The 57,671-nt window shown below is 38.6% G+C and carries 56 protein-coding genes, 1 pseudogene and 1 other annotated feature (2 of these 58 running past the window's edge); of the genes and pseudogenes, 17 read left to right on the forward strand and 40 right to left on the reverse strand.

Annotated features, from left to right (window positions below; all coding sequences use genetic code 11):
• Window positions 1–386 carry the 5' portion of a bifunctional lysylphosphatidylglycerol flippase/synthetase MprF gene (mprF, locus tag CJZ72_RS04300; RefSeq protein WP_081135002.1) on the reverse strand. 2,188 nt of this gene lie to the left of the window's left edge, so the window shows 386 of its 2,574 coding nt (coding positions 1–386); its start codon is at window positions 384–386; the stop codon falls past the left edge of the window.
• Window positions 387–562: 176 nt separating this feature from the next.
• On the opposite strand from mprF, the gene proC reads away from it, so the two are divergent.
• A complete protein-coding gene (gene proC, locus CJZ72_RS04305) occupies window positions 563–1,366 on the forward strand; it encodes a pyrroline-5-carboxylate reductase (RefSeq protein ID WP_081135001.1) in 804 nt (267 codons plus the stop codon).
• A 34-nt stretch (window positions 1,367–1,400) separates the two neighbouring features.
• Here the strand turns inward: proC and rny are convergent, their stop codons facing one another.
• From rny to pgsA, 4 genes are all read right to left on the reverse strand, one after another.
• Complete coding sequence (rny, locus tag CJZ72_RS04310) at window positions 1,401–2,957, reverse strand: ribonuclease Y (protein WP_005875117.1); 1,557 nt, start codon at window positions 2,955–2,957, stop codon at window positions 1,401–1,403.
• Window positions 2,958–3,324: 367 nt separating this feature from the next.
• Window positions 3,325–4,365 carry a recombinase RecA gene (gene recA, locus CJZ72_RS04315; protein WP_005875116.1) on the reverse strand — a complete coding sequence of 347 codons (1,041 nt, stop codon included), beginning with the start codon at window positions 4,363–4,365 and terminating at the stop codon, window positions 3,325–3,327.
• 104 nt (window positions 4,366–4,469) lie between these two features.
• Window positions 4,470–5,717: a competence/damage-inducible protein A gene (locus tag CJZ72_RS04320; RefSeq protein WP_081134999.1), complete on the reverse strand. Its 1,248-nt coding sequence runs from the start codon at window positions 5,715–5,717 to the stop codon at window positions 4,470–4,472.
• A 323-nt stretch (window positions 5,718–6,040) separates the two neighbouring features.
• A complete protein-coding gene (pgsA, locus tag CJZ72_RS04325) occupies window positions 6,041–6,619 on the reverse strand; it encodes a CDP-diacylglycerol--glycerol-3-phosphate 3-phosphatidyltransferase (RefSeq protein ID WP_005875113.1) in 579 nt (192 codons plus the stop codon).
• 540 nt (window positions 6,620–7,159) lie between these two features.
• On the opposite strand from pgsA, the gene CJZ72_RS04330 reads away from it, so the two are divergent.
• Entirely contained in the window at window positions 7,160–8,455 is a 1,296-nt protein-coding gene (locus CJZ72_RS04330) for an ISL3 family transposase (protein ID WP_095443582.1), read from the forward strand.
• 219 nt (window positions 8,456–8,674) lie between these two features.
• Here the strand turns inward: CJZ72_RS04330 and CJZ72_RS04335 are convergent, their stop codons facing one another.
• The 3 genes from CJZ72_RS04335 to yfmF form a co-directional block, all read right to left on the reverse strand.
• On the reverse strand, window positions 8,675–9,562 hold the full coding sequence (locus CJZ72_RS04335; RefSeq protein WP_095443649.1) for a RodZ domain-containing protein: 888 nt from the start codon (window positions 9,560–9,562) through the stop codon (window positions 8,675–8,677).
• 235 nt (window positions 9,563–9,797) lie between these two features.
• Complete coding sequence (gene yfmH / locus CJZ72_RS04340; RefSeq protein WP_081135709.1) at window positions 9,798–11,087, reverse strand: EF-P 5-aminopentanol modification-associated protein YfmH; 1,290 nt, start codon at window positions 11,085–11,087, stop codon at window positions 9,798–9,800.
• On the reverse strand, window positions 11,080–12,348 hold the full coding sequence (gene yfmF, locus CJZ72_RS04345; RefSeq protein WP_081135706.1) for an EF-P 5-aminopentanol modification-associated protein YfmF: 1,269 nt from the start codon (window positions 12,346–12,348) through the stop codon (window positions 11,080–11,082). The genes yfmH and yfmF overlap by 8 nt, the downstream gene beginning before the upstream one ends.
• Window positions 12,349–12,566: 218 nt before the next feature.
• Between yfmF and mscL the strand changes: the two genes are divergently transcribed.
• A complete protein-coding gene (mscL, locus tag CJZ72_RS04350) occupies window positions 12,567–13,040 on the forward strand; it encodes a large conductance mechanosensitive channel protein MscL (protein WP_081135704.1) in 474 nt (157 codons plus the stop codon).
• Between the two features lie 122 nt (window positions 13,041–13,162).
• Here the strand turns inward: mscL and CJZ72_RS04355 are convergent, their stop codons facing one another.
• The 12 genes from CJZ72_RS04355 to CJZ72_RS04410 form a co-directional block, all read right to left on the reverse strand.
• On the reverse strand, window positions 13,163–13,597 hold the full coding sequence (locus tag CJZ72_RS04355) for a GNAT family N-acetyltransferase (RefSeq protein ID WP_081135701.1): 435 nt from the start codon (window positions 13,595–13,597) through the stop codon (window positions 13,163–13,165).
• 93 nt (window positions 13,598–13,690) lie between these two features.
• Window positions 13,691–13,936: a Veg family protein gene (locus tag CJZ72_RS04360; RefSeq protein WP_005875105.1), complete on the reverse strand. Its 246-nt coding sequence runs from the start codon at window positions 13,934–13,936 to the stop codon at window positions 13,691–13,693.
• A 113-nt stretch (window positions 13,937–14,049) separates the two neighbouring features.
• A complete protein-coding gene (locus CJZ72_RS04365) occupies window positions 14,050–14,628 on the reverse strand; it encodes an RNA polymerase sigma factor (protein WP_005875103.1) in 579 nt (192 codons plus the stop codon).
• 76 nt (window positions 14,629–14,704) lie between these two features.
• Window positions 14,705–15,235: an NYN domain-containing protein gene (locus CJZ72_RS04370; protein ID WP_005876890.1), complete on the reverse strand. Its 531-nt coding sequence runs from the start codon at window positions 15,233–15,235 to the stop codon at window positions 14,705–14,707.
• A gap of 3 nt (window positions 15,236–15,238) precedes the next feature.
• Complete coding sequence (gene rlmB / locus CJZ72_RS04375) at window positions 15,239–16,102, reverse strand: 23S rRNA (guanosine(2251)-2'-O)-methyltransferase RlmB (RefSeq protein WP_081135696.1); 864 nt, start codon at window positions 16,100–16,102, stop codon at window positions 15,239–15,241.
• Window positions 16,095–16,490: a Mini-ribonuclease 3 gene (locus tag CJZ72_RS04380; RefSeq protein WP_005876893.1), complete on the reverse strand. Its 396-nt coding sequence runs from the start codon at window positions 16,488–16,490 to the stop codon at window positions 16,095–16,097. The genes rlmB and CJZ72_RS04380 overlap by 8 nt, the downstream gene beginning before the upstream one ends.
• Window positions 16,487–17,899 (reverse strand): cysteine--tRNA ligase, encoded by a 1,413-nt coding sequence (gene cysS / locus CJZ72_RS04385; protein ID WP_081135693.1) that lies wholly within the window; start codon window positions 17,897–17,899, stop codon window positions 16,487–16,489. The genes CJZ72_RS04380 and cysS overlap by 4 nt, the downstream gene beginning before the upstream one ends.
• Window positions 17,896–18,432, reverse strand: coding sequence for a serine O-acetyltransferase EpsC (gene epsC, locus CJZ72_RS04390; RefSeq protein WP_081135691.1), 537 nt, complete (start codon window positions 18,430–18,432; stop codon window positions 17,896–17,898). Before epsC ends, cysS begins: the two co-directional genes overlap by 4 nt.
• An 82-nt stretch (window positions 18,433–18,514) precedes the next feature.
• Window positions 18,515–18,757: a binding site (T-box leader), on the reverse strand.
• Complete coding sequence (gltX, locus tag CJZ72_RS04395; RefSeq protein ID WP_005876899.1) at window positions 18,754–20,214, reverse strand: glutamate--tRNA ligase; 1,461 nt, start codon at window positions 20,212–20,214, stop codon at window positions 18,754–18,756. It overlaps the preceding feature by 4 nt.
• Before the next feature lie 235 nt (window positions 20,215–20,449).
• Complete coding sequence (locus CJZ72_RS04400) at window positions 20,450–21,595, reverse strand: PIN/TRAM domain-containing protein (protein WP_005876901.1); 1,146 nt, start codon at window positions 21,593–21,595, stop codon at window positions 20,450–20,452.
• A 36-nt stretch (window positions 21,596–21,631) separates the two neighbouring features.
• Window positions 21,632–23,002 carry a DNA repair protein RadA gene (gene radA / locus CJZ72_RS04405; protein ID WP_005876903.1) on the reverse strand — a complete coding sequence of 457 codons (1,371 nt, stop codon included), beginning with the start codon at window positions 23,000–23,002 and terminating at the stop codon, window positions 21,632–21,634.
• 47 nt (window positions 23,003–23,049) lie between these two features.
• Window positions 23,050–23,583 carry a dCTP deaminase/dUTPase family protein gene (locus CJZ72_RS04410; RefSeq protein ID WP_081135688.1) on the reverse strand — a complete coding sequence of 178 codons (534 nt, stop codon included), beginning with the start codon at window positions 23,581–23,583 and terminating at the stop codon, window positions 23,050–23,052.
• Between the two features lie 206 nt (window positions 23,584–23,789).
• Here CJZ72_RS04410 and proB point away from each other — a divergent pair, with 206 nt between their 5' ends.
• The 3 genes from proB to CJZ72_RS04425 all read left to right on the forward strand — a co-directional run bounded on the left by proB (window position 23,790) and on the right by CJZ72_RS04425 (window position 26,279).
• On the forward strand, window positions 23,790–24,596 hold the full coding sequence (gene proB, locus CJZ72_RS04415; protein WP_005876906.1) for a glutamate 5-kinase: 807 nt from the start codon (window positions 23,790–23,792) through the stop codon (window positions 24,594–24,596).
• Complete coding sequence (locus tag CJZ72_RS04420) at window positions 24,593–25,837, forward strand: glutamate-5-semialdehyde dehydrogenase (RefSeq protein ID WP_081135686.1); 1,245 nt, start codon at window positions 24,593–24,595, stop codon at window positions 25,835–25,837. The genes proB and CJZ72_RS04420 overlap by 4 nt, the downstream gene beginning before the upstream one ends.
• A 97-nt stretch (window positions 25,838–25,934) precedes the next feature.
• The gene (locus CJZ72_RS04425; protein WP_005876910.1) at window positions 25,935–26,279 is read left to right on the forward strand and encodes a hypothetical protein; all 345 of its coding nucleotides are present in this window, start codon (window positions 25,935–25,937) and stop codon (window positions 26,277–26,279) included.
• A 545-nt stretch (window positions 26,280–26,824) separates the two neighbouring features.
• Here the strand turns inward: CJZ72_RS04425 and CJZ72_RS04430 are convergent.
• Entirely contained in the window at window positions 26,825–27,136 is a 312-nt protein-coding gene (locus tag CJZ72_RS04430; protein ID WP_081135289.1) for a hypothetical protein, read from the reverse strand.
• A 117-nt stretch (window positions 27,137–27,253) separates the two neighbouring features.
• Window positions 27,254–28,447, reverse strand: a complete 1,194-nt coding sequence (locus tag CJZ72_RS04435; RefSeq protein ID WP_095443650.1) for an MFS transporter — start codon at window positions 28,445–28,447, stop codon at window positions 27,254–27,256.
• A gap of 114 nt (window positions 28,448–28,561) precedes the next feature.
• Between CJZ72_RS04435 and CJZ72_RS04440 the strand changes: the two genes are divergently transcribed.
• Window positions 28,562–29,077: a PadR family transcriptional regulator gene (locus CJZ72_RS04440; RefSeq protein ID WP_081135285.1), complete on the forward strand. Its 516-nt coding sequence runs from the start codon at window positions 28,562–28,564 to the stop codon at window positions 29,075–29,077.
• 117 nt (window positions 29,078–29,194) lie between these two features.
• Here CJZ72_RS04440 and CJZ72_RS04445 read toward each other — a convergent pair whose 3' ends face one another.
• From CJZ72_RS04445 to CJZ72_RS04455, 3 genes are all read right to left on the reverse strand, one after another.
• The gene (locus CJZ72_RS04445) at window positions 29,195–29,635 is read right to left on the reverse strand and encodes a DUF2798 domain-containing protein (protein ID WP_005876920.1); all 441 of its coding nucleotides are present in this window, start codon (window positions 29,633–29,635) and stop codon (window positions 29,195–29,197) included.
• 195 nt (window positions 29,636–29,830) lie between these two features.
• Window positions 29,831–31,105 carry a glycoside hydrolase family 73 protein gene (locus tag CJZ72_RS04450; RefSeq protein WP_081135282.1) on the reverse strand — a complete coding sequence of 425 codons (1,275 nt, stop codon included), beginning with the start codon at window positions 31,103–31,105 and terminating at the stop codon, window positions 29,831–29,833.
• Window positions 31,106–31,578: 473 nt separating this feature from the next.
• Window positions 31,579–32,424 (reverse strand): SDR family oxidoreductase, encoded by an 846-nt coding sequence (locus CJZ72_RS04455; RefSeq protein ID WP_095443651.1) that lies wholly within the window; start codon window positions 32,422–32,424, stop codon window positions 31,579–31,581.
• Between the two features lie 125 nt (window positions 32,425–32,549).
• Between CJZ72_RS04455 and CJZ72_RS04460 the strand changes: the two genes are divergently transcribed.
• From CJZ72_RS04460 to CJZ72_RS04470, 3 genes are all read left to right on the forward strand, one after another.
• Window positions 32,550–33,017 (forward strand): Rrf2 family transcriptional regulator, encoded by a 468-nt coding sequence (locus CJZ72_RS04460; protein WP_081135275.1) that lies wholly within the window; start codon window positions 32,550–32,552, stop codon window positions 33,015–33,017.
• A gap of 128 nt (window positions 33,018–33,145) precedes the next feature.
• Complete coding sequence (locus tag CJZ72_RS04465) at window positions 33,146–34,738, forward strand: SWIM zinc finger family protein (RefSeq protein ID WP_081135271.1); 1,593 nt, start codon at window positions 33,146–33,148, stop codon at window positions 34,736–34,738.
• 223 nt (window positions 34,739–34,961) lie between these two features.
• Complete coding sequence (locus tag CJZ72_RS04470) at window positions 34,962–36,215, forward strand: ROK family transcriptional regulator (RefSeq protein ID WP_095443652.1); 1,254 nt, start codon at window positions 34,962–34,964, stop codon at window positions 36,213–36,215.
• A 301-nt stretch (window positions 36,216–36,516) separates the two neighbouring features.
• On the opposite strand, the gene CJZ72_RS04480 is transcribed toward CJZ72_RS04470, so the two are convergent.
• The 7 genes from CJZ72_RS04480 to CJZ72_RS04515 all read right to left on the reverse strand — a co-directional run bounded on the left by CJZ72_RS04480 (window position 36,517) and on the right by CJZ72_RS04515 (window position 44,245).
• Window positions 36,517–37,407 carry a phytoene/squalene synthase family protein gene (locus CJZ72_RS04480; RefSeq protein WP_095443653.1) on the reverse strand — a complete coding sequence of 297 codons (891 nt, stop codon included), beginning with the start codon at window positions 37,405–37,407 and terminating at the stop codon, window positions 36,517–36,519.
• Window positions 37,391–38,884: a phytoene desaturase family protein gene (locus CJZ72_RS04485; protein WP_081135260.1), complete on the reverse strand. Its 1,494-nt coding sequence runs from the start codon at window positions 38,882–38,884 to the stop codon at window positions 37,391–37,393. The genes CJZ72_RS04480 and CJZ72_RS04485 overlap by 17 nt, the downstream gene beginning before the upstream one ends.
• A 266-nt stretch (window positions 38,885–39,150) precedes the next feature.
• Window positions 39,151–40,119 carry a tRNA dihydrouridine synthase gene (locus CJZ72_RS04490; RefSeq protein ID WP_081135257.1) on the reverse strand — a complete coding sequence of 323 codons (969 nt, stop codon included), beginning with the start codon at window positions 40,117–40,119 and terminating at the stop codon, window positions 39,151–39,153.
• A gap of 108 nt (window positions 40,120–40,227) precedes the next feature.
• Window positions 40,228–40,749, reverse strand: a complete 522-nt coding sequence (locus tag CJZ72_RS04495; protein WP_005879074.1) for a GNAT family N-acetyltransferase — start codon at window positions 40,747–40,749, stop codon at window positions 40,228–40,230.
• A 248-nt stretch (window positions 40,750–40,997) separates the two neighbouring features.
• Window positions 40,998–41,768, reverse strand: a complete 771-nt coding sequence (locus CJZ72_RS04500) for an ABC transporter permease (protein ID WP_081135255.1) — start codon at window positions 41,766–41,768, stop codon at window positions 40,998–41,000.
• Complete coding sequence (locus CJZ72_RS04505) at window positions 41,761–42,696, reverse strand: ABC transporter ATP-binding protein (RefSeq protein WP_005879070.1); 936 nt, start codon at window positions 42,694–42,696, stop codon at window positions 41,761–41,763. The genes CJZ72_RS04500 and CJZ72_RS04505 overlap by 8 nt, the downstream gene beginning before the upstream one ends.
• Before the next feature lie 694 nt (window positions 42,697–43,390).
• Window positions 43,391–44,245: an Rgg/GadR/MutR family transcriptional regulator gene (locus CJZ72_RS04515; RefSeq protein WP_081135252.1), complete on the reverse strand. Its 855-nt coding sequence runs from the start codon at window positions 44,243–44,245 to the stop codon at window positions 43,391–43,393.
• A gap of 126 nt (window positions 44,246–44,371) precedes the next feature.
• Here CJZ72_RS04515 and CJZ72_RS04520 point away from each other — a divergent pair, with 126 nt between their 5' ends.
• Together CJZ72_RS04520 and CJZ72_RS04525 are read left to right on the forward strand one after the other, a co-directional pair.
• Window positions 44,372–45,604, forward strand: coding sequence for an MFS transporter (locus CJZ72_RS04520; RefSeq protein WP_095443654.1), 1,233 nt, complete (start codon window positions 44,372–44,374; stop codon window positions 45,602–45,604).
• A gap of 12 nt (window positions 45,605–45,616) precedes the next feature.
• Window positions 45,617–45,847, forward strand: a complete 231-nt coding sequence (locus CJZ72_RS04525) for a hypothetical protein (RefSeq protein WP_081135250.1) — start codon at window positions 45,617–45,619, stop codon at window positions 45,845–45,847.
• Window positions 45,848–46,113: 266 nt separating this feature from the next.
• Here CJZ72_RS04525 and CJZ72_RS04530 read toward each other — a convergent pair whose 3' ends face one another.
• Window positions 46,114–47,763: a MutS-related protein gene (locus CJZ72_RS04530; RefSeq protein ID WP_081135248.1), complete on the reverse strand. Its 1,650-nt coding sequence runs from the start codon at window positions 47,761–47,763 to the stop codon at window positions 46,114–46,116.
• Window positions 47,764–48,074: 311 nt separating this feature from the next.
• Between CJZ72_RS04530 and CJZ72_RS04535 the strand changes: the two genes are divergently transcribed.
• Entirely contained in the window at window positions 48,075–49,253 is a 1,179-nt protein-coding gene (locus CJZ72_RS04535) for an IS256-like element ISEfm2 family transposase (protein ID WP_081133701.1), read from the forward strand.
• A 38-nt stretch (window positions 49,254–49,291) separates the two neighbouring features.
• Here CJZ72_RS04535 and CJZ72_RS04540 read toward each other — a convergent pair whose 3' ends face one another.
• Together CJZ72_RS04540 and CJZ72_RS04545 are read right to left on the reverse strand one after the other, a co-directional pair.
• Window positions 49,292–49,561 carry a BrxA family protein gene (locus tag CJZ72_RS04540; protein ID WP_081135160.1) on the reverse strand — a complete coding sequence of 90 codons (270 nt, stop codon included), beginning with the start codon at window positions 49,559–49,561 and terminating at the stop codon, window positions 49,292–49,294.
• A gap of 302 nt (window positions 49,562–49,863) precedes the next feature.
• Window positions 49,864–51,294: an ATP-binding protein gene (locus tag CJZ72_RS04545; protein ID WP_198324544.1), complete on the reverse strand. Its 1,431-nt coding sequence runs from the start codon at window positions 51,292–51,294 to the stop codon at window positions 49,864–49,866.
• A 356-nt stretch (window positions 51,295–51,650) separates the two neighbouring features.
• Between CJZ72_RS04545 and CJZ72_RS15225 the strand changes: the two genes are divergently transcribed.
• Together CJZ72_RS15225 and CJZ72_RS15230 are read left to right on the forward strand one after the other, a co-directional pair.
• Window positions 51,651–52,202, forward strand: a complete 552-nt coding sequence (locus tag CJZ72_RS15225; RefSeq protein ID WP_227260218.1) for a transposase family protein — start codon at window positions 51,651–51,653, stop codon at window positions 52,200–52,202.
• Window positions 52,144–52,756 (forward strand): annotated as a pseudogene (locus CJZ72_RS15230) (transposase). Before CJZ72_RS15225 ends, CJZ72_RS15230 begins: the two are co-directional and overlap by 59 nt.
• 144 nt (window positions 52,757–52,900) lie before the next feature.
• On the opposite strand, the gene rpsI reads toward CJZ72_RS15230, so the two are convergent.
• Both rpsI and rplM read right to left on the reverse strand, forming a co-directional pair.
• Window positions 52,901–53,293, reverse strand: coding sequence for a 30S ribosomal protein S9 (rpsI, locus tag CJZ72_RS04560; protein WP_005881201.1), 393 nt, complete (start codon window positions 53,291–53,293; stop codon window positions 52,901–52,903).
• Window positions 53,294–53,308: 15 nt separating this feature from the next.
• Window positions 53,309–53,737: a 50S ribosomal protein L13 gene (gene rplM, locus CJZ72_RS04565; RefSeq protein WP_034865780.1), complete on the reverse strand. Its 429-nt coding sequence runs from the start codon at window positions 53,735–53,737 to the stop codon at window positions 53,309–53,311.
• Between the two features lie 378 nt (window positions 53,738–54,115).
• On the opposite strand from rplM, the gene CJZ72_RS04570 reads away from it, so the two are divergent.
• Together CJZ72_RS04570 and argH are read left to right on the forward strand one after the other, a co-directional pair.
• Window positions 54,116–55,330, forward strand: a complete 1,215-nt coding sequence (locus CJZ72_RS04570; RefSeq protein WP_081135155.1) for an argininosuccinate synthase — start codon at window positions 54,116–54,118, stop codon at window positions 55,328–55,330.
• 57 nt (window positions 55,331–55,387) lie between these two features.
• Complete coding sequence (gene argH / locus CJZ72_RS04575; RefSeq protein WP_081135152.1) at window positions 55,388–56,770, forward strand: argininosuccinate lyase; 1,383 nt, start codon at window positions 55,388–55,390, stop codon at window positions 56,768–56,770.
• Between the two features lie 4 nt (window positions 56,771–56,774).
• On the opposite strand, the gene CJZ72_RS14380 is transcribed toward argH, so the two are convergent.
• From CJZ72_RS14380 to CJZ72_RS04585, 3 genes are all read right to left on the reverse strand, one after another.
• Window positions 56,775–56,963 carry a hypothetical protein gene (locus CJZ72_RS14380; protein WP_157728883.1) on the reverse strand — a complete coding sequence of 63 codons (189 nt, stop codon included), beginning with the start codon at window positions 56,961–56,963 and terminating at the stop codon, window positions 56,775–56,777.
• Window positions 56,964–56,969: 6 nt separating this feature from the next.
• On the reverse strand, window positions 56,970–57,437 hold the full coding sequence (locus CJZ72_RS04580; RefSeq protein WP_005881193.1) for a Dps family protein: 468 nt from the start codon (window positions 57,435–57,437) through the stop codon (window positions 56,970–56,972).
• A gap of 191 nt (window positions 57,438–57,628) precedes the next feature.
• A protein-coding gene (locus tag CJZ72_RS04585; RefSeq protein WP_081135150.1) for a gluconokinase crosses the window boundary here: on the reverse strand, window positions 57,629–57,671 show its 3' end. The gene runs 1,490 nt beyond the window's last position; the window shows 43 of its 1,533 coding nt (coding positions 1,491–1,533); its start codon lies beyond the right edge, outside the window; the stop codon is at window positions 57,629–57,631.

Below are 57,671 nucleotides of genomic sequence, written 5' to 3' on the forward strand. Positions count from 1 at the left end.
TCTTTCCCATAAAAACTAGCTCGAAGACTAGCACCAACAATCCCGCCAAAACCAGCTAGATTATTGATCGTATTCGTAATAAAAGCAGCCAAGAAAAAATCCTGTCGCTTCATTTTGGGCTTTCCTTGCTTTTCAAGTACACGAATCGTCACCCAATCATACAGCAGCATTGGAAGAACCCCGATCAACCCTATAAGGATCATTAACGCAAGGGTGAAATGATTTTGTTGTCCCATCGTTTGCCAAATATCTTGCCAACTCATGCCATGCGCAATATTAGCTACTTGATTTGCTACAAATACCAGAACTGATCCAAAAAAAATCAATTTCAAAACCAGACTGTGATCTTTGATCCATTGAAGCATCAAGTGTCGTTTATTTTTCACATTTTACCCTTCCTAACTCGATTACTTTCGTTCTATGAATTAATGTTAGCCTATTTATCCTATTTTTTCCACTTTTGTATAGGAATCTCTCTTCTATTTCTAAACATAATTTTCATGATTCTTTACTTGCCCTTCATCCAAAAGAAAGATATGCTAAAAATAAAGGAGAGGATATCATGAAAATCGGGTTTATCGGAACAGGAAACATGGCTCAAGCAATCATCAATGGATTGCTCGAAAAAGGGACTGTTGCAAAAGAAGACATCTTCGTTTCTAGTGGTCATTACGAAAATGCCAAACGCTTTGCTGATAAAATAGGCGTGACTGCTTGTAAAAGCAATCAAGAAGTCGCAGAACAAGTCGAAACGATTCTTTTAGCTGTCAAACCTAAGATCATCGACCAAGTACTGAAAGATTTGCGAAGTTATAGTAAAAAACGTTTATTCATTTCGATTGCCTCAGGAAAAGCAATCAGCGATTTAACAGAATCATTAAATAACCCTGATGCTAAAATCATTCGGGTCATGCCAAATGTCAACGTTAGCGTTGGTGCTGGAGTTTCAGCAATTTGTAAAAGCCGAACTGTGACAGATAGCGAGTTGAAACAGGCAACTGATATTTTCGAAGCAATTGGTAGTGTCTATCAATTAGCGGAAGATGATTTCAGTACATTTATCGGACTAGCTGGAAGTTCTCCTGCCTTTATCTATATGCTGATCGATGCTATGGGACGTGCAGGAGTACTAAATGGCTTACCGAAAAAAATGGCAACAGAAATCGCAGCTAAAGCAATTATGGGTTCTTGCCAAAAATTTCTCGCTAGCGATGAGAATCCTTGGGAACTAGTTGACCAAGTATCCTCACCAGGTGGAACAACGGTTGCTGGTGTAGTTGCTTTAGAAGAAGCCGGATTTATCCCTGCTATCATCAAAGGCATCAATACAACGATCGAAAAAGACCTTGAAATGTTAGATAAATAAAAAAACGATGCAAGCCTCAACTTGCATCGCTTTTTTATTTTGCATAATCTGTTGCTCGTGTTTCACGGATGACGATTACTTTGATATGTCCCGGATAATCTAGTTCATCTTCAATTCGTTTTCTGATATCACGAACCAAACGAACAGCATCTAGATCAGAAATTTCATCTGGTTTGACCATTACCCGAACTTCACGTCCTGCTTGGACCGCAAAGCTTGATTCAACTCCTGCAAAACTATTGGAGATGTTTTCTAGGCTTCTCAAACGACGGATATAGTTTTCTAGTGATTCACTACGTGCTCCTGGACGAGCGGCTGACAAGGCATCCGCTGCAGCTACTAATACAGAGATGACTGATGTTGCTTCAACGTCGCCATGATGTGATGCAATCGCATTGATCACTACTGGATTTTCTTTGTATTTCGCTGCTAATTCAGCACCGATCTCAACGTGTGATCCTTCAATTTCGTGATCCAAGGCTTTACCAATATCATGAAGCAAGCCTGCACGTTTCGCTAATTGGATATCTTCGCCGAGTTCAGCAGCTAAGATACCAGAAAGTTTTGCTACTTCAACGGAATGTTTCAATACATTCTGTCCATAACTTGTTCGGAAATGTAGACGTCCCATGATCTTGATCAGATCAGGATGCAACGTATGCGCTCCAACTTCAAATGCGGCTTCTTCTCCGTATTCACGGATTCGTTCATCCATTTCTTTACGCGATTTTTCGACCATTTCTTCAATGCGTGCTGGATGGATTCGACCATCTTGGATCAGTTTTTCCAAGGTCATTCGTGCGATTTCGCGACGGATCGGATCAAAGCCAGAAAGTACAACTGCTTCTGGGGTATCGTCGATGATCAAATCGATTCCTGTCAATGTTTCCAGTGTTCGAATGTTTCGACCTTCACGACCAATGATTCGGCCCTTCATCTCATCGTTTGGTAAGGTGACAACAGATACTGTCGTTTCAGATACTTGGTCTGCTGCACAGCGTTGGATTGCTAATGACAAAAGATTTTTCGCTTTACGGTCAGCTTCTTCTTTTGCTCGCTGTTCAGATTCTTTTACCATTAGAGTTAATTCATGATTCAACTCTTCTTCAGTTGACTTCATGATGACTTCTTTTGCATCTTCTTTCGATAAACCAGCAATTTTTTCTAATTCTTTTTGTTGATCTTCAACCAATTTTTCAACGTCTTTTTCTCGCTCTTCAATTAATTGCTGTTTTGAACTAAGTGCTTCTTCTTTACTTTCAAGTGAGTTCTCACGTTTTTCCAACGAGTCATCTTTTCGATTCAATGTTTGTTCACGTTGAATCAATCGATTTTCTTGAGATTTTAATTCTAATTTGCTTTCTCTCAGCTCACTTTCAACTTCAGAACGATATTTCTGATTTTCTTCCTTAGCTTCTAACAATGCTTCTTTTTTTAGAGTTTCTGCTTCTTTCTTTGCACTATCGATAATTCCAGCTGCTGATGATTGTGCACCAGCAATTTCTTTCTCGTGACGTGACTTCGCAACCATAAACCCTAAACCAAGACCGACAATTAAACCGATGATAGCGAGGAGAATGTTGAATACCATAAAATCCACCTCCATACTATCTTTTTCATTTTTATCATCTGTACAACTTCTATGATAAAGTATTCTAAACTTGTCAATATGCTTCTCGCATATGTGTACAAAAATGTACACAAGTTTATTCTAATGTTTGTACCCCACAGTGTCAACTTTAAATACGTAAGGAAACGGTTTACTGTTTTTTCGTTAAAGGGACGTTTTACATATAATTATAGTGTTTTTATAAATCTTGTCATCGAAAATATCCAGAATAAGGAACGTTAAAAAAATATTCGGCTTGCACCCATTGCTACACGACAATTAGTGGTTTAAAGATAAAAAAACAGGCAAACAAGTCATCTACTCGTTTACCTGTTGTTTCTTGATTCAATTATTCTTCTAATGGTAGTTCTGCCTGTGCTTCTTCTGGTACTTCGACTTCTTCGCCGATACCATAAGCCGCACGTACCAATGCAGAAACTTCTGCCATCATTTCTGGATGATTTGCCATATAGATCTTTGCATTTTCGCGTCCTTGGCCGATACGGTCTTCTTTATAAGAGTACCAAGCTCCGCTCTTATCAACGATGTCTTTTTCAACAGCCATATCCAGTAATTCTCCTTCTTGAGAAATACCTTGACCGTACATGACATCCACTTCAGCGATTTTGAACGGCGGCGCAACTTTATTTTTCACCACTTTGATCTTTGTACGGTTACCAACAATATCTGTTCCTTGTTTTAATTGTTCCGCACGACGGACTTCTAAACGGATCGTTGCGTAGAATTTCAACGCACGTCCCCCTGGTGTGATTTCAGGATTACCAAACATCACGCCGACTTTTTCACGGATCTGGTTGATAAAGATCGCAATCGTTTTTGTTTTATTGATCGATCCTGACAATTTACGTAATGCTTGAGACATTAGACGAGCTTGTAACCCTACGTGAGAGTCACCCATTTCGCCATCAATTTCTGCACGAGGAACCAAAGCTGCTACAGAATCGACAACAACGATGTCAACCGCACCACTTGATACTAAAGCATCAGCGATTTCTAATCCCTGTTCACCAGTATCAGGTTGAGAAAGAAGTAATTCATCGATATTTACGCCTAATTTTTGGGCATATTGTGGATCTAAGGCATGTTCAGCATCAATAAACGCTGCTGTGCCACCATTTCTTTGTACTTCAGCAATTGCATGTAAGGCAACTGTGGTCTTACCTGAACTTTCTGGTCCATAGACTTCAACGATTCGGCCTCGAGGATAGCCACCAACTCCCAATGCAACATCTAGTGCAAGTGAACCACTTGGGATGGTAGAAATCTGTTGGTCGATCTTTTCGCCTAACTTCATGATCGAACCCTTACCATAGTTCTTTTCAATTTTTTTCAACGCAGCTTCTAACGCTGCTTTACGATCATCTGCCAATACGATAATCCTCCTTATTTTCACAAATCAGTGCAACATTCATTAAGCTAATCATATCGTTTTTATTATCAAAAAGCAAGCAAAAACCGAACAAATATTCGCATTTATTTTTTTCTTAATACTTGTCTTCTTAACAGATCAAATCCTTGCATTACTGCGCTGTTTCTTATCGCTGCGCGGTCTCTCGTGAATCGATATTTCTGTGAAATGACTGCTTCGTCTCCATATGCTAACGCAATCCAAACCGTCCCAACAGGCTGTCCTTCGAGTTCATCTGGTCCAGCTACTCCAGTGAAAGAAATCCCGTAATCTGTTCCTGCTATTTTTCTTGCTTGAAGAGCCATTTGCTCCGCACATTCTTGACTAACTGTCCCATATTTTTCTAAAAAGTGGCGATCAATCGTTAAAAAATTTGCTTTTGTTTCTAACGAATACGTCGTAAAACCACCAGGAAAGACTGCAGATACACCTGGGATATCTCCTAATGCAGCTTGAAAAGCTCCTGCGGTCAAACTTTCCGCCGCAGTGATCGTTTGGTTCCTTTCTTTTAAGAGATCCACGACAACTTTTGGCAGAGAATTGTCATCCCCGTAGCCATAAAAATACTCGCCAACTCGTTCTTGGATTCTTTCTTCTAAAGCTAGTAATGCTTGATTTCCTGCATGTGCATCCTTTGTTTTCACAGTTAATCGCAAAGTGACCTCGTTGGGTTTTGCATAAGGTGCGATCGTTGGATTGATCTGTGTTTCGATCAAATCTTTTAATTCTGTTACTAGACGTGACTCTCCAATACCATAAAACCTTAGCACTTTTGAAATCAATTTTTCTTCTGATGGAAATTTTTCTTCCAATAGCGGACGCGCTTGTTCGATGAACATTGGTTTCAATTCACTTGGCGGACCCGGTAGTAAGATATACACATGATCTTCTGTTTGGAAAAATGTACCCAAGGCTAGACCAGTACGATTGGGTAGCGGGATTCCCCCTTCGATGATTTGTGATTGTTGCAAATTGTTTTCTGTCATCTTTCGTTTCGTTGTTTCAAAAAAGGTCAATAATTTTTTATATCCTTCTGTATTTTGAATTAGTTCTCTACCAAGATGCTTTGCTGTCACTTCTTTTGTTAGATCATCTTCTGTCGGTCCTAATCCACCACACAAAATGATCAATTCACTTCTCGTTTCTGCTAACTGAATCAACTCTTCTAAACGTGTAGGATTATCTCCCACAACTGTTTGATAATAGACGTCGATCCCAAGATCTGCTAATTGTTCTGATAAAAATGTCGCATTGGTATTGACAACTTGCCCTAATAAAAGCTCTGTTCCTACGGCAATAATTTCTGATTTCATCTTGATCGCTTCCTTAACTTTAACTGTTTGCATGTCTACTCGCTTGTAGTAATCCCTACTTAAATAGTATACGCTATTTGTCAAAAGGTTCTTTGATTATTTGCTCATTTCCCCTTCACAAAAACAGTAAAAAATTTTTGACTCATTCTTCTTTACTAAAAAATATTTTCTGTCTTTTCTTTCAATCATGCGTATCATTTTTATACTTGAACTCTCTCCAACAAAAAAACCGAAAATCCTCAAGGTAAGCTTTTCCGAGGATTTTCGGTTTTTATGTTGCTTAAACAGTTTGTTTTCTCAGGGAAACTAACTGCTGGTTTCAATTACATCGATCCTTTGAATACGCCACTATTTTTGGCAAAATAGTCGACTCCTGAATAGATGGTAAAGACTAAACAAGCATATAACATGATTTGATCAACCGGAAGACCGATTAGATTAAATGGAATGTTATTGATGAATAACAAAATAATCGCAACCATTTGTGTAGCTGTTTTTACTTTCCCAGGCCACGCAGCTGCCATGACTTCTCCATGTTCGACCAATAGTAGGCGCAATCCTGTTACAGCCAGTTCACGACACACGATGATCGCGATGACCCACCCTGGTGCTTTTCCTTGACCAACTAACATGATAAATGCCGTCATTACCAACATTTTATCAGCTAAAGGATCAGCAAATTTCCCAAAGTTCGTTACTAAACCACGTGCACGAGCAATTTTGCCGTCCAACCAATCCGTGATACTAGCAATCGCAAAAATAATTGCTCCTACCAATTGGGTCACCTCAAGTGTGGTATCTCCTACAGTTAATTGACCCCAATCCAATGGCAATCCGACAACTAAAATAAAAATCGGGATCATACAAATTCTAATTACAGTTAATTTATTTGGTAAATTCACAGTATCGACTCCTTTCCTCCCTATTCTACGTGACTCTATCTAAACTTTCCACCGATATTGTTTAGTTTTTATAGAAGGTTGTGAAAAGAGCGCTTTGACCTTAGCAATAAGGAGGAAAATCTCGAAATAGCTTTCCATATTTTGAGATTTTTCGACTTATTGTTGAAGGTCAGCTCTTTGAACACCGTGAATAAGGTTGTGAAAAAGCCGTTCAGCTCCGCCGACAATAAGTATGAATTTTTCGAAACAGCTCTCCATGTTTTGAAAAATTAAGACTTATTTCAAGGAGTTGGCTTTTGAACACCGTGGATAGGGTTGTGAAAAAGCCGTTCAGATTATCCGACAAAAAAAGGATGAAACAAAAGTAAAAATCACTTTTATCTCATCCTCTAAATTTGAGTAAGCGGTAGAAACAATTGGCTCTATACTTTTTGATGTTGGTGAACTTCGCCAACATCTTTTTTGTATAAAAAAATATAGAAAAGACACCCTGAAATCCTTTAGAATTAATTTGGCTACCAATTCATAGGAGGATTCAAGATGTCTCATACTCAGCTTATCAAAGATACCCTAAATATTCTAGACCTAAATATCTATTTCGAGGAAAATTGTTTAACTAAAGAAAAATATAAAGGGCAAATTTGCTTGATTTACAAAGGAACTCTTCTGTACAAGCCAGAAGAGTGTCCCCATTGTCTTTGTGTCGTCCCCTCTAGGATCATTCGTTGGGGGACGACAACCGTTCGGTTGTTACTGAATGATGTGTCTGAGTATCGCACTTATCTGGAGTTGAAGAAACAACGATTTAAATGTAAGTCTTGCCAAAGAACATTCGTAGCGGATACCTCTGTTGCTGAAAAACACTGTTTCATTACTCAAAAAGTTCGTTGGTCTGTTATTGCTCGCTTAAAAGAGAATACTTCCATGACGGAAATCGCTCGTCAGAAAAATATTTCCACTTCTTCGGTCTATCGTGTCATGAAGCGATTCTACCGCCCATTGAATCCTTTCAAACAGACTTTGCCAAAGGTCTTATGCTTTGATGAATTCAAATCGGTTCGAAGTGTTGCCAGTGCAATGAGTTTTATCATGATGGACGGACAAAGCCATGCATTATTGGATATTGTCGAAAATCGACGCTTGCCTTATTTAGAACGCTATTTTTCTCGGTTTTCATTAGCGACTCGTGAAGCCGTTCAATTGATTGTTATTGATATGTATGCGCCTTATGTTTCGTTGGTGAAAAAGCTTTTCCCGAATGCTCAGTTGATCATCGACCGTTTCCACATCGTCCAACATATTGGCAGAACTTTCTTGAATCACCGAGTGAAAGAAACCACTGTACGACTTAAAGGATCTTCTCAGTCTCAACGAGGACTAGGGAAAAAAATGAAACGTTATTGGAAACTCCTACAAAAAGAAGAAGCAAAGTTAAACTATGAAAAACGGGTTTGGCGTGCCAGTTTTAAAGATTATTTGACTGAAAGTGAGATTGTCGATCGACTGTTAGCTGCTTGTCCCAACTTACGCCAAGGCTATCAGTTATACCAAGACATTCTTTATGCGGTAAAGAAAAGAGATCAGTCACTATTTGAGGATTGTTTAACTAGAGACATTAGCGGTCTGCCTGAAACCTATACAACCACTTTACGAACGTTTAAAAATTTTCTGCCACAGATCCAAAATGCGCTTCACTACAGCTATTCAAACGGACCATTAGAATGTTTAAACAACCACATCAAAGTATTAAAACGCAATGCGTACGGCTTTCGCAACTTTTACAATTTCAAACTACGGATCATGATTCGTCATGGCAAAACATTTTTAACCAAATAAACAGAACAGAAAGAGGGTTTCTTCTTTCTGTTCTGTCCAAATTATTCTAAGATTTCTCTTTACCAACATCATTTGACAAAGAGCCAAACAATTGCTTCGAAAAAATGAACCGAATTCTCAAAAATTTGAGAAACACCTATCGTGAATCGCTCTCATTTCTAAAGTCTTTGTTCACTTTACTGTTTTCATGCCACCATCTATCAAGAACAGTTCTGAAACCTATTCCTTATATTGCAAAGCGAGGGTGACATTTTTTGGACTCCGGTTATTCTCTCCCGGATTGACAGGTACGACTTCGCCATTCGCTTTGATCGTGGCATTACTTGCTGCCCCTAATGTGATCGTCGCGTTCGTGGCCGTTTCTGGCAACTGCGTGCTTTGCGTTTCATTCGCTGCTAGTGTGCCTTGATAAACATACGCATTGTCCACCATCACGCCAATCCACACTCGATTTGCTGCGGTGAATTCAAGCGTCACAGGCTTAGTAGCATCGGTAATGGATACTGCAATAGCACTTCCTGTATCTTGTCCAGCTGTAATAGCCATTTTTTTCTCTTCAACTGTTGACTCAGTCGTTGATTCAACTGTTGAAGAAGCTTGAGTACTTTCTTTCGTAGACGATGTGGTTTGTTCTACTGAACCATCCACAGTCACAGAGGAAGCACTTCCTCCAATGATAGGATCTGCTTGGCGATCTTGCCATGTCATATAACCAACAACTACAATGATTGCTAACGCGACCAATCCCAATAAAATGACCGGCAGACTTGTCCAAAATTTACTAGGATGTGATTCTTCTTGATGCATTGCTTTTCTAGAGCCATTTACTGTTTCAGGTTCTGGACGCTCGACGATCGTTCCAGCTGATAGTTTGCTTTTTCCATCAAATACATCAACTAAATGATCTCCGTCTTCTCCTACTGCCTCGGCATACTGTCGAATAAATGCACGAACATAAAACTTCCCAGGCAATTGATCAAAATCATCATTGTCGATTGCTTCTAGGTAGCGTTTTTGGATTTTAGTAATTTGTTGTAATTCATCTAAAGATATTTTTTTATTTAAGCGGGCTTGCCTTAATTTTTCCCCGATGGTTTCAAAAGCCACTCGTTCATCTTCTCCAGTCTTTTTATTCTAACCAGTTCTACAAATCAGTTGTCCCTTAAAAACTGGTTGTCTGCCATTCTAACAAAAGAATAGCAAGGACTTATTGCCCAATAGAAATCATCTGATTGGGCTATCTATCTAAAGAATACCACAAATCAGACAATTCTAGGGTAGCTTTCACCTAACTCTATAGTGAAATTTAAGAGTTAGATGTGAAATTTTTTAACTTTCCCTCTTATTTTTTTGGCTGCATGTAAAACTCACTAAATGCTTTATTATTGATGAATGTTCGACCAACCTGTAGGACATCTTCCAATTGAATAGAGTCAATGATTTGAGGTAGATCAAATAGCGTTTGCTCTCCAAAGAGACTTTGCGTGAATTGATTGGCAATATACTCGATTGAATTCAATGATTGGAAATATTGTCCCAGCATTTTCTTCTTAAGCAGTGTTAAGTTTTCTGTAGTAATTTCTGGATCATTCTCGAAGTTTAGAATAAGTTGTTTGACTTGTTTCGCCACTTCTTCTGGTTGATCTGTATCTCCGCTAAAATCGGCAAAATGAAATTCGCGATCCAACGTGAATTCAAAACCAAAGCTGTCGTCGATCAGTCCTTCATTATACATTTTCAAATAATTTTGTGAAGTATTTCCTAATAAAAGTTGGAATAACAAGTTGATAGCTGTTTTATACCGAAGCAATTTGCTTCCTTCTTGTGGCAAAATATCTAACCCTTTTATTCCTAAAACAAATTTATTTCGATTCACAGCTGCTTCTAGCTCACTTTTTGCAATGATCTCGTGTGTATTCTCAGGAAAATACCGTTGGATCGGTTGTGCTGGTGGAAAATCTTTTGCTGATTGATTCGTTCGGATAACTGACATCAACTGTTCTGGTTCTAAATTCCCCACAACAAATAAGACCATATTACTTGGTTGATAAAATGTATGGTAACAAGTATACAGATCATCAGCTGAAATTTTATCGATACTTTCTACCGTACCTGCAATATCAATGTGCAATGGGTGATTGGGATAAAGATTATTCAAAATCCCAAAAAACAAACGCCAATTTGGATCATCTTCATACATTTGGATTTCTTGGCCAATGATTCCTTTTTCTTTATTGACTGTTTCTTCCGTAAAATACGGTGCTTGAACGAAATCTAATAAAGTAGTGAGATTTTTTTCCACCTGATCAGTCGTTGAAAACAAATAGCTCGTTTTTGTAAAGCTTGTAAAAGCATTCGCAGAAGCTCCTTGTTGTCCAAATAGTTGAAAGACATCGCCATCTTCTTTTTCAAATAATTTATGTTCTAAGAAATGAGCGATCCCATCAGGAACTTTTATTTTTTCTGACTTGCCATATGGAACAAATTCATTGTCGATCGAGCCATAATTCGTACTAAATAGTCCATAGGTCTTGTGGTACTCTTTTTTCGGTAATAAATAAACAGTCAAACCATTAGGCAGTACCTCATGATAGAGTGTTTCATTGATTTGAGGGTATTCAGTTTTATTCATTTGTCATTCCTCCATCCAAAAAGAATATAGCTTGCAATTCGATTTTTTGCGCAACATTTTGGATATCATGGATTGTCACGTTTTCCATTCGGCTCAACCATTCATCATCTGTCAATTGTGTTTCTGGTAACCAGTTATCTAAATAAGCTGTTTCGATCGTAGCCTGTGGTGCATCGAGGGACAACAAGTATTGATTCCTTAGCATGGCTTTCGTTTGGGCTAATTCAAGCTCCGTTACCTCACCATTGCGTAAACTTTCTAGTTGTTCATGGATCAAACGTAACACTTGATTGCGGTTTTTTCCATCGATCCCTGTTTGTACACTCATAAATCCACGAAAAGTGTCGACACTGCTTGAAGCATAGTAAGCTAAACTTTCTTTTTCTCGAACATTCATGAATAGTTTAGAGTGGGGAAATCCACCAAATAAGCCATTGAACACCATCAACGAAAAACGCTCTGGTTGGTCGTAATAAATGCCCGTTTGATAAGCAAGATTTAGCTTTGCCTGTACGACAGGCTCTTGGATTTGTCGTTCCTTGATAATGTTTACTTTTGGCTGAGTGTAATAAATCTCTGGATGTGCGTAAGTTCTACCTGTGAAAGGTAATTTTTCTAACGCTACTTTAACTTCCTCTTCCGAAACATCCCCGACGACAAAGATATCGACTTGATCGTTTGCTATCATTTCTTGGTAATAAGTTGCCAAACTTTCCGCAGTCAATTCTTCTAGATCTTCAATTGTCCCAAAACTCGGGATTTTTTGAGCATCAGACTGTTCAAAGTACAATTCTTGCAGAGCCAGTGAGGCCATGGTTTGTTTGTCTTCGTTCAGACTTTCTAGATAAAGTTTTAAATTGTTTTTTTCCAGATCAAATGTCAATTGATCGAATTTTTGTTCCTTGATATTTGGATAAAACAGTACTTCTTTTAGAAAGTCCACTGCTTCATTGAAAATTTCGGAATCATTCACATACTTGCCGTTGACGAAACTGATTCCAGCATTCAGCCAGTGAAGATTGCCTTTTTTTCTCACAGATAATCCAAAGCTAGCCCCGTAAAGATCTGCTAGTTTGGCACTGAGTTGTGTTTGATCTGGATAATTCAGACTGTTTGTTTCCAATAAGCTACTCAAAAGTGAGCGTTTGGTCAAGGTTTCTTTTGCTAAACGTGTTGTGAATCGGACAAAGATACGAACCGTTTTATATTGTTTTGTTTGCAGCACATGGAGGTTGACACCCTCTGCTAGTTGATATGTCATAATAAAGTCCCCTTTTTTGCAGTCCGTTCCCCTGCATGATTTATTTAGCGCATTATTTGATATGCACGCTCTGCTGTCAATCTCTTTTTCAGCATCTAAGAGTCACTTTATAGTATAGCATAGAAGTGTTTTAACTAAAGACTTCTACAACAAATGCGTGTTGTTTTTATATTTTTTTATTCTTCGTTATACTAAGATTAAAAGAGAGGAGGAAAATTATGATTAAAGAATTCAAAGAGTTTATCATGCGTGGAGACGTATTAGATTTAGCTGTCGGGGTTGTTATTGGTAGTGCATTTACCAGTATCGTCAATCAGATCGTGCAAGGATTGATTACTCCCCTTGTTGGTTGGGTAGTCGCAATGATCACTGGCACATCTGATTTAGAGGGGGCGTTGTCTATTTTAGACTGGTCACCTACTAAAGGAGTTACCTTCGCTTTTGGTGACGTCATCAGTGCAATCATTACATTTATCATTACCGGCTTCATCTTATTCTTAGTTGTAAAAGCAGCAAATCATGCGAAAAATCTACGTTCTACCAAAGAAGAAGAGGAAGTTCCTGCAACACCAACAGCGGAAGATTATCTTAGCGATATCCGCGACTTACTTGCTCAACAAACAGCAGAAAACAACGGGCGTCCTACAGCACAAGCAGCTGTAGATACTAGCAACGAAAAGACAGAAGTATAATGTATAAAAAGAGACGGAGGCAAAAGTATTCCTTACTTTTACCTCCGTCTCTAAACATGAATAAATGATGGGAGCAGAAATGCCCACTTCTGTTCCCATTTTTTAGGTTGCGAAATGCTCGATCATCCAAGCTTCATATCAATATGGGGAATGTCATCTTCTAAGTAAACATCAGAGATTGCTTCGAATCCAAATGATTCATAAAAAGAACGAAGATATACTTGTGCACCAATAACGATTGGCTGATTTGGATACTTCTCTTGAATAAATGCGATCGTTTGTTGAAGGATTTTTCGCCCCAAGCCTTCTTTACGATGCTCCTTATTCACTAATACCCGCCCAAAATGAATAGCATCTTGTGCTTCATAGACCCTTGTATACGCTGAAATCTTGCCACCATCATCTTTAAAATAGGTGTGCCATGCGTGTTCATCAATCTCATCGACTTCTTGGTATGGACAGTTTTGCTCAACAACAAAAACAGCGATCCGCTCTTTGACGATGGCATAAAACTCTTCCGTATTCAACTCAGAAAATGGTTTAACGTGATACTTCATGTGACCTACCTCCGACTTTGCTTTTTCATCAGCATACCGATTTATCAACAAAAAAGCAAACGAACCTGATACGACATTAGGCTCGCTTGCTTTTTAAACTGCTTCAGTTAAAAATTCGATTTCGACTGTTCGAGTAAGTACATCAGAGTAACTATACGATACTCGTTCAAAAGAATTTTCTTCAGGATCCAAATCAACAACGAATACTGAAGGATAGGTTTCTGTTAAAACGCCTCGGCGTTCTGTTTGACGCTTTCTTCCTGTCTGAGCAACCAGCATGATCGGGCTGCCGATACGACCTTCTAAATCTTTTTTGATTGTAGCTAAAGTTGTTGGCATACAGTTCACCTCATTTACCAGTATACCACACGTTTTAAAAATTTTCAAGTTTACCATACAAAAAAAAGAAAAGCAATAAAAACAAATAAAAATAACATTAATAATTTGATGAATTATTCCTCATTATATTTTTTTAAATGTTGTTTTATTTTAAATTTCACTCGACTGTATGCACTTTTTACTTGTTTGATATCCATAGAAAGCGCTTCTGCCATTTCCGTAAAATCTGCTCCCTGCATATAGTAATAGAATATTTTTGCTTCCTTTTTTGAAAATTTGATGTGGCAGTCTTCAATCGCTTCATGCAGCAACAAATGCTGGACTGCTAACGGTTCTTGCATCGTGATCTCAGCTAAAAAATCTGGACCTTCCGTCTCGATTTTTTGATCAATCGAAATCTCATCTTTTTGATCTCTGCGTTTCAACGCATTTTGCTTTCTCAATAATGAATAGATCTGATTACTGATAATACTTTTATAATAGCTCCCAAAACTAACACCCTTGTTATTTTCATAAGTTTTCAAAGCTTGGTACAAAGCTATCCTTGCTTCTTGTTCCCAATCTTCATAAACGTAATTCCGTAAATAATACATATTCTTTAAACGCAATAAAAGTGGAAAATATTTTTGATACAGGGTAGCAAATGCTTCCTCATCACCGTTACGTGCGGCATGCAATAACTCCTCAGACATAAAATAATTCCTCCATACATTCGATTATGGAGGAATCTTATCATCAATTCACGTGGTAATTGGCTATATAACAATGTTATTTATCTTTTCGCATTAAATCGTCTAACTTTTGGGACAGTTTTGCTAATTGTTCGTCATTCCAAGGAGAGTTCCGACGAAAATCCACAAAACGCATATTTATATTATCTTGAGCTATATTTTTTTCCGTCTTCTTGATCGTTTTATACAACTCATATGCAGATGTTCGTAGAGCACCTTGCGAAAAAATCATCCATTGTTCTGCCAAGTCGCTGGTAGCCACTGTCACTTGGGTCAATCGATCATTTAGTTTGCCTGCGATTCGTTCGATATAGCTATCCGCAGTTTCATCTTCTTTTGTGAATACTACCTCTAGCTGATATTTTTTGTAATTTTGTTGGATACCTGGAACTAGTTGTGCATCAAAAACAATAATTACTTCGATTCCTTCATATTTTGCGTAATTAGATAATCGGTGAAGGAGCGCTTCTCTGGCATCCGCCATTTTATCTTGTTTTTTTAGTGCCACTAACTCAGGCCAAGAGCCGATCATGTTATATCCATCTACGATCAACAGCTGTTTTTTCATCGCTTATTCCCCCTGTCGTTGAGAGAAAGCTTGGTACATCAAAAGACCTGCTGCGACACTGGCGTTCAAACTTTGTACGTGTCCAACCATCGGGATCGTCAATAGCTCGTCCATCTCTTTTTTTAGACCTGGACTCATGCCGCGTCCTTCATTACCAATGACTAATGCAATTGAACCTTGCGCATTCCATTTTTGGAAGTTTGTTCCATCCATATCGGTACCAAATACCCAGAATCCTTCTTCTTTGAGCTGTTGGACCGTTTGAACAAGATTTGTCACTCTGGCAACTGGCACGTGTTCGACAGCTCCTGTAGAGGTTTTTGTTACGATAGGGGTGATTCCTACTGCACGATGCTTTGGAATGATTACTCCATCTACTCCACTAGCATCTGCTGTTCGTAATATAGATCCAAAATTATGTGGATCTTCAATACTATCTAAAATCAAGAAGAACGGCGTTTCTGTCTTCTCCTTTGCCTGTATCAGTAATTGATCCAGTGAAAGATACTCATAAGGCGTGATGGCTAGAACGATCCCTTGATGTACACCATGATCACTCAAAGTATCCAATTTTTGCTTTGGTACCCATTTAACTGGAACTGACTGCTCTTTAGCAATTGTTTTTAGCTCATCGATTTTTTCTCCATGGGCGTCTTCTTGAAGGAACAACTTGTTGCCACGTCCTTGTTGTAAAGCTTCAACCGACGCATGATGCCCAAAAATAAAATTATCTTCTAGTGATTCCTCTTCTGCTGATTTCATCACTGACTCGGGTCTGCTTGCTTTATTCTGTACAAATTTAGGTGACTTTTGTTGATTTTTTTTATTGCGTTTTGTGTAGTTGCGCTCGTTTTTTTCTCTACTCATTTTTTTCACCGACTTTCTGGATACACCAACGAATCAATTCTTCCATTCGTTCTGTTTGTTTTGTTAAATGCAAATACCCCATCAATGCTTCAAAACCTGTTGCAATCCGATAAGTAGCAATATCTGCATTTTTCGCACTTGTGTGACTTTTGGCATTTCTTCCTCTACGGTAGTAGATTTCCTCTTCTGCCGTCATTAACTGTTCTTCTAACATTTTTTTGATCAAATAAGCTTGCGCATTCGCTGAAACATAGCTTGTAGCTGCGCGGTGGAGTTTATTGGGCTTGGTTTCTCCTTGCTCGACCAAGTAATCTCTGACATAGATTTCATAGATAGCATCGCCTACATAAGCTAAGGCTAGTCCATTTAATTGTGTATAATCTTTCATGCTTCTCTTCTCCAACGAGTCCCTTGCGGTGTATCATCAAGCAAGATCCCCTTTTCTTTTAATAAGTCTCTGATTTCATCACTACGGGCAAAATCACGATTTTTTCTTGCTTGTGTCCGTTCTTCAATCAACTGTTCGATTTCTTCATCCAATAATTCAACGGAGGTAAATAAAATACCAAAGATCGATAGCCATTGTGTAAATAAAGCTTTTCCTTTTTCTAATACTGCAGCAGAAACTTCGCTCTTTTCTAAGTACGTATTCAACCATTTCGCTAATTCATATACTACAGTGATTCCGTTAGCTGAATTGAAGTCATCATCCATTTCTTCAATGAAACGCTGCTCGATCTGGTCTAATTCCACTAAAAGATGCGCATCTGCTTCTGAATGTCCTATAGCCGTTGGCAAACGGAATTGAACATTATCGAACGTATTTCTTAACCGTTGTAAGTTCGTCGCTGCTTCTTTCATTGTCATCTCACTGTAACGAATCGGTCGACGATATTGGGTAGTTGCCATGAAGAAACGGATTACTTGCGGATCAACTGTCTGGATCAGTTCATGTACTGTAATGAAGTTGCCTAGTGACTTACTCATTTTTTGGTCTTCTTCACCGATCGTCACGAAGCCATTGTGCATCCAATAATTGGCAAATTTCTTGCCTGTTTTTGCTTCACTTTGTGCAATTTCATTTTCATGATGAGGGAATTCTAAATCTTGTCCACCACCATGGATATCAATTGTATCACCAAGATGTTTTGTTGCCATGACAGAGCACTCGATATGCCAGCCTGGACGTCCTTTGCCCCATGGGGAATCCCAAGAGATCTCTCCATTTTTCGCTTTTTTCCAAAGGGCAAAATCAAGAGGGTCTTCTTTTTGACTTTGCTCTTCTCCAGTACGTTGACTTGCACCGATCTCTAATTCATCAATGGATTGGTCACTTAGTTTTCCGTAAGATGTGAATTTTCTTGTACGGTAATAGACATCCCCATTTGCTTCGTACCCATATCCTTTTTCAACAAGCGTTTGGATGAATGAGATAATATCAGGCATGTGGTCCATCACACGGGGATGGAGTGTCGCTGGCTCCACATTCAATGCTTGCGTGTCTTCTTCAAACGCCTGGATAAAACGATCGGCTACTTCTGGCGCTGTCACGCCTAACTCATTTGCCACACGGATGATCTTATCATCGACATCTGTAAAATTGGAGATATAGTCGACTTGATAGCCTCGATACTCAAAATAACGACGGATCGTGTCAAAAGCAATCGTACTACGTGCATTGCCGATATGGATGTAGTTATATACTGTCGGTCCGCAGACATACATCCCCACTTTCCCTTCGTTGATTGGTGTAAATAGTTCTTTTTTTCTAGTTAATGTATTATAAATCTTTATCATTCTGATCTCCTCACTTTTTCACCTTTGATCCGTACCACTTTTGCAGGGATACCAACAGCTGTTGCATCATCTGGAATATCTTTCAAAACGACTGCTCCTGCGCCGATTTTGGCATTCTTACCGATAGTGACCGGCCCCAATATCTGCGCATTCGCAGAAAGCATCGCACCTTGTTTGATGGTTGGATGTCTCTTTCCTGTCTCTTTTCCAGTACCACCTAAAGTAACCCCATGGAAAAGGACCACGTCATCAGCCACTTCTGCTGTTTCGCCGATCACGATGCCCATCCCGTGGTCAATAAACACACCTCGTCCAATTTTTGCACCAGGATGTATTTCGATCCCTGTTATGAAACGCCAGAATTGTGCGTTGATTTTTGCCAGTAAATAAAGTCGATGCTCATATAAGTAGTGAGAGACTCGGTGCCAAAACAATGCGTGGAAGCCTGGATAAGTCAATACTACTTCTAAAGTCGAACGTGCAGCTGGATCATTTTTCTTGGCTGCCTCTACGGCACGGGTAAACCACCCCATCTGTTGTCACTCCTTCCTTCACTTTGTGTGTATGTATTTTCTTTTGGAAAAACAAATAAGCGCCTTTAAATAAGTTTCCTTATTAAAAGACGCTACTTGCGTGGTTCCACTTTTCTTTATAATCAAACACGATTACCTTTGACGGATAACGTTCGCGTTTACGTCCCTGACTACCTTACTGAAAGAAGCGAAAAACTCTTCTGATTCAATGTTCGTCAAGACCACTCCCAGAGGCATTTCAGTAAAAATTGATTAGCGACTTTCACCAGCCGTCGCCTCTCTTGAAATCAACGATTACCTACTTCTTTCTGTTCAACGTGTTTAATCTATAACTTGATTTAAATGTGCTAAGGATTTTTCACGTCCAAGCAATTCGATCGTTTCTGGTAATTCTGGACCATGCATTTGTCCAGAAACAGCGACACGAATTGGCATGAATAGATTTTTCCCTTTCACACCTGTTTCTTTTTGAACTGCTTTGATTGCAGCTTTGACTGTTGGTGCATCCACCACTTCCATTTGTTCTAATTGCGCTTTGAAAGCTGTCAGAACGGTTGGAACTGTTTCGCCAGCCAATACTTCTTTCGCTGCATCATTCAATACAGGATGTTCATTGAAGAACAATGCAGACATATCCACGATTTCAGCTGCATAACTCATTTGAGGTTGATACAGACTAACGATCTTTTTCACCCATTCGATTGTTTTTTCATCAGGATTTTCTTGAACACGTCCGTCAGCAATCAAATAAGGAAGACACATATCTGTTAGCTTATCTAAATCCATTTCTTTGATGTAATGGTTATTGACCCATTGTAGTTTCTTAGCATCGAACGCTGCTGGAGACTTACTCAAACGGTTTGGATCAAACATTTTGATCAAATCTGCTTGGTTGAATAGTTCATCTTCTCCAACTGGTGACCACCCCAATAAAGCAATAAAGTTGAACATTGCATCTGGTAAGTAGCCTAGTTCACGATATTGTTCGATGAATTGAAGGATCGATTCATCACGCTTACTTAGTTTTTTCCCTGTTTCTGTATTGATGATCAAGGTCATGTGGCCAAAAGTTGGTGGTGTCCAGCCAAACGCTTCATAGACCATCAATTGTTTTGGTGTGTTCGCAATATGATCGTCTCCACGCAAAACATGTGTGATCTTCATCAAATGGTCATCTACCGCTACAGCGAAGTTGTAAGTAGGCATGCCATCACGTTTTTGGATCACGTAGTCGCCACCGATATTATCTGATTCAAATGAGATATCGCCTTTGACCATGTCCGTGAATTTGTATTCTGTGTTACGAGGAACACGGAAACGAATTACAGGTTCTAAACCTTGAGCTTCTTTTTTTGCTTGTTCTTCAGGTGTAAGGTTGGCACAAGTACCAGCGTAATGTGGCATTTCTCCTCGTGCGCGTTGTGCTTCACGTTCTGCTTCTAATTCTTCTTCTGTACAATAGCACTTGTAAGCACGATTGCTTGCAAGTAATTGATCAATTAGAGGCTGATAGATTTCTTTTCTTTCTGATTGACGATACGGACCATATTCTCCAGGATTTTCAGGAGATTCATCCCAATCCATCCCTAACCAAGCTAGATTTTCCAACTGGCTTTTTTCACCGTCTTCAATGTTTCGTTTTTGGTCTGTATCCTCGATACGAATAATAAAATCTCCATCATTGTGGCGGGCAAACAAATAATTGAATAATGCTGTTCGAGCATTCCCAATATGCAAGTGCCCGGTTGGACTTGGTGCATAGCGTACGCGTACTTTCGTCATTTTCTTCCTCTTCTTTCAAACTAGTCTTTAAGAGCTATGGGCTGATTCATTTACGAACAAATGAACAAAACGATTTAGCAAGAGGCTATTTCATTTAATTGTTCCATAATTCTTTATAGGCTTTTCGACAAAAAATAAAAGCCACTCAGCCAAATTTTACCTTTTATAAGGTAAATAGTAAAGCCAACTGGTTGAAATTCCTTACCAGTTGGCTATTTTTATCGATTATTTTTGCTTATTTACTTTTTTCTGTTTCTTTTTTGTTGTCGATCCCGCGTCCAGCATGAGCTGGCTTAGCAAAAATCATTCGACCAGCCGCAGTTTGCAACGCACTCGTTACAACGACCTCAATGTGTTCATTCATATAATGCTGCCCGTCTTCAACAACGACCATCGTACCATCATCAAGATAAGCTACTCCTTGCTGACGTTCAGTTCCTGCCTTAACTACCAATACATTCATGTTTTCCCCTGGGATCACAACAGGTTTAACTGCATTTGCTAACGCATTGATGTTCAAAACTGGGACATTTTGAAATTCAGAGACTTTGTTCAAGTTATAGTCATTGGTTACGATCACACCGTCTAGTAATTTAGCTAATTTGATTAATTTACTATCCACTTCTGTGATATCTTCGAAGTCCCCATCATACATTTCAACAGATATTCCTTCTTCTTTTTGCAAAGCATTCAAAATATCTAACCCGCGACGTCCACGTACTCGCTTCAAGCTATCTCCTGAATCGGCAATATATTGTAATTCATACAAGACAAAATTCGGGATCATCAATGTGCCTTCTAAAAAGCCCGTTTTCGTGATGTCATAGATTCGTCCATCAATGATCACGCTGGTATCCAAGATTTTGTATTTATGGAAGTTTTCACCTTGTTTGCGTTCTAATAGCTGACTTTCTACCTCGCTAGCTGTTTCTTGTTCCGTTTTTTTATTTCGGGGCCCAAAGATTTTTTTCCACTCATCGATCCGAGTCGTCCCCATTCTCAAGCCTAGATAGCCTAAAATGACCATCAATAAGATCGGCAAGACACTATTAACAACTGGTATATTCGTATTGTACAGTGGCGTTGAAATAATCACACCTAATGTTAACCCGATGATTGCCCCGATCGCTCCAAATAAGAGATAGGTCAAGCTCACTTCACTTAATTTTTCTTCGATCTGTTTGATTACAGCTGAAATATGTTTTGCCAATAGCAAAGATAATAGAAAGAAAATAAGTGCGCCTAACAGGCTATTGGTAAATGTATTATTCAGCCATCCATTTGATTGTTGACCAACTGTCTGCCAAGCCGTAGGTAAAAAGGAAATCCCTAAGCTTGCGCCGACAATGACCATCAACAAGGTGATGACACGTTTTTGCATATTCGTTCCTCCATTTCATTCATTTGATTTTTGATTTTAGCGAAACACACGTTTTAATGTTTCAGCTAATGTGGCTACGCCCACTACTTCGATTCCCTGAGGCGGTTGCCATCCGCCAAGATTATTTTTTGGCAGATACACTTTTGTAAATCCTAATTTCTGTACTTCTTTGACCCTCTGCTCAATATGACTTACCCGTCTGATCTCACCAGTCAAACCGATTTCGCCAATAAAGCATTCTGTTGGCTGTGTTCCTTTTTCTTTGTAACTCGAAGCAATACTGATCGCAATAGCTAAATCAATGGCCGGCTCATTTAATTTTACCCCACCAGCCGCTTTTAAGTAAGCATCTTGATTCTGCAACAATAAGCCTGCTCTTTTTTCTAGGACAGCCATGATCAGTGAGACTCGGTTAAAATCTAAGCCAGTCGTTGTTCGTTTTGCGTTTCCGAACATCGTGGGTGTCACAAGTGCTTGGATCTCTACTAAAATAGGACGAGTGCCTTCCATCGCCACCACGATGGCTGAACCGGTTGCGCCTTCTAAGCGCTCTTCTAAGAAAATCTGAGAAGGATTCGCCACTTCCTCCAATCCATGCTCGTGCATCTCAAAAATACCAATTTCATTTGTCGAACCAAATCGATTCTTCACCGCTCTTAAAATACGGAAACTATGGTGTTGTTCTCCTTCGAAATAAAGAACCGTATCTACCATGTGTTCGAGCATTCTTGGACCTGCAATCGACCCTTCTTTTGTGACATGTCCAACGATAAAAATAGCGATACCGTTCGTTTTGGCAATTTTTAATAATTCTGCAGTCGTTTCCCGCACTTGACTCACGCTACCTGCTACACTCGTGATATCCGGTTGTGTCATTGTTTGGATGGAATCAATAATGACATAATCAGGAGAGATTTGTTCAATTGCTCGGCTGATCTCATTCATATCTGTTTCTGCGTATAAATAAAATTCCGTGTCGATCGATCCTAGACGTTCCGCACGTAGCTTGATTTGCTCAGCACTTTCTTCACCAGATACATACAATACTTTACCACCAATGTCTGCAAGTTGTTGTGAAACTTGTAATAACAACGTCGATTTCCCGATACCTGGATCTCCACCGATCAAGATCATTGATCCTGGAACAACACCGCCGCCTAATACTCGATTCAATTCAGCAAGTTTCGTTTTTACCCGTGATTCTTTTTTGGGGATGACTTCCGCAATTTTAGTTGGCTTCGCTTTTTCACCAGTTAAGCTCGTCCTAGTTCTGCGGTCGCTAGTATCCTGCTCAATTTCTTCCACCATCGTATTCCATTTTCCACAATTCGGGCATCGCCCTAAAAATTTAGGCGAAACATACCCACAGTTCTGACAGACAAATTGCACTTTTGCTTTTTTTGCCATCGTCTCGCCTCCTTAAATTATCTTTTTAAATTTAACTCTACCTTAAATCAATGTTGGTTGGATGAACCAAAACCGCCTTGACGCGCATTTTCCGTCTGATCTTGATCTGCTTTTAAGAACGGTAGAAAGATTCCTTGACCAATCCGCTCACCTTTTTTGATGACTACATCTTTGAAGCCGAAGTTGGTGAACTGGAACATGATATGTCCTTCATTTGCTTCATTGTTGTAATAGTCACTGTCGATCACACCCACACCATTGGTCAAGATCAAAAAGCGTTTTAACGGATTACTTGAACGGTTCGCTAACTGTAAGAACTCCTCTTCCCCCATGTATGCCTTGATACCCGTTGGCACGAGTACGGGTTTGATTTTTTTCTCTTCGTCTGCCACCATGTTATTTTTCAATACCTCAGTCATTGCTGCCATTCCTTGCTTTAGTCCCGCTTTCCATACACTTGGGATCACAATTTCTTCTGCCGCTTCAAAATCATAGCCTGCAGCATGATGTGTGGCTCTTTTTGGCAAGTTTATTTGTTGCTCTGCATAAGTTGATATAACTTCAAATCCTCTTTTTTTCACCGAATTTCCTCCCAGAATAAACTATTTTTATTTTAACATATTCATTGGAACAAAAGCTCTTCTTTAAAAATTCTTCATGAAATTCTGTTATGCTGAAGAAAATCACCATTTCTACTGAAAAAATTAGATTTTTAACATGACTTTATGGTACAAAACAAGTAGAATAGAACGAAATCTATCAGTGTAAATAATTATAGAGGTGTCACATGCGAAAAGAAGTTATCAAAGCCAATCGAATTGTTATTAAAGTCGGAACAAGTACGTTGATCTATCCTAATGGGACAATCAATCTAGCTGCCATCGATCAACTTGCATTTGTTCTATCTGATCTGCATAATCGTGGAAAAGAGGTCGTCTTAGTCTCTTCTGGTGCTGTAGGTGTCGGGATGCATAAAATGAATCGCTCGACTCGCCCTGCTACCATTCCTGAACAACAAGCCATAGCGGCAATCGGTCAAGCTGAATTAATGAACATCTACAATCAGCGTTTTACTGTCTACAATCAGCAAACTGCCCAAATCTTAGTTACTAGAGATGTGATCGATTTTCCGGAAAGCAGAAAGAATGTTGTAAATACGTTGGAGCAGTTATTAGCGATGGGCACGATCCCGATCGTTAATGAGAATGATACTGTAGCCGTCGATGAATTAGATCACTTAACAAAATTCGGCGACAACGACCAATTGTCTGCCATTGTTACAAAACTGATCAATGCGGACTTATTGATCGTCTTATCCGATATCGATGGCTTTTATTCAGATAATCCGACAGTCAATCCCAATGCTAAAATGTACCAAACTGTTACGGCAATCGATAATACACTAATGGAACAAGCTGGTGGTGCAGGTTCGACCTTTGGAACTGGCGGCATGCATAGTAAATTAAAAGCCGCCCTACGTATTTTTGAAGCACAAAGCACGATGATCTTGGCAAATGGAAAAGATCCTAAGATCATTTTTGACCTATTAGCTGGAAAAGAAATTGGCACACTATTTAAGGAGGAACAGTCATGACTGATTTAAACCAACTTGGAAAAGATGCAAAGAAAAGTGCCCATACACTCGCATTGATGAGTACTGAGCAAAAAAATTCTCTATTGAAACAAATGGCGTTGACGATCAAAAAAAATCAAGGCGCACTGTTAGAAGCCAACCAGAAAGATTTAGCACAAGCTGAAGAAAATGGCATCAACGAAACGATGCTAGATCGCTTACGTCTAACACCGGAACGAATCCATGCAATGGCAGAAGAAATGAACAAAGTCGCCCAATTAGATGATCCTATTGGAAAAGTAGATCAAATGTGGACCAATGCTGATGGTCTCTTGATTGGGAAAAAACGAGTGCCACTTGGTGTCATCGGGATCATCTATGAATCCCGACCAAACGTCACTACTGATGCAGCCAGCTTGGGTTTTAAATCAGGAAATGCGGTCATCCTACGTGGTGGAAAAGAAGCCTTCTCCTCAAATCAGTTGTTGGTTCAATTACTGCAACAAACATTAGTGAGCGCTGGACAATCCCCTTATGCCATCCAATTTGTTGATGACACGTCACATGAAACAGCAGAACAATTGATGAAATTAACCGACTACTTGGATGTTTTGATTCCTCGTGGTGGTGCAAATTTGATCCGTCGCGTCAAAGAACAAGCAACAGTACCGATTATTGAAACAGGCACAGGAAACAACCATGTCTATATCGATAAGGATGCCCAATTGTCTATGGCGGTTGAGATCATTGTCAACGCCAAGGCCTCTCGTCCTTCGGTATGCAATGCAGCAGAAACCTTACTGATCCATTCAGAAATTGCACCTTTCTTTTTACCAGTCATTGAAAAAGAACTCGTTGAACATGGCGTTTCCCTGCGCGCAGATGCTCGGGCTATGGACTACCTAGAAACCGCTACGCTAGCAGAAGAAAGTGATTGGGATACCGAATATCTGGATTATATTTTAGCAATAAAAGTGGTTGATTCCTTAGATGATGCAATCACACATATCAATCAGCATAATACGAAGCATTCTGAAGCCATCGTCACAGACAGTTACCAAGCCAGCCAACGCTTTTTAAATGAAGTTGACGCCGCCGCTGTCTATGTCAATGCCTCTACTCGCTTCACAGATGGCGCTGTCTTCGGCTTTGGTGCAGAAATCGGCATTTCCACACAGAAACTACATGCGCGTGGCCCAATGGGGTTGAATGAATTGACTTCCACCAAATATGTCATTTATGGAGATGGTCAAATCCGTTAAATTGTTTCACACGAAACATTTACGTGCTTCAAAATAAACTATGCTAAATCTTCTTTTTAGTATGTATGTTGAAAATTTTATTTAGAAAGGTCCCACTATGTTTGAAATTCTAAAAATTTTCTTTGTTTATATCGTTTCCTTGAATCTCTCTGCTTTTTTAGGTGTTGGCCTTTTAGCTCTTTTTTTCCAGTTTAAAAAAAGAAGCTTGCGAAATGCGCAAGCAAAGTGGAGTAATTATCTGCAACGAATTGGTCCAAAAGGAATGGTTCGGCGCTTATACCTCAGTTATATGATTGCTTTAAGTGCCCTAGCTATACTCAATTACACTTTTGCTTTTAACCAATCGATTGCTTATACGATCACTTTACTGATTGCAGGTATCTTCCATCTTTCGTATAAATACCAATTAAATAAGAGTAACCTTACCAATCGATTCAAATAATGGATACAAACAGTAAGAAAATCAGTCATTTTATCAATTAAGAAAAGAGATCGAGACAAAAGTCGGTTAGATTTGAGAAATTGAAGAAAAAATGAGGTTGGGACAGAAGTGTTTAACTCCGAGAAATAAGAAGAAATTCACGAAAATTGCTTTTCAAATTTTTGTGAATTTCGGCTTATTTCCGAAGGAGTTGCTTCTGCTCCCACCGTTTATTCGTTTTTAAAGAATGAGACAAAAGTGTTTCTTACTTTTGTCCCACACTCGTTTTTTTTTTGAGATTTCCGAAAAACCTGACTTTTGGACGCTGTTTATTCGAGAGTCTGTAGAAAAATTGATTTTTAGATTTGTCCCACATTCTTTCATGAACAAACGGCGAGGCAGAAGTAGCACTTTCGAAATATACCTACATCCGAACAAATTTGAAAAGCAATTTCCGAAGATTCCCCCTTGAAACAAAACACTTCTGTTCTAGTTCTAGCTTCTCTTACAGTCTTCTCAAAAATATTCTTTACCCAATATTCTTAGCATATTTTTACAATCTATTATTAATAACTTTCACCTTCATGGTCCAAAATAGCAAAACCATCAAATGTTTCCCCATCGTAATAGCGCAAAAGTTCATCCATCGACAAATTCATCGTTTTTTCTTTTTCTTCTTCCACTTCAGCAAGCAATTGTTCACGATAGGCTTGGTATAATTTCGCCAATTTCTGCTGCATCACTTTTCTCGACTCGCCAGTTGCGTTAAGTGTCGGTAGTTCTTTTAGATAGCCTTGATACACAGGACGGCCATCTACCAATTCAATAGGAAGCTCAATATACGTTAGGCCAACTTCTTTAAAATACTCTTCTAACATGTTTTCCCCTCCCTTTCTCCCCTGGATTGTATCTCATAACTGCTCGACTTTCCAGTAAAGTAAAAAAAGACCTTGCCTTTTTTGCGTATTTACGCAAAAAGCAAGATCCTATCAAACTTATTCTTCCCCTTCACTTGTGACAAAATAGTTGCGATGATAAATGATACACACTACGCTGATCACCACAATGATTGCCGCAAAATAAAACGCATAGCTTTCTCCCATTTTTTCACCAATCTCACCGGCAATAAACGGAGCCAGTGCCCCACCAAAGAAACGAACAAAGCTATAACTTGAAGAAGCAACGTTTCGTTGCAACCCAGGTATTTCCATTGCAATCGTTGTTAGCAACGTATTGATGATCCCTTGGAAAAAACCAGAAAGAACAATACTGATTGGTACAAGTACTTGGAACGACGCACCTGCTCCCAATAATGCCAAACAAATGATGAAGAAAATAAAAGCAACTAAAATCGTGCGGTAAGTCGTGAATTTCTTTTCTAGTGCTGGTGCAACGAAAATAGAAGCAATCGCTAATAACACACCCCAGCCAAAGAAAACAAAACCGACTTCTAATTCGCTATAGCCTACCAATAAGAAAGGTGCATAAGCCAATAACGTAAAAAATCCAAAATTGTATAATAAAGCAATCAAACCAACGGAGCGTAACTTATGGTTGCTTAATGCTTTCACGCCTTCCCAAAAGCCAACTTTTGTTTTTGGCTTTTCAGCTTCTGGTAAAAGAAATGCTAGTGCAATAAATCCTAAAAACATCAAAGTTGCTACTCCATAAAATGGATAACGCCATGAACCACTTCCTAAAATACCACCAACTAAGGGACCGACTGCCATTCCGCAACCCAAAGCAGCTTCATACATCATGATCGCTTTTTCTGTATTCCCCACCAAGATACTAACAATCGTTGCTAGTGCGGTTGAAACAAATAATGCATTTCCGACACCCCAACCGGCACGCAAACCAATCAACGTATTGATATTATTAGATAATCCACCAAGTCCAGCAAATATAACAATGATAATTAATCCCGCCATCAACGTTTTTTTCAAACCAATACGACTTGATAAAAAGCCCGTAAATAGCATAACTACTCCAGTAACAAGCATATAACTAGTAAATAATAACGTCGTTTGAGCAGGTGTGGCATCTAATTGTGCAGCTATTGTCTTCAAGATCGGATCGACCAGACCGACCCCCATAAATGAAATCATGCATGTAGCAGCTACGACAAGTGCCGAATTTTTTCCTTTTGTTTGTTCACTTATTTCTAATTGATTCTCCAAGTTTCCCATTCCTTTCTTTCTATATAGCATCATACATGATTTATTTTACATGTCAATATGCACATGTAAACTTAGGAAGAAAGAATGTGCTATAATAAAAAGAAATCAGTCAGGAGGTATCGTATGAATACTTTAGCCTATATCTTATTGTGCGTTCTTTTGTCTAAACCTCGATCAGGTTATGAATTGAAACAACTTATTACGATTTTTTGGGAAGCTCACCACAGCCAGATCTATACTACCTTGGCAAAATTAGACCAGAAAGGGTATATCACTGTTCTAGAAATTGAAGAACATTCCCAAAAAAAGATTTATACGTTAACCGATGAAGGACGTTCTTTAGTAGAAGAATGGATCAAAGAAGAAACTCCTGCTCCTACGCAAAAAGACGAATTTCTAGCCAAAATCTACGCCTTCTCAACCTTAGATAAAACAACAGCAACTGGATTGCTTTTTACACGTGAACAGCAATTGAACAAAATCATGCAAAAAAACCAAGCAAAATTGGTCGATCTTTCGATTGATAAACGAGAAGAATTTGGTCGTTATGTCGTAATCCAGCGTCGAATCTTACTTTGCCAACAAGAACTTGATTGGTGCCAACAAGTACGAGAAATGATGCAAACCTTTTTCGATTAAATAAAAAAAGCCCCTCACTATTGAAACGCCCCCGTAAGTTAGAAGTCCAACTTAGAGAGCCGCTCCAATGAAGAGTCGGCTTTTTTTTACATCTATTGAATCATTACATACCTTTTGTTAATTTTGGATTTTACTTAATACACTTCTAGAAATTGGACCAACGATCAGTAATTGCAAAGGCAATGCAGCAATCACATTCATTTTCCAAGCATTTAAATATGAAGAAAGTAATTGATCTGGAATACCTTGTTCAAGGATGATACCAAATAAAGACATGCAAGTAACCATTCCTAAGACCATTAGACAAGAAATCGTCACGATCATCTGAAACTTGCTTTCTGGATTAACAGGTAGCTTGAAAGCTATTTTTTTTGCAATAACTCCAATGATAAACACATCTAAAATGAAGGCAACAACGAATCCAGGTACTAGACCGATTAAAAGACTAGAAAATTGCAAGTCTCCATGAAGCCATAGATTGTACACACTCATTCCTAATACCATCAAGAAACACATCATTGTTGTAAAAATTATTCCTTCTTTTTTGTTTGTAGGCAAATATACCACTCCTTTATTTTTGTCACGAAGGCCATCGTAGCACATTTAAAACTTTTGTGTAAGTATTTTTTTTCAAATAAAAAAAGAAAGCCCTTTTACGACTTATGCTTCATCTACCTGTCAGTCTACTGACCTGATAATAAAGAAATCAATCGAAAAGGGTCTTCTTTTTATTTAGTTAGTGAAACAAGCGGACTAATATCCGTAAAAACCTATTCCTTCATATTTCCAACCTAATGGCGTAAGGAAATCTCTTTCAGAAGCGCTTAGAGTATAGTGATGTGTTCCAGTTTTTTCATTTGGATTAAACAGGCGATAAATCGGTTTGGAACCCCCAGAATAGAAGCTCAATCCTTCATAACGCCAGCCCAATGGTTTTAGAAAGTTGATTTCTGATTGTGCCATTGTATAGTGATGGTCTCCGCTATAAGGGTTATACATCCGATAAACCGGTTGGCCACTATTCGGTGCTTGCCAAGCAATCCCTTCATATTTCCAGCCCACTTTTGGCAAATAATCTTTTTCTCCAGCATTCAATGTATACAAATGTTCACCTGTATGTCTATTGTAGAGGCGATACATTGGGGAAGTTGACACCTTCGCTGTATCATATTGGGTCAAATTATAGGTTTCGATGACACTATTCAATGTGGACCCATAATTTGGTGCGGTCGCATAACGACCAGTCAACCAAGCTGTTGCATCTTTGTATGATTTGGTATTACTTTTCCAAGCACCAGAGTAGTAATATACACCAGATTGGAAAGAAGTCGTTTTTAATACTTTGGCATTGTCTTGCAATGACTCCTTATAGGAAGGATATTTTCTAAATGCTGCATTGACAGTGATCCACTGCCCATTTACATATTCAGAAGTTGGCATCGTGACAGATTGCCCTTGGTAATTCCCTTTGATCCCAAATAAGTTATAGTTTGGAGCTGCGGACAGTGTGCTTTTCCCCCAACCACTTTCTACAATCGCTTGGGCGATCATAACTGATGCATATAAATCATTTTCATTCGCTAGACTTTGAGCGGAAGAAGCAATGCTATCGATAAATGCTTGCTGCGAAGTGTTGGCAACTCGAGCTGACCGCGCCATCACACCATTTGTAAATTCAGATAAATCTGCTTGGTGCGTATGTGTGATCGTTTGTCCATCCGTCAATTGATTTGTGATTTCTTCTGCTGTTTCTGGATTTTCGTTTGTTGGTGTTTCACTTGTTGCTGTTTCATTTGTTGCCATTTCATTTGTAGCGGAAGTATCCGTTACTGTATCTGTTGTACTTACAGCCTCCGTTGTTTGTGTTAGAACACTAGCACTTGTTTCGGTTGTTTGTACTTCATTCATTTGATTGACTTCAGTAGTCTCAGAGGTTGATGATCCGATTTCTTCTGCTAGAACGGTTGCATTGGTGACAACTAGGCTCCCTAAAATAATCGTACTTAGTAGAAAACTTCTAAATTTCATGACACTCTCCTTATTGATTCTTTTTATTATCTGAATGTTGTATAGTCTAAATGTTGAATTTTATGGTTAAAATAGTAACTATTCTAAAAAAATTCTCATAAATCCTACACATTAATCAGTATACATGAAATAAAGAAAAAATGGTTACGTTTACTTCAAAAAAAAGAAGAAAGAGGAAAAGCCTCAATTTCTTCTTTGATCTGTGAACAAACATCAACCGTATCACTAGTAGCAGAAAAATTTTTCGAACATCTAAAAAACATCTAAAAAAAGCATCCCAATCGACGCTCTCTAAATCAGTTTTTTGACAGACTCTCGAATAAACGGTGGGAGCAGAAGCAACTCCTTCGGAAATAAACGGTGTCCAAAAGCCAGTTTTTTTCGGGAATTTCAAAAAAAAAGATGTCGAGACAAAAGTAAGAAACACTTTTGTCTCGACATCCTACGCCATCTGGAACACTTTTCTTATTGGGTTACTTCATTAACTCTCTTAAGCCTTCTTCTAAAGAAATCAACGGTTTTTCTAATGCTTTTTCAAAATCATCAGACACAACATTTAGTTGGCCATTTTTGATATCCTCTTGGATAGCTGCAAACATTTGTGCCGCTGTTTCAGGATAGCCTGCTTCTTCCAAGTGTTTCATAAATCCCTGATTGTCAGTTTGAATGATTTCAATCGGTTGATCTACCACTTGTTTCAACGTTTGACCTAGTTCTTCATAAGTGACTGGTTTTCCTGATAATTCTAGTACTTCTGGAAATGCAGAACCTGCTACTGCTTTAGCTGCCACTTCTGCGTATTCGCGTTTTAGCGCCCATCCTGTTTTTCCGTCACCTGCAGCATAAACAAAACGACCTGTCTTTAAAGCAAGTTCGATAATTGGCCATTCATTTTCTAAATACCAGTTATTCCGCAAAAAAGTATGGGGAATACCAGAATCTTTGATTACTTTCTCTGTAAATTGATGATCGGGAGCTAAGATACTAGTTGAATGATCTGCATCTGCAAAGCTAGTATACGCAATATAAGAGACACCACTTTCTTTCGCAGCCTTCACTACATTCTCATGTTCCTCTTGACGATTCCCCGGTGCACCAGAAACAAAAAGCAAACGATCGATTCCTGTCAATGCCTTCTTCATCGACGAAAGATCAGAATAATCACCAATTCGAACATTCAACCCTTCATTTTTTAACCCTGCTCCTTTTTCTTCACTCCGAGCAAGCACATAGATTTCTTCATTTGGAACAAGCTCTTTCAAATAATTTACAGCGTATTTCCCAAAACCACCAGTTGCTCCTGTTACTAAATAAGTCATATTGACCACTCCTTTGATTGTCTAACTATTTCTTAAATTTCTAACCTGTACATTTATAAGTTACACCATTATCTTAAAGAGTATGCTAAGATAAGTCAAGAGAAAAACTACCAGGAGGTATTCCTATGAAATATTCTTTACAATTCAGTGATGCAATCCATATTTTAGCCTACATTGAAATCTTCCAAGACAGCAATCTATTATCAAGTGAAATGATTGCCAAAAGTATCGAAACTAGCGCAGCAAATGTCCGAAAAATCATGAGCAAACTAAAAAAATCTGGACTGATTATTACTCAAAATGGCAAAGCAGCTCCTTCTTTAGCAAGAAAACCAGAAAAAATCACGCTACTTGATGTGTATCAAAGCATTGAAGGCAACACAAACTTGATCCAAGTCGACCCAAAAACCAACCCAAATTGTGTGGTGGGCGCCAATATCCAAGAAGCTTTGACAGAAAGCTATTCTCGATTACAAGAAAAAGTGGAACGAGAAATGGAACAAATGACTTTAGCAGAGTTGATCCATAAAATTGCTGTACTAGAAAATGAGCATCGCCCAGAAAATCAAGAAATCATTGAAAAATTTTTGTAGGTTAAATTCTCGACAAAGTTCTTATTCATTTTCTATTAAATAACAATAGTATTATGAAAAAAATACTGTTTTACTTTCTATTATCCGTTAAACTTATTAAGTAAAAAAGTTTTAAGGAGGAATTTACTTTGAAAGATTGGCAAAGTTATTTTTTAGAAAAGACGTTAGACCTAGGTTACTCTTATTTTTTAGAAAAGCGTGTCCTTGAGTTTACGATTGAAAAACAACAAATGACCGCTAAAATCACGGATGATACAGAGAAAAATGCCATGATTCTTTTAGATGATACACATCAGATCTTACACACAACCTGTGATTGCCTGTGCCCATCTGTAAAACAATGTCCCCACTTAGTTGCGCTCTTATTCGAATATGAAACGCATTTTCCCAAAGAATGCGAGCGAGAGATAGCACAATCGATCACTCATGCAGATGACACGCAGATCCAAAGTTTTTTGACTATTGTTTTACAAGAGAATCCGCGGTTGGCGCAACGCTTTTACCGGCATATTTCACTAGATGGATCAGCAGCGCCTGCTCATTCCGACACAATTGTCACAACTCATAAAAATAACATTGATGGCGATACCCTTTCTGAAAGAATTGACGTATTCATAACAGAGATGATCCTCTTTACAGAGTTACAAGTGAAACGTTCAATTAAACAGAGGAAGATTTTACATGGTTTTGAAATAGTCAATGCAGTCATTAAAATAATCGACTTTTCAGAAATTTGTTATTCTGCTCAAGCAATTGATCGCTTGCTGACCCATTGTTATACCTCTTTAAAAATACTGTTCCGTTATGCTACAGCAAGAGAAGAAGAAGAGTTGATCCAAAGACTTACCGCTCAAGCAGGCGATCCACAACGAATCTATTCTAATTTATACATACATAAACTCTTGAATGAGAAAATAGGCAGTCATTCAGAAGATACGGGTTACGCTAGTAATACCCAGAAAAAAAAGAATCCAGCAACCCCAAAACGGTTTCTTTCAGTGAAACAGATGGAAATGCTGAATTATTCGGCCAATCAGATCCACTATGCGGTCAAAGAAAACTGGTCTTCTCCTACTGCACGTTCGCAATATGTGGACTATCTCAAAAAAAAGAAGGCGTATGCTGAAGCTGTCACTGTATTGAAAGCAAGCATCGAAATGGATAATCATTCTCCAGATTTGGTTTTACTACATCGTTATTCCCTAAAACGACTTTACCAAAAATTAGGCAACATACAGGAATACGCAAATCAAATCTATCACTTATTGATTGAAAATAGTGTAGTAGATATGAATTTGATCCATCAATTGAAAAAAGTTTGTACACCCGAAGAATGGGAAAAACGTAGTGCCGACTTATTCGAAAAATTACGAAACCATGTCGGTGTGGGCTTATTCTATTCACAAGAAAAGCGCTATGATTTACTGCTGGATTATGTACTTAAAGCACCTGGACTAGAAGATGCGAGCCATTATTTCATTTATTTGAAAAAGCATGCACCAGATGCCCTTTTACAGAAATATGAATATGAACTACGAAAGATGGCCCAGCCAACCGGTACTCGAACGCATTATCACAAAATTGCTCGATTAATCACAGAAATGGCTAGCTTACCAAATAGTATCGTTTCCGCTCAACTCTTGATCAAAGAATTAAAGGAAAAGTATCCTCGACGAAAAGCCCTACTTGAAGAATTAAAATTAGTTGAAAAGAAACTATAACGAGGAATGACTACCTGCTCATATCATCTGGCGGTGGCTTGTCCCCTTTTTAGTACCACTTACTTTTAAGGTGACAGGTCATCTTCGGTATCTTTTTTATAACGACCGTTTTTATAGGGATACCATTTAAAAAAATTCATTTGTTAAACTTTTTATTTCACTATATACTTATAGATAATCCTGTTATATTACCTATATCTCCTGGATAAGGAAAGGAATTTTTATGATTTCAAGCAAATATACCATTCGCGAAAGTAACCAAGCAAACATTCTTAAAGCCATCATCGACAAACAAGAAGTCTTTAGAGCTGAGTTAGCTGCTACCACTGGTTTGAACAAAGCTTCTGTTTCAGACATCACCAAAAAATTGTTGGCTGATCAACTAATCATTCAAACTCGTATTGGGAATGCCTCAATCTCTGGTGGCAGAAAGCCGATCATGTTGACATTCAATCGAAAAGTTGCCACTGCTCTTTCTTTTGATGTCGGCTATGACTATCTAGAGGGGATGTTGTCTTATATTGATGGCACGCCGATTGCTACGATCGAAAAAGAGAGAATCTCTGTTGATTCGACAAACGTAGTTGCACTTTTGCAAACAGCGATTGCTGACTTGATGACACATAACCCATCCACGCCGTATGATATCGTAGGTGTGACGATCGGCATCCACGGGGTCATCTTGGATGAACAAGCAATTTTTACCCCTTATTATGATTTAGACACGATTGATTTGAAACAGCAATTGATGGATCACTACTCATTCCCGGTTTTTATCCATAACGAAGCGAATCTAGCTGCTTTAGGTGAATATACTTTTTCTTCTCCCTTACAAAATTTGATCAGTATCAGTAGCCATAGTGGCATTGGTTGCGGCATTGTGGAAGACGGGATTTTAAAAATCGGTAAACATGGCAAGTCTGGAGAGATCGGCCACACGATTTTGTATCCCAACGGCATCCCTTGTCCCTGTGGCAATCATGGTTGTTTAGAACAATATGCTTCAAACAAAGCCATCTATGAAGAATTTGCGCACAAAAAAAACCTTGAATATGCGAATTCAGACATCATTGCGACTTATGCGAATCAAGCAGATCCTGATGCACTTCATTTAATAAAAAAAAATGCGGAATTGTTAAGTATTGGTATCAATAATATCAGTATGATCTATGATCCTGATATCATCGTGGTCAACAGTCCCCTCTACCGTAAATTGCCGATAATGATCGACTATATCAATAACGCCCTAAGCAGTCGCTTTACAAAAGAAATCATTGTTCGAAATACACTTCTCGGGGAAAAAGCAATTCTCTTCGGCGGCGTAGCTGTCATTGCTCAACACTTCTTGAACATCCGCAAATTAAAATTTAAAGAATGTGGGACAAATCTAAAAATCAGTTTTGCTACAGACTCTCGAATAAACAGCGGGAGCAGAAGCAACTCCTTCGGAAATAAGCCGAAATTCAAAAAAATTTGAAAAGCAATTTTCGCTAATTTATTCTTATTTCTCGGAGTTAAACACTTCTATCTCAGCCTCTCTCAAATAAACGGCGTCCAAAAGTCAGGTTTTCCGGAAATTGAAAAAAAACGAGCAATACAAAAAGCGTATTGTTCGTTTTTTTTCAATTTCTCAGACCTAAACGACTTTTATCTCGACCTCTTTTTTCGAATATACAGCGTAAAGACAATTCCTTTTAAAATAAGTCTAGATCCAAACAAACAACTTTTTTGTTCTTCCTTTTCCACAGATTGTTCTGAGTGGATCCTTTATCGTTTTTTCAGATAAAAGAAGAAGTCCGATTGATTTTTTCCAAATAACTTGTCACTTCACGTAGCAATTGAAGTTTACGGAAATGACTGATTTTATTTTTTCTAGTAAACACTTGATAGTGATTTTTTCTAATAGCCTCTAGTTGCTCCCGATAAATAAACGCTGCAGCTGTTAGTGCTAGCTGACAATCTTTGTGGATCAATGGTAGCATTTCAAAAGATTGCTTATACCGTTCTTCTGCTTGCACAGCCAGAGATTCCCATAAAGCAATAAAAGCTGGTGTAGTTGCTTTATTTTCCAACGTTTCTTCTGTTACTTGAAATTTTTCCATCTCTTCTTTTGGTAAATATACTCTGCCCATTTGGTAATCTTCCCCTATATCACGCAAAATATTGGTCAGCTGCATCGCCTCACCTAATTTTTTTGCTGGTTCAGCTATTTTAGTTGCTTGGTCCGTCAACAATGGCAGCAACATTAGTCCGACGCTTCCAGCTACATAGTAACAATAGTCCTCAAGTGCCTTCATATCCTTTGGTTGCGTAAATGATATATCTTTTCGTTGACCATTGAGCATGTCGTAAAAGGGTGCTAAATCCATCGGAAAAGTTGCAAACACCACAGCTAACGCACGCCAGATAGGAGTATTGGGGACTTTTCCTGCTTCAAAGTCGGTCAATTGTTGTTCTAACTGATCCAACCCTTCAATATTTCCTTCCAAGTCAATGAGATCATCTGCTTGGCGGCAAAAAGCATAGATAGCATAAACACTTTGTGCCTTTCTTTTTGGCAGTTGAGAAAAAGCGGTATAGAATGATTTGGAGTGTTGTTTGATGACTGCTTCACAGTAAGTAAAATCCGCTTGATAAATCTCAAACAATCGTTCATTGTCGCCTGTCATCTTTCAACACCTCCTCTACCGCTAGCTTCGCACTTTGCATCACGATCGGTACACCTGCGCCTGGATGGGTACTGCTTCCACAGAAATATAAATTTTTTGCCGCAGAAAACTTGTTATGCGGACGGTAGTAGTTACTTTGTTTCAATGTCGGCTTCAATCCAAAGGTTGCACCATTGTATGCATTGAACTGTTTTTCAAAATCCTTTGGTGTCATATATGTTTCCGAGACAATGTGTGCTTCGATATCTTTGAAGAGTGTCTTCTCTTTGATTAACGTCAAGACCTTTTGCCGATACTCTTGAACGACCGCATCTGACCAATCCTCGTACATCGATAACTCCGGAACAGGGACCAATACATACAGCCCTTCCTGTCCTTCAGGGGCAAGTGTTTGATCCATCAATGATGGACGATACAAATAAAAGGATGGGTCCTCCGGCAACTTACCGATCTCAAATAGATCATCCACATTTTGCTTAAAATCATCGGCAAAATAAATACTATGCAATTGCTCTTCCGGATAGCGTTTATCTAACCCTAAGTACATCAAAAAGCAGGAACAAGAATACTCCATGTTCTCGATTTTTTTATTCGTATATTTTCCTCTTTTACGTTCATCTGGAATCAGTTCTTGCATCGCATAAGGGAAATCAGCACCGCAAACAATCGCATCAGCTGTAACTTGTTTTTTTCCAATACGAACTCCTTTAGCTACTTTGTTTTCGATGATCAGTTCATCGACAGGCGTTCCATATTCTATTTTTCCGCCTAATTCTACAAATAACTTAGCCAAAGAAGTCGCTAACGTGTACATGCCACCTTCAATAAAATACACACCATAAAATAACTCGATCATCGGAATGATCGTATATAATGATGGCCCTTGGTAAGGAGAAACACCAATATATAATGTTTGAAATGCCAGTGATTTTCTTAAGCGTTCATCTTTCACGAATTTTGAAATAGACGAATATGCGTCACTGAATGTGCGCAAGCGAATCCCTGCCCACAATGATTTAGGATTATAAAAATCCCAGAATCCGCGAAAAGACTTGGTTATAAAAGCTTCTTTGGCAATCGTATAACGTTTGTAGATATCGGCTAAAAAAGCCATATATCCTTGAGCATCTTCTGATGATATGTCTTCTAACGTTCGCATTAACTCAGTTAAATCATTGGAAAATTCAAGAGGACGCTCCTTGTTGAAATATAATTTGAGCATCGGATCAACTTTTTTCATTGGGATATAGTCATCAGGGTCTTTTCCACAAAATTCAAAAACTTCACGATAGATTTCGGACATCATCACGATAGTTGGCCCTAAATCAAAAGTAAAGCCATCTTTTTTGATTTGGTTCATTTTCCCACCAGGCTGACTTTCTTTTTCGTACAGTGTTACTGCATAACCTAATTTTTGTAACCGAACTGCGGCACTTAGACCGGCGACTCCTGCGCCTATTACGAGAATCTTTTTCATGGGATCACCTACATCTCTTTCTTTATCACTCGATCAATTTTAGGATATCATTAAATTTATCAAGCGATAAACTAATACGCTCAAAAATCTGTTTTTATGAAAATGAATGAGCGATAAAAACTAGCTCACTTTGTCTCTCACTACCAAACTGATTAAATGATGCAACTAGAAGTAGTGCTTAAAAAAGCCGAAATTCTCAAAAATCAAAAAAGCAATTTCCGTGAATTTCGGCTTATATTTTTGGCCTTGATTATTTCATCTCAGCCTTATCTGTTTTTGTTCGCTTGAAATGTGTCCAGTATTGCTCTCACTTCATCTGTTGTTTTGGTATTCATTAGTTGAACACGCAGATCGTTTGCACCAGGAAAACCTTTGACATAGATTTTGAAGAAACGGTGTAATCCTGTGATCGAACGTGGAATGATCTGCGCATATTGATCTTGCAGATCTAATTGTAGGCGGAGTAATGCAATCAGTTCTTCTGACGAATGTTCTCTCGCTTCTTTTTCAAAAGCAAATGGGTTTTTGAAAATCCCTCGGCCGATCATAATGCCGTCTACTCCATATTTTTCTGCCAATTCCAAGCCCATTTGTCGGTCTTGAATATCCCCATTGATAGTGATCAATGTTTGCGGTGCAAGTGCATCCCTCAGCTCTACAACCCTTGGAATCAACTCCCAATGGGCAGCTACTTTACTCATTTCTTTTCTTGTTCGTAAGTGGATAGAAAGATTCGCGATATCTTGTTTCAAGAGATGGCTGATCCAATCATCTAATTCCGATTGTTGCGTGAACCCAATCCGTGTTTTCACACTAACCGGTAGTCCCCCTGCCTTTGCAGCTTGGATCAATTCCGCCGCTACTTCTGGACGAAGGATCAACCCACTGCCTTTGCCTCGTTCAGCGACATTTGGTACAGGACACCCCATATTCAAGTCGATCCCTTTAAATCCCATTTCAGCCAGTTGGATACTCATTTCTTTGAAGAATTCTGGCTTATCCCCCCAGATATGTGCTACCATAGGCTGTTCATCCTCTGTAAAAGTCAATCGACCTCGAACACTTTCTTTACCATCAGGGTGACAAAAACTATCTGAATTTGTAAACTCAGTAAAAAATACATCAGGTGCGCCTGCTTCTTTCACGACATGCCTAAAAACCACATCTGTGACATCTTCCATCGGGGCTAATATAAAAAAGGGCTTAGGTAACGCTGCCCAAAAATTTTCTTTCACATCATACACTCCATTTCATTACTGGCTCTTTAGTGATCTTCATCTTTAAAAAAACATGGTCATTATACTAGTTATATGTAAAAGAAGCAAAATCAGCGCTTCACTTCTTTAACGAACAAGCTTTTGATAAGCCAATCGTTCATTATCTGTATAGTCACTCACATAAACGATGCCTCGCAACTCAAAACCACTATGGTCCATGATACGCTGCATCCCTTTGTTCTTTTTGTGTGTATCCACTCTAATTTGATGGATTCCTTGTTTTTTCGTTTCAGCTTCTGCAAATTCAATCAAGCGATACGCCAATTTTTGCCCACGAAATTCTTCCGACAGGGCAATACGGTGGATCGTTGTATATGGATCTGCTTCATTTTCCCACGTTCCTTCAAAGATTTCTTGGTAATTTTTGTCTGGTGTCCGTTGCAATGCCAGTGTTCCAGCCACCACTCCATCGACTAGAAGAATATAAGAAATCCCCTCTTCAATATCATTTTTGATCGTTTCTTCATTAGGGTAGCCATTTTGCCACTGTGGACTGCCGGCAGCCGCTAACAACGCCTTCGCATCATTGATGATTTTCATCACAGCTGGCAAATCTTCTACTGTTGTTTCCCGAAATACAAGGCTCATTCCCATCCACTCCTTTTTAATTTTCTATTTTAATACAAACAATGATCCTTGAGCAACTCTATCTTAAAATTTGATAAAAAAGAGCGCGATAAAAGTAAGTACTACTTTTATCTCACGCTCTAAATACATTTAAATGGCGAAAGTAGCAACAGCTTCTTCGAAAAAAAAGCCGAAATTCACAAAAGCAATTTCCATTAATTTCTTCTTGCCTCTCGGAGTTAACCTCTCAGCTTCTTTCTGGCAATGTTTTAACTTCTCAACCCGCGGCCTTTATTGATCAAATACCAGCAAGCTGAGTATAGGACGATGATAAACAAGACTAAAATCGTAAGGGAAACGCCAATCGGTACATCCTTTGTCCCAAGAAAACCATAACGGAATCCAGATATCATGTACACGATTGGATTGACTTTTGAAATAGCTTGCCAAACAGGCGGTAACATTGAAATCGAATAAAATACTCCACCTAGATACGTCAAAGGTTGTAAAACAAATGTCGGTACAATCGATACATCATCATAGGATTGAGCAAAGATCCCATTGATCAACCCAGCAAGAGAAAATAAAATCGCCGTCATCAACAAGGTCACGATGATGATCACCCACGAATGGACATGTAGTGGAACAAAAAAGAGCGACACTACCGTTACCAACGATCCTACCAGTACACTACGTCCTAATCCACCAATGACGAAGCCCCAGATAATCACATGTGTAGGCACTGGAGCAACCAAGATCTCTTCAATATTTTTTTGGAACTTCTGCGAGAAGAAGGACGATGAAACATTCGCATAAGAGCTAGTGATCGCTGACATCATGATCAGTCCAGGTACGATAAACTGCATATAAGAAAATCCGCCCATATCCCCGATACGCCCGCCGATCATTTTACCAAAAATAACAAAATAAAGGGACGTAGTAATAACAGGTGGGACTAAAGTTTGGACCCAAATACGTAAATAGCGATTGGTTTCTTTGATAGCTAAACTTTTTAAAGCTGTAAAATAAAGACTAAACATTTTTTTCCTCCACATGACCATTTTCTTCCGTGATTTTCAAGAATAATTCTTCCAAACGATTCGACTTATTCCGCATCGAAAGAACTTTGACACCTTGTTGACTAAACTGATCGAAGATGCCATTGACACCTTGATCACGTTCGACTTCCACCGCAATTGTCCGTTCATCTTCAAACGAGTAATTATAGCCTGTAAGCGTAGGTGTTTGCTCATATGGTGCCAAATCAAAGATAAACGTTTCAAACTGTAACTTGGAGAGTAATGATTTCATACTTGTATTTTCAATCAACTCACCTGATTGGATGATCCCAATGTTTCGACACAGCATTTCTGCTTCTTCTAAATAATGGGTCGTCAAAATGATCGTTGTGCCACTTTCATTCAATTCACGTAAAAACTCCCACATCTCCCGTCTCAATTCTATATCTACACCCGCAGTAGGTTCATCTAAAATCAGCAATCTAGGTTCGTGCATCAGTGCCCTAGCAATCATCAACCGGCGTTTCATCCCGCCAGAAAGCATCCGTGCCCGCACATTTCGCTTTTCCCACAAATTTGATTGTTTTAAGTACTTTTCACTGCGTTTTAGCGCTTCTTGGCGTGAAACCCCATAATAACCTGCTTGGTTCACTACGATTTGTTGTACCGTCTCAAAAGGATTGAAATTGAATTCTTGTGGAACTAAGCCAATCTGTTGTTTTGCTCGAACCAAATCGGTATCCAGGTCGTACCCAAATACTTTTACCTTACCCGAAGTTTTATTGACTAGAGACGTGATGATACCGATCGTCGTTGATTTTCCTGCACCATTTGGGCCTAACAACGCATAAAAATCTCCCGCCTCAACAGTCAAGTCGATCCCACGTAACGCTTCGACCCCTGTTGCATATATTTTTTTTAATCCATTTATTTCAAGAGCATTTGTCATTTTTCTAATGATCTCCTTTGTTCAACTGATTCTCTATTGTACCATGAAATCTCCTTTTTCATCCGTGGAAAAGACCAAAAAAAGAGAGGTTGGGACAGAAGTGTTTAACTCCGAGAAATAAGAAGAAATTCACGAAAATTGCTTTTCAAATTTTTGTGAATTTTGGCTTATTTCCGAAGGAGTTGCTTCTGCTCCCACCGTTTATTCGTTTTTAAAGCATGGGACAAAAGTGTTTTTTACTTTTGTCCCATGCTCTCCCAATTTAGGTATGGATAAACGTCGAAAGTAGAAGTAATCCCTTCTGTTTCCAACTCTCATTCTTCTGGTTACATATTAAGAGTCCACATAATTTGTACGATGAGCGTAAATAAGAATATTCCTGTTACACCAATACCAATTAAAACAACACTTAACTTTTGTAACCGCGATAAATATGTAAAATTCTTGCGAAAAGCAATGATTCCCAACACCATTCCTAAACCAATCATATACAGAAAAAGTATAAAGTAATCAAAATGTAAAAAGAACATCAGCTCCTCCTCTCCAAACAATAATAGTTAAAACGGGACAAGTCTTTTCTCCCCAAAGCTTATTCTCCCTTTGAGGCTAGTTTTGATGTTGCCCGTTTCTCTTAGTTTAACCAAAACAAATAAAATGGGTAGATTTATTTTATTGATTAAGCAATCTCTACTGATTATTGGAGCTGATCGGTCACTATCGCTCGTAGATCCTGTGAAAAATGATCGCCGCTCACTAAAGAAACAGCTTCAATCACTTGGTTTAACTTCTCCCTAGATGCGACAGGTTCATGGAGCAAGTGGATCAATTCAATATAAAATAAACGCATCAATTGATAAAATGCAAAATCTGGTGTTTTAGGCATTCGTGCTAGTAATTCCAAGGGCTTCCTCAACAATGCCCATTCCCCCTTGTTAAGGCATATACCGATAAAATTCAAAAGTAGTGTCGTAAATGTTTTCGTTTCATCATTCAATGTATCAAATTGAAAATTTAAACGTTTTCTAATCAACGTTTGAAATAAAAAAACTGTCTCTTCAAATTCATATAAATGCAATGTATTCGTAAACAATTTCATCGATTGGATCGTCCAATTCTCATCTTCGATTATCTTAGACTTTAAAAACCGTTTGCTTTCTTCAGAAACTGTCCCTTTTTCTATTATGCTGGTTAGTACTTCCGCTAAGACATTTACTAGTTTTTTTTCATGATCACTCAGTTCAGAAACAAAGTTAACCGAAGCAGCCATGTCCTTTATCTCATCTAGTTGATCTTCATAAAACAAGACACACAATTTATTTTCGAATACTTTTACGGTGCTTCGCTTCTTATCTAGAGCTAAATACTCAGTAAAATCTTGTAAGGCGATATGGTTTCTTTGTAATAATTCAAATAAGTCTTCTGCACTGATCCGATGTTGCCCGTTTTCCACTTTTGAATAATATGACTCAGAAATGATCCCTTGAATAAATTCTGTCTGCGTCTTCTTTTTTTGTTTTCGATACAATTTCAAGATTTCGCCAATCTCCATGCCTTCACTCCCCTTTGCTATAAAGATACTGATAGTTTTTTCCTTTTACAAGTCTATTTCGTATACGAAAGTTCCACACATCTTCTCTACCTTCCTGATACAGTAACAAAAAAGGAGGTTCCTATTATGGATGTTTTTATTCACAATCGTGCATTTCGCCAACTCTCACTTGCTAATTTCTTTTCAATGATTGGTGATAAATTATTTTATTTAGCAATGATGACGTACGTTTCTACACTGCCAAATGCTCAGTTGGCTATCGGTTTGATCACTGCTTCAGAGTTGATTCCACAAATGTTCTCGTCTTATACGGGCTACCTTGCTGATAGTACCAGAAAAAGAGCTTGCTTTCTGATTTTATCTGATCTTTTTCGTTCAGGGATTTATCTACTCGTAGGTAGCTTGTTTGTTCTTGATAGTACAGGGTGGTTCATCATCGGTGCGATTGCTCTACTAAACTTGATTTCTGATTTTTATGGCACTTATGCTTCCGGGTTACGACAACCCTTGATTGTCCGAGTAACTGGAGAAAGTGAATTCGTCCAAGCATCTGGCTTCACTCAAAGCATGTCACAAATTCTTAGTATTATGGCACAATTTGCTGGTGCATCTTTATTGTTTATTGTTACCTATGCGCAACTTGCCGTAGTGAATGCATTGACCTTCTTTCTGTCTGGAACGATCATGTTCATTTTTTTCAAACGACACAAAGTATTGTCTATCAATGAACATTTCTCTAGTGAGCAATCGCAACGATCTTTTAGAAAAGTCATCATCACTAGTATTCACACCTTGAAAGACGAGACTTCATTGCTGGGAGTCATCTCTGCTGTTGTTTTTCTTAATGGGATGCTTTCTTCACTTGTACCCATCCTACAAATGCTGATCGTAGCAGATAAGCAGTTGATTGTTGGTTCCTATGGTTTTACGCTTGTCTTGCTGAATGTGACTGTTTCTGCATCGTTAGCATTGGGTGGCTTATTGGGTACCAAATATTTGAAAAACGTTTCACTCGAACAGTTGATTGTTTTTTGTTTAGTTAGTATTTGTCTGCTTTTGCCCGTCATTTTGACTCACAAAATTTTTGCTATCTTGTTACTGCTCGTGCCCATTTATTTTCTTGTAGGCACCATGATCCCCAAATTAACTGGTTGGATCGTCAGTGTAGCAGAAAAAGAAAAACTAGCTACCACAATCGGAATGGTCAATACATTGCTGATTGGTCTTGCACCACTTGCAACATTTGTCGTCGTTGCTATTTCTAGTCTTTTCTCACCAGAATGGGCTATCTACCTCTTGCTGATTAGTTCACTCTTCCTATTGATAGTCCACGTTATTAAAAAGAGTAGAGTCAAATAGTGATAACAACTATTGCAAGAACAAATCACCCTTTTAAAAATAGCGGAGAAAAAATCCTCTTCTTTTAAAATTAGACATGAAAAGGTGGGAAAGAAGTGGCTCACGAAACAAAACGAATGTGTGGCAAATCTAAAAATCAGTTTTGCTACAGACTCTCGAATAAACGGCAGCCAAAAGTCAGGTTTTTCGGAAATAAAAAAAACATGGGACAAAAGTAAGAAACACTTTTATCTCATTCTTTAAAAACGAATAAACGGTGGGAGCAGAAGCAACTCCTTCTTAAATAAGCCGAAATTCACAAAAATTTGAAAAGCAATTTCCGTAAATTTCTTCTTATTTCTCGGAGTTAAACACTTCTATCCCAACCTCTTTTCTCTCCAATTTCTCAAACCTAAGCGACTTTTGTCTCGACCTCATTTCAACTTATTTCAGAGGAGCCATTTCTATTCCCGCTACTTATTTAGATGTAACGGATGAAGTCATCCCGTTGTTCCTTTTTATCTCATTTTTTACTCAAATACACGCCACGTGCGATTATGATCAAAGAAAGTAGCTTCTTCTTTCGCATTTTTGACTAATTTATCAGGGTAATCCAACACTTTCAATAACGCGATCGCATTTCTGGTTATCGCTGGTCCTGCTTTTAATTGGAAATCAAAACTAATTCCTTTTTCTGGTGTGACTTGTTCTTCAAAATGGACATTCTCACACTCATTTTTTAAAATTTCCGTCAGTTCGATATCATGTGTCGCTACAAATGCCAAAGATGGATAATCAGACAACCAGTTCACCACTGCTGCAGAAGAGGCAATCCGTTCAATCGTGTTTGTCCCTTTTAAAATTTCATCAATAAAGCAGTAACAACGCTCTTTAGATGCCACTTGATCCAGCAATCGTTTTATCGACTTGATCTCTGAAACAAAGTAGCTGTCACCTTCAAACAAATCGTCCTCGATTGCCATTGATGTCAACACATGACCATGTTCAAGCGTAAAACGTTCCGCCAACACCGTTTGGATACTTTGAGCTAAAATACAATTAATGGCAATGCTTTTTACATAGGTAGATTTCCCGGAAGCATTCGAACCCGTCACTAAAGTATTCTTATGCCAGTCAACTGGGTTTACCACTGCTTCCGCCAATAGCGGATGGTAGCAATCTTCCGCTTCTACGCCACCTTTAGCGAATTGTGGTTGGCAATTAATCGGCATATATGTTCGATAATTCAACACCGCCGCCGCAACTTCCAATTCTCCCAGTAATTCCCACACTTTCATTGCTTCTGCTGTTTTCTTTTCTAATTTACTAATGACAAAATGATAAGATATAAACGGCAACATAAACATCATATTCACGTAATCAAATATGATTTCCGCTTCCGAACCACTTTTCACACGAAAAGAAAAACCAAATTTAGGAATATCTCTTAACGGTTTCACATTTTGTCGCAATTCTTCTTGGAATGGTGTTTTGATCTTGGCCAGCTGATTAGCCGTTGAAATCGTTGAAACCAGATAGCCCATGCTATTGAGCTCTGTTTCTAATGTCTGTTTTTTTACTTGATAATAGATCGTATTAAAAACCAAACTACCGATTGCTAAATACACTCCAAAAACTTGCCCTAATAAAAGCAGAAGTACGCCAATGAGCGGTAAAAAACCTAGAAAAGTAAATAACCCGATATGTCCGATTTTCTTACTTTTCCCATCTGCCAGATATTGCTTGGTAAAATTTCCATCCTTTTTACCAAGCCGGGCAAATTGATATTGGATCTTTTCACGAACCAATGGCTCTTCTTGATAAAAAGCGATCAATCGTTCCAACCGTTTATCCTCCGTAAAATCAAAGCTTCGCAACCGTTGATACAACGCCTCTGAGCCAATACTCGAATACGTCAGATTGATCCCCTCAAACACCTCGAACATGTCCAAGTCATACCACGTCAAATCATCTACTTCACTGGCCCACGAACGAAACTTTTTCTCCGTCAACCATGCATCCTTCAAGCTCTCTTCTTTATCAAACCGCGGCTGATAAGGTAACTTTCCCCATTTTTGGTGGACACTTTCTTTTAATTTATACCGCGCATGCACTTCCAAACCAATCAATAAAACAATGACCGCAAGAATCATTGCCACAATAAACGTTTTTTGATCCATCCCGCTTCCTCCATCTTTCAATTGGCTTAAGTATAGCATTGAAATGCTTGGAGGGGAGGGATTATTTTAGCGAGGTATCGCTTTTTACATTCTTGCTTTCTGTTGCATTTTTCGAACAACATAGAAAAGATGAAGAAAAAAATCTATAACGTTCCTAAAACAGATAAATTTTATGTAAAAATGAGGAAGAAAATCAGACGTTCAAGATATCATCATCGAGAGTGTAAAATATTTTGTGTAAATAGAAAAAAGGAAGTCCCTTCTGTAGAATAGAGTTACCACAACACATTCACAGAAAAGAGGACTTCCATATGAACGATTTTACTACAGAAATTCTAAAGACTCTAGCGAACAAAGGCGATTTGAATGAATTATTCCGTGTCCATTTGGAAAAAGCTGTCAATACGCTTCTCAAAACGGAGTTAACGGCTTTCCTCGATTACGAAAAGTACGATCGCATTGGTTTTAACACGGGTAATTCTCGTAACGGCTCCTATGACCGTACGGTCAAGACCGAGTACGGGGAACTTCATCTCCAGATTCCGCGCGACCGCAACGGCGAGTTCAAGCAACAGACTGTTCCTGCTTATAGACGGACGAATGATACCTTAGAGGAGACCGTCATTCACCTCTTCCGAAAAGGTATTACCATGTCGGAAATCGCAGACTTGATTGAGAAAATGTATGGGCATCACTACACGCCCCAAACCATGTCCAACATGACTAAAGTGCTGACTGAAGAAGTAAATGCATTTAAAGTTAGAACTCTAAATGATAAGTATGTCGCTATTTTCATGGATGCTACTTATATTCCTTTAAAACGGCAAACCGTCTCCAAAGAAGCAATCTATATTGCCATTGGTATACGAGAAGACGGCACTAAAGAAGTACTAAGTTATGCGATTGCTCCGACTGAATCGACCTACGTTTGGAATGAGTTGTTAGAGGACATTTACTCCAGAGGGGTTCATGATGTCTTACTGTTTATTACCGATGGCTTAAAAGGCATGAAAGATACGATTCACCAGATTTATCCTAAAGCTAAATACCAACATTGCTGTGTTCACGTTTCCCGTAATATTGCTCATAAAGTACGTGTCAAAGATCGAAAAGAAATCTGTGATGATTTTAAGGCTGTTTATCAAGCTAGCTCAAAGGAAGAGGCAAATACCTTTTTAGGGAGTATGATTGAGAAGTGGCAGAAAACTTATCCTAAAGTGACGCAGTCACTGATAAAAAATCAAGATTTATTGACTTTTTATGAGTTTCCGCCTGGTATCCGCCGAAGCATTTACTCAACTAATTTAATCGAATCTTTCAATAAACAAATCAAGAAATACAGCCGCAGAAAAGAGCAGTTTCAAAATGAAGAATCACTAGAGCGTTTCCTAGTATCCATCTTTGATACATACAATCAAAAATTCTTAAATAGAAGCCATAAAGGCTTCCAACAAGTGACGGATACATTAGCTTCAATGTTTACTGAGTAACCCATTATTTTGCAGAAGGACGAGTTATTTACACAAAATTATTGACGCTCCCTTACATGATTATCTATATTAAATTGTGGAAATAGTTCCTGCATATCCCTACCCAGTGCTTTCACTCGTCGTCTAGCACCATTATAAATTTCCATAGATCGACTGTTACTTACTGCACCAAAAATATTATTGGATTCACTTAACTGTTTAATTTCAGCATCTGTCCTACCTTCGTTTAACAGATTAATATATTCTTTTATTTCATAAAACCAAAATCTCTGGGAAACAAGTCCGGCACTATAATTTTTTTTAACCATTGTGTATCCTTTCACTTTTTCTAATTTTAGTCTAGAACCCCACTCTGAAGTGTTGCTTAATAATCTCTACAAAAAGGAGTAAAAGAACTACCTTTTCAAGTTATGCCACTCGATCAGAAAAATCAATTCATTTTGCTCTTATACGTTATTATATCCAACGAATTTTAATCAGGTCGAAAGCTACTCGATAGCTACTCAACAGCTTAATTGATAGCTGTAAATCCTAATTTATCAATGTTTTAATTGAAATTAACACCTTTACTCGATAGCTACTCGATAGCTACTCGATAGCTACTCGATAGCTACTCGATACCCTCTAATGTGTAAAATTTATGAGGATCTTTGGGGTGGGACTGATGAACTTTTATGATTCTCATATCAACTAATTTGTTTAATAGTTTTCTTGTTGGAACTGCACTCCTGCCAATGAGTTGTGCGGCTTCCGCAGGTGTTAATGGTCCACTATTATAGAGATACCTTACAACAGATTCTTCCAACTCGTTAAGTCCATCAAAAATCTCAGCACTTACAATCTCACTAACTCTCCCAGTTTCACGGTCTTTTCGAGCGATAATATTATTCTTCAACGTCAGCTGAACTGCGCTCCCATGTGGTTCTTCATAAATTGGTGCATCTAAAAAATACTCTTTCATCTCTTCAAAAATACGTCCTACACCTTCATTTGATTCTCTAACCCATTTATATAAGGTGAGGGTTGCAGCAAGTTTGGGATTACGAGAATAACGCTCGTCTTTAATATTTTCTAAAGTAACCGAGGCCGGTAAAGCTCCTGGACTGGATATTTCTAACCGATCATCAAACATTTTAATACGGATATGATCACCTTGGTTATCGTATCTGCGATGAACAATTGCATTAATCACACCTTCAAACCATGCATATTCAGGATATTCAGGCAAGGTGACAAACCGTCCATCTTGCCCTAAAAAAGTAAAATCCCGTAATTGCGTCTTGATAAACGCACGAGCTTCGCGAATCGTAGTCGGAAGTGCTTGATCAAATGTCACATCCTTCACGATATTTAAGCGTGAGCCCGATTCTGCTTTTACACCTTCGTAACGCAGGAAACGAATCCTGGCACTGGGCATAAAGGCTGTAATATTATCACTGAATAATAAAAGTCCTGCAACAGTTAATTTGCCATTGCGCAAAAAACCACGTGCCTTCAATAATTTTTCTGTTTCAACAGTAGTTCCTAATAGCTGTCGGAACTCTTCTACTACATCCTCATTCACATCGTCGAGCGAGGAATATTCGACCAGTTCTTCTTCAAACTTTCTTGAACCACGATCATATTCTAACTGGGTAATTTGTGAATGGTTTTGCTTTTTACTTTTGTCGTTTACTCGCAAAAAGACTGATTCATCTTTTAGTGAAATGATTGAATCATAGCTCGGTTCAATGCAGAATAACAGAATCTCATCATCTTCTTCGCTAGAATTCAAAACAGGGATACGTTCAACTTCATACTTAGGAAACCGAGCTAAAAAATCATAAGGTGCCTCGATATAAGCTTCGATTGATTTTGTTTTCGGGAATTTAAACCCTGTTATTTCTCCATCATCTTCAATTCCAATTACCAAAGTTCCACCTTCAGCATTCGCAAAAGCACTGATATGTTCAGCCACTTTCTTCGGTTCAATACTAGCTCGTTTACGGTCTAATAATTGCCCCTCTTTTTCATATTGAAGGGATTGCAAGTCAAATTCCAAGATCCTCACCTCGTATTGGTATTTTTTACTATCGAGTCATTAATAGAGCCATAAAAGCCTAATTACCTTAGATACTATTCTATTGCGCTAAAACGCCTTGAACTTCAATAATTATAGCATATTCAGCATCTTGACTAACTCGCATTTTCTCAGATTAGCTCTGATTCAACAATTTCATCGTAAGTGCCAAATACCATGGCGAAACACGAAAAAAAGTGGTTCTATAATATTTTGTGTTGGTGGAAATCGAAATCGATTTTCTACCAACACTTTTTTCTTTGTTTCAATCCAAAAAGAGTCTCACATTTGGTAAAATTTAGTCGACCAAAACATTACCCTACCAAAGGAGTCTCTCTATGGATAATCATACTAGAAAATTACTCGGATTAACAGATAAACATTTATTTTTTGATGAAGAATGGCTGATTGAAAAACAATATAAAGGCGTTCAAGCACAGTTTATTAGTGGCAGATTGGATGACTCGCTTTCTTATTGCGAACATTGCGGATCGAAATGTATTATCTACAACGGTTCATATACGACACGCACACAAATGGTGAAATTCAAAGAAAAGTTGACGATTTTAGAATTGAAACGTACCCGTTTTCTCTGCCATGAGTGTGGGCAGACCTTTTCTGCAAAAACTGACCTAGTTGATGAACACCACCAACTAACAAAGGAACTGAAACAGGCGATTCTTATGGGACTATACGAAAATCAATCGCGTAAACTGATCGCTAAGAAGTACTTTGTCTCGGACGGAACGGTAACACGCATCTTGCGTGAAGCAACGAAGCATTATCAGCCACGTCAAAACTACCTTCCGAAGGTATTGTGCATGGATATGAATGCTAGCTATTGTCAGCTACTTAAAACAGTCTTTTTCGAATGCAGAGATCGTGACTGACCGCTTTCACATTGTCCAACACATCAATCGTAGCTTCAATCAATTACGTGTACAAATCATGAATCGGTTTCGAAGTTCACACACCGAAGATCAGAAAAAGTACCGCCGACTCAAACGATATTGGAAACTTTTACTCAAAGATTCCACCACATTGGAGCCACTCAAACAGGTGTATCACCGACTTTTTAAACGCCCTATCAGTCAAACAGAAATCATTGATGAACTCTTAAGCTACAACGATGAATTGCGAGAAGCGTATTACTTTAGTCAATTATTACGCTATTATTTCGCTAAACGAGATCCGGAGGGCTTTCAAGAAACTCTTAAAACGATTGCGCCTACGCTGCCTCAATCGTTTAAAAAAGAAATTCACGATCTTTCGTCGCTACCAATCAGGCATTGCGTATGCTTTCAAAATTTCTCACTCAAACGGCGTTACGGAAGGACTAAACAACAAAATCAAGTTGATCAAACGAATCGCTTTTGGCTATCGCAACTTCTATAATTTCCGTGCACGAATTTATTTACAACAAGGACTGATTTTTGAAAATTAAAAAATATGCGGCGCACAGAACGCGCTGCATATCGGACTAAGTTTTATCCAAATTTGTCTCCACCAACACGATTTGACTTAGAGCCAACTAAAAAAACACACCCTCCAAAATGAAAGGTGTGTTTTTGCTTGAACGATAATAAAATTAACGTTTTGAGAACTGTGATGCTTTACGTGCTTTCTTAAGACCTGGTTTTTTACGTTCAACCATACGTGCGTCACGAGTAAGTAACCCAGCGCGTTTAAGAGCAAGACGGAAGTCAGGATCAACTTCTAGCAATGCACGAGCGATACCATGACGCATAGCTCCTGATTGTCCAGCGTAGCCTCCACCGTTTACGTTAACAAATACGTCATAAGCGCCTTTTGTTTCAGTAACAGCGAAAGGTTGATTGATAACTTCACGCAAGTCAGCATGTGGAATGTATTCTTCAACATCTTTTTTGTTTACAGTAATTTTACCAGTTCCTGGTACTAAGCGTACGCGAGCAACTGCATTTTTACGACGGCCTGTGCCGATATATTGAACTTGTGCCAATGAAATTCCCTCCTATTAGATTAAGTTTGTGATGTCTAAAACTTCTGGTTGTTGTGCTGCATGTGGATGTTCAGCGCCACCGTATACATTTAATTTTGTAAATTGTTTGCGGCCTAAAGTATTTTTAGGAAGCATTCCTTTTACAGAAGTTTCGATCAAACGACGAGAATTTTTAGCACGCAATTCGCCAGCAGTGATTGATTTCAATCCTCCTGGGAAGTTGCTGTGACGGTAATAAATTTTATCAGTCGCTTTTTTACCTGTTAATTTCACTTTATCTGCATTGATGACGATGACGAAATCGCCAGTGTCCAAATGAGGTGTGAAAGTTGGTTTATTTTTACCACGTAGTACAGATGCAACAACTGTTGAAAGACGTCCCAATGGAACATCAGTTGCGTCTACTACATACCATTTACGTTCTACTTCGCCTGGTTTGGCCATATATGTTGTACGCACGTTATTTTCCTCCAATTTAAGTTCTGATGTTTGACATACACTTCGAGTTTCCGGGGCTCTTTGTGGGGCAAACAATACCATTTAACATATTACCTTCTAATCCCCTTAATGTCAACGTTTTTTCTTTCTAATGAAAAATTTTAATTTTCAGTGCAAATTCTTTTATTCTTTTCATTTTTCCAACGTCCAATCAAAAAACCGCTTTGAATAAAATGATGGATATTCATAAATAAATGTATAATATATATTTTTATTTCGTTTTATTGTATATTTATTTAGTAAATTGATTGATTTTTTATTTTTATGATGTTATCATTTGAAACAATCAATTCTGAAAACAATGAAAATTAAGGGGAGATTTCTATGAAAGAGAAAATTATTTTAGCTTACTCTGGTGGTCTGGATACATCTGTCGCAATCAAATGGTTAGCAGATGATGGATATGATGTCATCGCGTGCTGTCTTGATATTGGTGAAGGAAAAGATACTGCGTTCATCAAAGAAAAAGCATTACAAGTCGGCGCGGTTGCTTCTTATGCGATTGATGCGAAAGAAGAATTTGCCCAAGAATTTGCGAGTGTGGCGCTTCAAGGGCACACATTCTATGAACAATCTTATCCACTGGTCTCTGCTCTTTCACGCCCCTTAATTGCAAAGAAATTAGTGGAACTTGCTCGAGCAACGGGTGCGACAACGATTGCGCATGGCTGTACTGGAAAAGGAAATGACCAAGTTCGTTTTGAAGTAGCGATCAATGCCTTGGCGCCTGATTTAAAGATCGTAGCACCTGTTCGTCAATGGCAATGGTCTCGGGAAGAAGAGATTGCTTATGCGAAAGACAATGGGATTCCGATTCCTGCGAATCTAGATAACCCTTACTCGATTGATCAAAATCTTTGGGGACGTGCATGCGAATGTGGCGTATTAGAAGATCCTTGGGCAACTCCTCCTACTGGCGCCTATGAACTGACGACTGATTTGAAATACACACCTGATGAAGAAGATATCATTGAGCTTACCTTTGAAAAAGGATTGCCCGTTGCATTGAATGGTGAGAAACTCTCTCTTTCACAACTGATCCTTGCAGTGAATCAATTAGCTGGTAAACATGGTATTGGCCGTATCGATCACGTCGAGAATCGTTTAGTGGGCATCAAATCCCGTGAAGTATATGAATGTCCCGGAGCTGTAACATTGATGCAAGCCCATAAAGAATTAGAAGACTTGACATTTGTTCGCGAGTTGGCGCATTTCAAACCGATCATTGAACAACAATTGAGTCAAATGATCTATGATGGTCTATGGTTCAATCCTTTGACAGAAGCATTGCTTCAATTTTTGAAATCGACACAAGTATATGTGAATGGCACGGTTCGTGTGAAACTGTTCAAAGGAAATGTCATCGTAGAAGGACGTAAATCAGAAAACAGTCTGTATAGTGAGGAATTGGCTACTTATACTTCTGCTGATACATTCGATCAACAGGCAGCTGTTGGTTTTATCAAATTATGGGGACTACCTTCAAAGGTCCACGCAGAAGTCCAAGAAAAACAGATGAACAAAACAAGTACAAAATAATTTGTAAATCATACAAGATTTACGCCGGATACTTGCCAATTACTGGGAGGAACAATAATGGAAAAACTTTGGGGTGGTCGTTTTCAAGGAAAAAGTGAAGAATGGATTGACGAGTTTGGAGCATCGATCTCTTTTGACCAAAAATTAGCAAAACAGGATATTTTAGGGAGTTTAGCCCATGTCAAAATGCTTGGTCACACAGGAATTCTTACGGTTGAAGAAACTGCAGCAATTACAGAAGGATTACAGACCTTACAAGCAAAACTGCAAGAGGGAAATTTACAATTTTCCATTGAAAATGAAGATATCCACTTGAATATTGAAACGTTACTGCATCAGGAGATTGGTGCAGTTGCCGGAAAATTGCATACAGCTCGTAGCCGAAATGATCAAGTCGCCACGGACATGCACCTGTTTTTGAAAGATGTTGTGCAGGAGGTACTTGAAAAATTGCATCATCTACGCCAAACCTTTGTGGAAAAAGCAGAAGAACATGTAGAAACGATTGCACCTGGCTATACCCATCTCCAACATGCTCAACCGATTTCATTTGGTCACCATTTGCTTGCCTATTATCAGATGTTTACACGTGATTATGCACGTTTAACAGAAAGTTTGAAACGAATCGATCTTTCTCCATTAGGTAGTGCGGCTTTAGCCGGGACAACTTTTCCGATCGACCGAGAATTTGCTGCTAAAGAGTTAGATTTTTCTGGTGTTTATGCGAATAGTCTAGATGCTGTAAGTGATCGTGATTTTATCCTCGAATTTTTGAGTAACTGCTCCTTGTTGATGATGCATTTGTCACGTTTTTGCGAAGAACTCATTTTATGGTGTAGTTACGAGTTCCAATATATTGAATTAACAGACACGTTTTCTACAGGTAGTTCAATCATGCCACAAAAGAAAAACCCGGATATGGCTGAATTGATTCGTGGAAAAACAGGACGTGTCTACGGAAATCTATTTGGTTTATTGACATTGATGAAAGGTCTTCCCTTAGCATACAATAAAGATTTTCAAGAAGATAAAAAAGGGATGTTCGATACCAGTGAAACGGTGTTGGCATGCCTGACTATCATGGATGGGATGGTCGCTACGATGAAAGTGAACAAATCACGTATGTACGCAGCCACTCAAAAAGATTTCTCGAATGCTACAGAATTAGCGGATTATCTGGCAGCTAAAGGATTACCTTTCCGCCAAGCCCACGAGATCGTTGGTAAGTTGGTTCTGCGTTGTACGCAGAAAGGTGGGTATCTACAAGATATTCCTTTTGAAGAATACCAAGCAATCAGTCCTTTGATCGAAGAGGATATCTATGTGACTCTTCAACCGGAAACTGCTGTCAAACGTCGTCATTCGCTTGGTGGGACAGGATTTGATCAAGTACGCTTGCAACTTGACCATGCGCATAAAGAGTTAGCCATCGAAAATTAGAAGATTAGCTTCCACAAGAAGGCGACTCTGCATTTATTCTTCTATTGTTTGGAGAATCACTCATTGAAGCCATTTGCGGATAGCCATTCTCTTTCAAAAGGTCTCCAAATAAAAATGAATACCCCTCTAACATAAAAAAACTGCGTGAAAGGAAACTTGCACGCAGTTTTTCTACTATTATATATTCTATCAATTATCTTTATGCATCGATTTCTGGTGCTTTGCCCAAGTGTGCTTGGATCATCCAGATACGTTTTTCAGTAGCTGTTTTAAATGCAATAAAGATGTCTTGTGTTGGGTCATCGCCTTCTTCGCCAGATACTTCTATCCCTTTTTGGTAAAGGTCTGCTAAGTAGCGATAGCCTTTAACAAGTGTTTCTAAGCGTTCTGGGATTGTACGGTCCCAACGGCCTACTTCATCAGGGATTTTTGTATTGTCAGCAAATTCCCGTAAAGTTGAGTAAGGTGAGCCATCTAACGTAATCAAACGTTCTGAGATTTCATCCAATTGTTCATTTAAATCATCCATGAACTCATCCATCATTGGGTGCAATGTCAAGAAGCCAGGCCCTCTCATGTACCAATGTGTTTGATGAACCACAACAGACATTTGACTCAAATCTGCGACTAACTGATTTAATACTTCTTTGGTTTGTTGGAATTTCATTTTCTAGTTTCCTCCTAACTTTTATTTACATTAAAAGCATAGTAAACTTTGAGACAAAAGTACAATGAAACCATTTACTTGAGAATGATTTTCAACATAGAACAATTCTTTTTCAATCTGTATTCCTCAGTGCTTTCCCCTTTATCGCATCTTTGGTTCATCTCAATCTATTAGATTTCATTTTTTGAGTATCATGTTCTGGCTAATACATGGCGAAGGTGTGCTAGTCGTTTA

The sequence above is a fragment of the Enterococcus durans genome, from assembly GCF_002277935.1.
GTDB lineage: Bacteria > Bacillota > Bacilli > Lactobacillales > Enterococcaceae > Enterococcus_B > Enterococcus_B durans.

Bases quoted from the DNA above. Each gene is read 5' to 3' on its own strand.
- proC (WP_081135001.1), top strand. From the start codon at position 563: ATGAAAATCGGGTTTATCGGAACAGGAAACATGGCTCAAGCAATCATC.
- rny (WP_005875117.1), bottom strand. From the start codon at position 2,957: ATGGTATTCAACATTCTCCTCGCTATCATCGGTTTAATTGTCGGTCTT.
- CJZ72_RS04320 (WP_081134999.1), bottom strand. From the start codon at position 5,717: ATGAAATCAGAAATTATTGCCGTAGGAACAGAGCTTTTATTAGGGCAA.
- CJZ72_RS04330 (WP_095443582.1), top strand. From the start codon at position 7,160: ATGTCTCATACTCAGCTTATCAAAGATACCCTAAATATTCTAGACCTA.
- yfmH (WP_081135709.1), bottom strand. From the start codon at position 11,087: ATGAATAAAACTGAATACCCTCAAATCAATGAAACACTCTATCATGAG.
- yfmF (WP_081135706.1), bottom strand. From the start codon at position 12,348: ATGACATATCAACTAGCAGAGGGTGTCAACCTCCATGTGCTGCAAACA.
- mscL (WP_081135704.1), top strand. From the start codon at position 12,567: ATGATTAAAGAATTCAAAGAGTTTATCATGCGTGGAGACGTATTAGAT.
- CJZ72_RS04355 (WP_081135701.1), bottom strand. From the start codon at position 13,597: ATGAAGTATCACGTTAAACCATTTTCTGAGTTGAATACGGAAGAGTTT.
- CJZ72_RS04360 (WP_005875105.1), bottom strand. From the start codon at position 13,936: ATGCCAACAACTTTAGCTACAATCAAAAAAGATTTAGAAGGTCGTATC.
- CJZ72_RS04365 (WP_005875103.1), bottom strand. From the start codon at position 14,628: ATGTCTGAGGAGTTATTGCATGCCGCACGTAACGGTGATGAGGAAGCA.
- CJZ72_RS04370 (WP_005876890.1), bottom strand. From the start codon at position 15,235: ATGAAAAAACAGCTGTTGATCGTAGATGGATATAACATGATCGGCTCT.
- rlmB (WP_081135696.1), bottom strand. From the start codon at position 16,102: ATGAGTAGAGAAAAAAACGAGCGCAACTACACAAAACGCAATAAAAAA.
- CJZ72_RS04380 (WP_005876893.1), bottom strand. From the start codon at position 16,490: ATGAAAGATTATACACAATTAAATGGACTAGCCTTAGCTTATGTAGGC.
- cysS (WP_081135693.1), bottom strand. From the start codon at position 17,899: ATGATAAAGATTTATAATACATTAACTAGAAAAAAAGAACTATTTACA.
- epsC (WP_081135691.1), bottom strand. From the start codon at position 18,432: ATGGGGTGGTTTACCCGTGCCGTAGAGGCAGCCAAGAAAAATGATCCA.
- gltX (WP_005876899.1), bottom strand. From the start codon at position 20,214: ATGACGAAAGTACGCGTACGCTATGCACCAAGTCCAACCGGGCACTTG.
- CJZ72_RS04400 (WP_005876901.1), bottom strand. From the start codon at position 21,595: ATGCAAAAACGTGTCATCACCTTGTTGATGGTCATTGTCGGCGCAAGC.
- radA (WP_005876903.1), bottom strand. From the start codon at position 23,002: ATGGCAAAAAAAGCAAAAGTGCAATTTGTCTGTCAGAACTGTGGGTAT.
- proB (WP_005876906.1), top strand. From the start codon at position 23,790: ATGCGAAAAGAAGTTATCAAAGCCAATCGAATTGTTATTAAAGTCGGA.
- CJZ72_RS04420 (WP_081135686.1), top strand. From the start codon at position 24,593: ATGACTGATTTAAACCAACTTGGAAAAGATGCAAAGAAAAGTGCCCAT.
- CJZ72_RS04425 (WP_005876910.1), top strand. From the start codon at position 25,935: ATGTTTGAAATTCTAAAAATTTTCTTTGTTTATATCGTTTCCTTGAAT.
- CJZ72_RS04430 (WP_081135289.1), bottom strand. From the start codon at position 27,136: ATGTTAGAAGAGTATTTTAAAGAAGTTGGCCTAACGTATATTGAGCTT.
- CJZ72_RS04435 (WP_095443650.1), bottom strand. From the start codon at position 28,447: ATGGGAAACTTGGAGAATCAATTAGAAATAAGTGAACAAACAAAAGGA.
- CJZ72_RS04440 (WP_081135285.1), top strand. From the start codon at position 28,562: ATGAATACTTTAGCCTATATCTTATTGTGCGTTCTTTTGTCTAAACCT.
- CJZ72_RS04450 (WP_081135282.1), bottom strand. From the start codon at position 31,105: ATGAAATTTAGAAGTTTTCTACTAAGTACGATTATTTTAGGGAGCCTA.
- CJZ72_RS04455 (WP_095443651.1), bottom strand. From the start codon at position 32,424: ATGACTTATTTAGTAACAGGAGCAACTGGTGGTTTTGGGAAATACGCT.
- CJZ72_RS04460 (WP_081135275.1), top strand. From the start codon at position 32,550: ATGAAATATTCTTTACAATTCAGTGATGCAATCCATATTTTAGCCTAC.
- CJZ72_RS04470 (WP_095443652.1), top strand. From the start codon at position 34,962: ATGATTTCAAGCAAATATACCATTCGCGAAAGTAACCAAGCAAACATT.
- CJZ72_RS04480 (WP_095443653.1), bottom strand. From the start codon at position 37,407: ATGACAGGCGACAATGAACGATTGTTTGAGATTTATCAAGCGGATTTT.
- CJZ72_RS04485 (WP_081135260.1), bottom strand. From the start codon at position 38,884: ATGAAAAAGATTCTCGTAATAGGCGCAGGAGTCGCCGGTCTAAGTGCC.
- CJZ72_RS04495 (WP_005879074.1), bottom strand. From the start codon at position 40,749: ATGAGCCTTGTATTTCGGGAAACAACAGTAGAAGATTTGCCAGCTGTG.
- CJZ72_RS04500 (WP_081135255.1), bottom strand. From the start codon at position 41,768: ATGTTTAGTCTTTATTTTACAGCTTTAAAAAGTTTAGCTATCAAAGAA.
- CJZ72_RS04505 (WP_005879070.1), bottom strand. From the start codon at position 42,696: ATGACAAATGCTCTTGAAATAAATGGATTAAAAAAAATATATGCAACA.
- CJZ72_RS04515 (WP_081135252.1), bottom strand. From the start codon at position 44,245: ATGGAGATTGGCGAAATCTTGAAATTGTATCGAAAACAAAAAAAGAAG.
- CJZ72_RS04520 (WP_095443654.1), top strand. From the start codon at position 44,372: ATGGATGTTTTTATTCACAATCGTGCATTTCGCCAACTCTCACTTGCT.
- CJZ72_RS04530 (WP_081135248.1), bottom strand. From the start codon at position 47,763: ATGGATCAAAAAACGTTTATTGTGGCAATGATTCTTGCGGTCATTGTT.
- CJZ72_RS04535 (WP_081133701.1), top strand. From the start codon at position 48,075: ATGAACGATTTTACTACAGAAATTCTAAAGACTCTAGCGAACAAAGGC.
- CJZ72_RS04540 (WP_081135160.1), bottom strand. From the start codon at position 49,561: ATGGTTAAAAAAAATTATAGTGCCGGACTTGTTTCCCAGAGATTTTGG.
- CJZ72_RS15225 (WP_227260218.1), top strand. From the start codon at position 51,651: ATGGATAATCATACTAGAAAATTACTCGGATTAACAGATAAACATTTA.
- rplM (WP_034865780.1), bottom strand. From the start codon at position 53,737: ATGGCCAAACCAGGCGAAGTAGAACGTAAATGGTATGTAGTAGACGCA.
- CJZ72_RS04570 (WP_081135155.1), top strand. From the start codon at position 54,116: ATGAAAGAGAAAATTATTTTAGCTTACTCTGGTGGTCTGGATACATCT.
- argH (WP_081135152.1), top strand. From the start codon at position 55,388: ATGGAAAAACTTTGGGGTGGTCGTTTTCAAGGAAAAAGTGAAGAATGG.
- CJZ72_RS04580 (WP_005881193.1), bottom strand. From the start codon at position 57,437: ATGAAATTCCAACAAACCAAAGAAGTATTAAATCAGTTAGTCGCAGAT.